This is a genomic window from Streptomyces sp. NPDC059452, assembly GCF_042750035.1.
In the GTDB taxonomy this organism is placed as follows: Bacteria; Actinomycetota; Actinomycetes; order Streptomycetales; family Streptomycetaceae; genus Streptomyces.
This window is the reverse complement of sequence record NZ_JBHYVE010000036.1, coordinates 1-56318: the sequence shown is the minus strand read 5'-3', so window position 1 is coordinate 56318 and position 56318 is coordinate 1. Positions and strand designations below refer to the sequence as shown.

The window sequence follows — 56318 nt, the reverse complement described above, 5'->3', positions numbered from 1 at the left end:
ATCGCCACCCCGAAGCAGCGCAGGCCGAGGGTGTTCTCCTCACGGTCCACCGCATAGCCCTGCTCGCGGACCAGGCGCAGCTCCTCGATGAGCTTCTCGCGGTCGGTGACGGTGTGTTCGGTCAGCGCGGGGAGCGTCTCGGGGAGCAGCTCGCGGACCTGCTCGTCGCTGTGGGTGGCCAGCAGCGCCTTGCCGAGCGCGGTGGAGTGCGCGGGCAGCCGACGGCCGACCCGGGTGAAGGGGCGCAGATGGTGCTGGGACTGCCGGGTGGCGAGGTAGACCACGTTCGTCCCGTCGAGCCGGGCCAGGTGGATGGTCTCCGTGGTGTCGTCGGCCAGCCGGTCCAGGGTGGGCCGGGCGGCCGCCACGACCTCGTCGCCGTCGATGTAGGAGGTGCCCACCAGCAGGGCGCGCACCCCGATCCCGTACCGCGTGCCCGTCGCGTCCGTCTCCACCCAGCCGAGCTCCACCAGCGTGCGCAGCAGCATGTAGAGGCTGGACTTGGGGTAGCCCACGGCCTCCTGGACGGCGGCGAGGGAGTGCATGCCGGGGCGGCCCGCGAAGTATTCGAGCAGCTCCACCGTCCGCACCGCGGACTTGACCTGTGCCCCGCCGGGCTCGGCGACCGACATCGCCCACGCTCCTTCTTCGGCTTCTGGGGCCATTGCCAACACGGAAGGCCCGGAAATAGAGTCCGAGCATGTTCACGATCAGGAACTCCGTTCAGAATACCGAACGCTTCTGACGGGTGTTCCGGGACCGGGAGGGATCACGGTGAGCGCAGCACCAGTCTGGAGCGTCGACCCCCGCAGCGGGAACCCGCGCGAGCAGGTCACGGTGGAGGCCACCGCCGAGGAGGTCGACCGGGCGGTCCGGGCGGCGCACGCCGTACGGGACGCCCTGGCCGACCGCACGGCGCGCGCCGCGTTCCTGCGTACGGCGGCGGAGCTGCTGGAGGAGTCCGGTCCGCACATCATCGAGGCCGCCGACGCGGAGACCGCCCTCGGACCGGCCCGGCTCGCCGGGGAACTCGCGCGCACAGCAGCCCAGTTGAGGGCCTTCGCGGAGGTCGTCGAGGAGGGCGCCTACCTCGGCATCCACATCGACCACGAGGACGGCTCCCGCACCCCGCCCTGGCCCGACCTGCGCCGCTGGAAGATCCCGCTCGGGGTGGTCGCCGTCTACGCGGCGAGCAACTTCCCGCTCGCCTTCTCCGTCCCCGGCGGCGACACCGCCAGCGCCCTCGCCGCGGGCTGCCCGGTCGTGGTCAAGGCGCACCCCGGCCACCCGGCCACCTCCGAGCTCTGCGCCTCGGTGCTCCGCCGCGCCGCCGCCCGCACCGGGCTGCCCGAGGACGTCGTGACCCTGGTCCACGGCTTCGACGCGGGCGTCGAGCTGATCCGCCACCCGCTGGTGGCGGCGGCGGGGTTCACCGGCTCGGTACGCGGCGGACGGGCCCTGTTCGACGCGGCGGCCGCCCGCCCCGCCCCCATCCCCTTCCACGGCGAACTCGGCTCGCTCAACCCGGTGGTGGTCACCGAGGCGGCAGCCGCCGAGCGCTCCGGGGAGATCGGCGCCGGGCTCGGCGCCTCCATGACCCTGGGCGTCGGCCAGTTCTGCACCAAGCCCGGCTTCGTCCTCGCCCCGTCCGGCGACGCGGGCGACCGGCTGCTGAAGGCCCTCACCGAGGCGGTCAGCTCCGCCGGTTCCGGCGTGATGCTGGACCACCGGATGCGGGACGCCTTCCTCGCGGGCGTACGCGAACGGGCCGGGCTCCCGGACGTGGCGGCCCCCGTCACCCCCGGCGCGGCCGGTGAGCACACGGTCTCCGCCGGTTTCCTGACCGTACCGGCCGCCCACCTGGCCGCCGAGGGCCCGCACGACGCGCTCCTGGAGGAGTGCTTCGGGCCGGTCACCGTGATCGCCCGGTACGGCTCCGGGGACGAGGTCGCCGCCGTCCTCGCCCGGCTCCCCGGCAACCTCACCGCCACGCTCCAGACCGCGACGGAGGGCGACGACCCGGAGGCGGCCGGTCTCCTCGCCGCGCTCACCCCGCTCGCCGGGCGCATCCTGGTCAACGGCTGGCCGACCGGCGTCGCCGTCGCCCCGGCCCAGCATCACGGCGGCCCCTACCCGGCGGCCACCTCCCCCTCCACCTCGGTCGGCGCGACGGCGATCGAACGCTGGCTGCGCCCGGTGACGTACCAGAACACCCCCGACGCGCTCCTTCCGCCGGAACTCCGCGAGGCCAACCCGCTGTCCCTGCCCCGCCGGGTGGACGGGCGCCGGGAATGAGTCCGGGCTGAACTCGGCCAACAGCACGTGGAGAGAACGGGGGACCGGCCGGTGTCGGCGAGACTGAAGTCCGACCAGCGGGCGATAGCCGTGGTGGAGTTGCTGGGAACGACGACGGAGTGCGACGACTTCGAGCAGGCGCTGGCGGAGAGAAGGTGGCCGGTCCTCCAGAAGGAGGGTGGCCCCGCCACGGCGATGACCGCACGCACGACCCGCTATGTGCTGGAATGCCGCTTCCCCGGCAGCCGGGTCAACGCCCGGCGCGGAGCGCGGGAGCGCATCGAGGTGGTGGGGGACGAGCTACAGCTCGATCTCAACGTAGAGGTCACCGACCTGGTGGTCAGAGACCCCGAGGCCCGGCCGGACTGGTTCGCCTACGAGCGCCCGGCCGCCGATGACCCTCCGGCGAACCCTCCGACGCGCCGGGCGCGGTGGCGGAGGCGGGTCCGGCGGTGGTGCGCCGAGCGGCTCGCGCCCTACCGCACGGGGCGTCATATCTCCGCCCCGTCCCGCTCGCGCGCCGAGGAACTCGCCACACGCATGCTGCCGGGCGCGGTCGCGCCCTCGCCGCGCGTCACGGTCCGCCGGTCCATCGGAGCTGCGGACCCGGACCCGGGCGCCGTGATCGGGCGACGGCGGCGGGAGACCCGCGAGATGGTCAAGCTCTGCCACGCCGCGGCGGCCCTCATGATCATGTCGTCGCTGATCGCCCGCCTCTGGCCGCAGGGCCTCGCGGCCTGGTGGGTGCTGGGTGTGGTGTCGGTGGCGGCTCTGGGGCTGGCCGCCCACTGGCTGACCCGGATCATGCCCGGCCAGCCCGGGGCCGCCCTGGGGACGGCCCTGGCGCTCGGCGTGGCCATGGCCGCCTTCGGAACCATGATCGAAGCCTCCGGGGGGTCCGGCGGGCCCTCGGGGGCGCTGGGTCTCGTCCTCGTCGCCGCCGGTTATGCGGTCTTCACGGGGATCCGCCTGCTGGTACGTCAGTGGACCTGGCGGGTCGTCGCCCCCTGGCTGCTCCCCGCCGTGCTGCCGCTCGTCCTGGGGTTCTTCCCCTCCCTGGGCCTGGGGCTCCACGCGCTCTACCTCGATGCTTTCGGCCTGAACCTGGAGGACGTGGAGATCCCGAGGCTCTGGCAGCTCATCGCGACGGTCAGGCTGGGGCTCGCGGTCAACCTCTGGCTCATCGCCCTGGCCGGGCTCGGGTATCTGCAGCATCTCCACTGGTGCGTACGCGACCGATGGCCCGCCTACACCCTGCTGGGCTTCTTCGCCCTGCTTCTGCTGTGGACCGGCGTCTGGAGCCTCGGGCTCGAAACGGCCGCTCGCGCCGGGAACGACGCGGTGAGGGCGGCGGCATCACGGCAGGCCGTGGACGCGTACTACGGCATCGCCCCGCAGTGGGTGTGCGTGCGCCCCATCGGCCCGGCCGACCGCGTCCATGTCGACGGCGGGGAGTTCCACCCTTCCCGCCCGTACGTGAAGATCGGCGACGCGGCCGGGACGGCGGTGCTCTGGGACCCCGCCGAGAAGGGCGCGCTCAAGATGCCCATGAACAAGCTCCGCATCGTCCCGGTGGACGAGCCCCCGGAGAAGTGCGCCACCTCTGGGTGAACCGCTCCGGTACCGACGGCCGGTCCCCGGGAATCACCTGGTCAGGTTCGGTGTTCGACTCAGTGACCTGGCCTGCGGGGAATCCCTCCGCACCCGTCCGCGATCCCTGGAGAGAAGAAGAGTCATGCGCGTCGAGATCTGGTCCGACATCGCCTGTCCCTGGTGCTACATCGGCAAGGCCCGCTTCGAGAAGGGCCTCGCCGAGTTCGCCCACCGGGACGAGGTCGAGGTCGTGCACCGCTCCTTCGAGCTCGACCCCGGGCGGGCCAAGGGGGAGCGGGAGCAGGTCGTCGACATGCTGGCCGCCAAGTACGGGCGGACCCGTGAGGAGGCCGCCGCGATGGAGGCCAACGTGGCGGCCAACGCGCGGGCCGAGGGGCTCGGTTACCGGACCGAGGGGCGGGACCACGGCAACACCTTCGACATCCACCGGCTGCTGCACCTGGCCAAGGCCCGCGGCCGCCAGGACGAGTTGCTGACCCTCGCCTACCGGGCCAACTTCGCCGAGGAGCGGTCCGTCTTCGACGACGACGTCCTGCTCGCCCTCGCCGTGGAGGCCGGGCTCGACGCCGACGAGGCGCGGGCGGTGCTCGCCGACCCCGAGGCGTACGCGGACGACGTCCGGACCGATGAGCGCGAGGCGGCCGAGCTGGGCGCCGGTGCGGTGCCGTTCTTCGTGCTCGACCGGAGGTACGGGATCTCCGGCGGCCAGCCCTCGGAGGTCTTCGTCCAGGCGCTGGAGCAGGCGTGGAAGGACCGGCCGGTCACCGCGCTGACCACCGTCGGCGGCGACGCGGCGGCCTGTGACGCGGACGGCGCCTGCGAGGTCCCGCGCGACTGAACCCCCGATCCTCTGCGGCTGAACCCCGTCTCCATAAGGAATCCTTGGGTTCGCGACGTAGAAATCGGTCATTGACTATGGTGTGCGGCGGCCCCAGGCTGGGCCCATGACGATCTCTCCGCTCAGCCGGGTGGCCGCCGCCGAGTTCGCGCCGGAGGTCACGTACCTCAACACCTCCAGCTGGGGACTGCTGCCCCGCCGCACCATCGCCGCCGTCAAGGCCCTCGCCGACGAGAACGCCGTCGGCCGCCGGATCGGCGCGGGCAGCTTCGACGCGGTGGAGGCGGCCCGTGTCGGCTTCGCCCGGCTCGCCGGGGTGCACCCGGACCGGGTCGCCACCGGCAGCTCGGTCACCGTCCATGTCGGGCTGATCGCCGCCTCGCTCCCGGCGGGCGCCGAAGTCCTCGCGCCCGAGGGCGAGTTCACCTCCGTGGTCAGCCCGTTCGCGCTCCGCGGCGACCTGCGTATGCGGTACGTCCCGCTCGCGGACCTCGCCGACGCCGTACGGCCCACGACCGCGCTCGTCGCCTTCTCCTCGGTCCAGTCGGCCGACGGCCGGGTCGCCGACCTCGCCGCCGTCCGCGCGGCCGCCGCCGCGCACGGGGCCCGGACCCTCCTGGACGCCACCCAGTCGGCGGGCTGGTTCCCGCTGGACGCCGGGGCGTACGACTACACCGTGACCGGCGGCTTCAAGTACCTGCTCTGCCCGCGCGGTACGTCGTTCCTCACCGTGACCGAGGAGGCCCAGGCCACCCTGCCGAAGCTCTTCGCCGGGTGGGTCGCCGCCGGTGCGCCCTGGACCAGCAACTACGGCCCGCTGGAACAAGTGACCCCCGGCGCCCGGGGCTTCGACGAGCCGCCCGCCTTCCTCTCGTACCACGGGGCCGAGCACTCCCTCGCGCTGCTCACGGAGATCGGGACCGACGCGCTGTACGCACACGCCACCGCGCTCGCCGCCCGGTTGCGCTCGGGGCTGGTGGAGCTGGGGCACAAGGTGGTCCCCGGGGAGTCGGCGATCGTCTCCGTGCCGGGGCTCGACGGCCGTCAGCCGGAGCTCACACGGGCCGGGGTCGCGGTCTCGGCCCCCGCCGGGAACCTGCGGATCTCCTGCCACCTCTACAACACCGAGGCCGATGTGGACCGGGTGCTGGAGGTGCTGGACCGGAGAGCCTGAGGGGCTTGTGGCTCGTCGGCCCCGTCCCTCACCCCCGCTCCGGGCACCCCGCCGTCTCCTGGCAGAGGTTCGCCTCCACCTTTGCCAGCAGCCGGGTCAGCTCGGTGCGTTCGTCGGTCTCCAGGCCCGCGAGCGTGTGCTCCTCCAGGCTGCCCCAGGCGTCCCGCACCGCCGTGTGCAGCGCGCAGCTCTCGTCCGTCGCCTCGACCAGGACGGCCCGCCGGTCGTCCGGATCGGGGCGGCGGCGCACGTGCCCGGTCTGTTCGAGGCGCTGGAGCATCTTGGTGATCGTGGAGGGGTCCAGGTCCAGGGTCTTGATCAGCTCGGCCTGGCGGACCGGGCCCGCGTCCCACAGGTGCATCATCAGGAGCTCCTGGCCCGGGTAGAGCCCGAGCCCCTTCAGCAGCTTCCCCGCCGCGATCCGGTGCAGCCGGGCGACACGGGAGACGGCATGGCTCACGGGCCCGCTGAGCGCTGCTCCGGGCAGCGCGTCGGTACACCCGGCCTCCGGCAGCGCGTCGGTACAGGCGGCTTCCGGCAGCGCGTCGGTACGCCCGGCTTCCGGCAGCGCGTCGGTACAGGCGGCTTCCGTGGTGCCGGCGGTGGCGGTGTTCATGTCGGGGCTCCTCGGTGCTGCTCCGGTGGGGCTTCGATGATGCCCGGCAATCCTTCTCCCCACTTTACCTTGGTCGGCCAATTAATGAGCTACAGTGGCGTCAGCGCCGATGGTTGGCCGACCACATAATTCCTTGGCCGACCACGTACTCCTTGCCGCACACTTCTCTGGAGACCCCGATGACCACCGCTTTCGACCCGATCGACCTGTCCGGCACCCCGCTGGCCAACCGCATCGTGATGGCCCCGATGACCCGAAGCCGGGCGGGCGAGGGCGGTACGGCCACCGAGCTCACCGCCGCCTACTACGCCCAGCGCGCCTCGGCCGGCCTCGTCATCACCGAGGGCATCCAGCCCTCCGTCGTGGGCCAGGGCTACCCCTTCACACCCGGGCTGCACAGCGCCGAGCAGGTCGCCTCCTGGCGCAAGGTCACCGACGCGGTGCACGCCGAGGGCGGCCGGATCTTCGCCCAGATCATGCACTCCGGCCGCATCGGCCACCCGGTCCTGCTCCCCGACGGCCTGGTCCCGGTCAGCGCCTCCCCGGTCAGGGCGGCGGGCCAGCTCTACACCGCCGAGGGCCCCAAGGACTTCGTCGAGCCGCACGAGCTGACCGACGCCGAGATCCGGCAGACCGTCGCCGACTTCGTCTCCGCCTCCCGCAACGCCATCGAGGCCGGGTTCGACGGTGTGGAGCTGCACGGCGCCAACGGCTACCTCATCCACCAGTTCCTCGCGCCCAACACCAACCTCCGCACCGACGCCTGGGGCGGCTCGGAGACCGGCCGCATCCGGTTCGCCGTGGAGGTCGTCAAGGCGGTCGCGGCCGAGATCGGCGCGGCCCGGACCGGGCTGCGGATCTCGCCCGCCAACCCGTACAACGACATCGACGAGCCCGCCCCGGACGCCGTCTACACCGCGCTGGTCCAGGAGATCGAACCGCTCGGCCTCGCCTACCTGCACATCCTGGAGAACGCCCCGATCCGTGAGCTGACCCTCGCCCTGCGCAAGGCGTTCACCGGCACCGTCCTCATCAACGTGCACTCCGACGGCCCGACCGGGCCGGACGCCCACACCGTGATCGACGACGGGATCGCCGACCTGATCTCGTACGGCGCCCTCTTCCTCGCCAACCCGGACCTGCCCGCCCGGCTCAAGGCCGGAGGCCCCTTCAACACCCCCGACCCGTCGACCTTCTTCGGCGGCGACGCCAAGGGCTACACCGACTACCCGGCGCTGGACGCCGTCTGACGGTCCGCCGGAGGCTCCCCGTTCCACCGCCACGACGTGCGGCGCGGGTGGTCCGGCAGTGCGGTGCGGCCGGTGGCCCAGAGCAGGACGGTCCACCGGCCGCCGCCCGCCGGGGCGTCGGGGAAGAGCCGGGCCAGCACCCGGTCGCAGAGCGCGGCGGGCGGCTCCCAGGTGAGCCCGAGGCCCTCGGCGAGGTCATGGGTGTGCACCAGGGTCTCCACCACCCCCATCGCGGCGAAGCCCTCCGGGTCGGAGATCCCGAACCCGTGGTACGAGCGCACCTCGGGCGGGGTCGTCCGCACCATCGAGGCCAGCAGCGCCCCGCTCGCCTCCAGGGTGGCCAGCAGCCCGGCGGGCCCGGCCTCCCGGTCCGCGAAGACGGCGTTGTACGGCCCGCCCTGCCGCTCGGGCGCCCACCGGTAGGGCACCTCACCGTCGAGCGGGGGCGTACGCGGGCCCAACTGGACGGCGTACGCGAAGAGGTCGTCGCTCAGGTGCTCCGCCGTCTCCCAGCAGGTCCAGGTGAGGCTCCCGGCGGGGGAGTCCCAGCGGTCCGCCGGGGCCCCGGCCAGCACGTCCACCGCGAGCCGGACGGCGGTGGTCACGTCGTCGGCGGTGACCGGCAGCCGGGTCCCGGTCAGCGCGGCCCGCTCGGCGGCCGAGCACTCCACACAGAACTCGTTGCCCTCGGGGTCCGCCAGGGTCGCCCACCCCCGCCCGTTCGGTCTGCGGTGGTCGCCCACCAGGGTGGCGCCGAGCGCGAGCAGCCGCTCGACCTCCTCGTCCCGGGTGCGGTCCTGCGGCTGGATGTCCAGGTGGACCCGGTTCTTGACGGTCTTCGCGTCGGGCCCCTGGACGAAGAGGATCGCCGCGCCGGGGGTTTCGAGCAGGGCTTCCGGATCGCCGGGGAGGTCCTCGTCGGAGAGCGGGGCGCCGAGCACCCGGGACCAGAAGCTGCCGAGCGCGTAGGCGTCGGCGCAGTCGACGGTGATGTGCCGTACGTGGGAAGTCATGGCCGCCACCCTCTCCGGTGGCCGGTGGCGGGGTCCAGCGAGTTACGCGGCGGGGCCCGGGACGGCGTACCGTCCCGGGCCCCGCCATGCCTGTGTGCTTGCGTGTGCCGCTACTTCACCGGGGTGAAGTCCCGCGCCCCGATGAACTCGGGGCGGCGGATCGGAGCCGCGAAGGGCTCCTGCGCCGCGTTCTCCACGCTGTTGAAGACGATGAAGACGTTGGAGCGCGCGTACGGGGTGATGTTGTCGCCCGAGCCGTGCATGGCGTTGCAGTCGAACCAGGTCGCCGAACCGGCCTTGCCCGTGAAGAGCCTGATGCCGTGGCGGTCGGCCATCTTCGTCAGCGCCTCGTCGGACGGGGTGCCGGCGTCCTGCATCTGGAGCGACTTCTTGTAGTTGTCCTTCGGCGTCTCGCCCGCACAGCCGAGGAACGACTTGTGCGAACCGGGCATGATCATCAGCCCGCCGTTGGTGTCGAGGTTCTCGGTCAGCGCGATCGACACGGAGACGGTCCGCATGTTCGGCAGACCGTCCTCGGCGTGCCACGTCTCGAAGTCCGAGTGCCAGTAGAAGCCCGAGGCCCCGAAGCCCGGCTTCACGTTGATCCGGGACTGGTGGACGTAGACGTCCGAGCCGAGGATCTGGCGGGCCCGGCCCACCACCCGCTCGTCGCGGACCAGACCGGCGAAGACCTCGCTGATCCGGTGGACCTCGAAGACGGACCGTACGTTCTGCGACTGCTTCTCCACGATGGAGCGCTCGTCGGCCCGGATCAGCGGGTCGGAGACCAGCCGGTCCAGCTCCGTCCGGTAGACGGCGACCTCGTCCGGGGTGATCAGCTGGTCGACGGTGAGGAAGCCGTCCTGCTCGTACCCCTGGAGATCCTTGGCGGCGATCGGGCCCGGTGCGCCCGGCGCGGACCAGATGACCGGGTCCTGGCGGGGAGTGGTCATCTCGGCGGCGCCGCGCGAGGGGTACAGATCGGCGCGTACTTCGGTGGTCATGGTGGTTCAGGCCTCCTCGGTCAGCAGTGGGTAGACACCGTTCTCGTCATGGTCCTCCCGTCCGGTGACGGGAGGGTTGAAGACGCACACGCAGCGGAAGTCGGTCTTGGGCCGCAGGGTGTGCCGCTCATGCCCGTCCAGCAGGTACATCGTGCCCGGGGAGATCCAGTGGGTCTCGCCGGTCTCGTCGTTGGTGAGCTCGGCCTCGCCCTCGGTGCACAGGACCGCCTCGATGTGGTTCGCGTACCACATCGAGGTCTCCGTACCTGCGTACAGCACGGTCTCGTGGAGCGAGAAGCCCACCTTCTCCTTGGCGAGCACGATGCGCTTGCTCTCCCAGGTGCCGGACGCGGACTTCACATGCCGGTCGGTGTTCTCGATGTCACTGAACGATCGGACGATCACGGTGAGCGGTGCCTTTCTCTCGTGCTCCGCCCCGGGCCTGTGAGGCCCGGGGCTTCTCTTCTCCGCCTGCCCCGGGAGCGCCGGGGCAGGCCGTCTCGTCAGGCCGTCAGCCGTCAGCCGTCAGCCGTCAGCCTTCAAGCCGTCTCGCGGACGCAGCGGGCCAGCGTGCGCAGGCCCTCGTCCAGCTCCTCGACGGTGATGGTCAGCGGCGGAAGCAGCTTGACGACCTCGCTCTGCGGGCCGGAGGTCTCCAGCAGGAGACCCAGCTCGAAGGCGCGGGCGCAGACCGCCGAAGCGCGCGTCGGGTCCTCGAACTCCATGCCCCAGACCAGGCCCCGGCCGCGGAACCGCGCGGTCGGCTCCTCGGCGCAGATGGCCAGCAGCGCCTGCTCGACCTGCTCGCCGCGGGCCAGGGTCTGCTTCTCCATCTGGCCGTCGGCCCAGTAGGCGTCCAGGGCGGCGGCCGCCGTGACGAAGGCCGGGTTGTTGCCGCGGAAGGTGCCGTTGTGCTCGCCCGGCTCCCAGATGTCCAGCTCCGGCTTGAACAGACACAGCGACATCGGCAGGCCGTAGCCGCTGATGGACTTGGAGAGCGTGACGATGTCCGGGACGATCCCGGCCTCCTCGAAGGAGAAGAAGCCGCCGGTACGGCCGCAGCCCATCTGGATGTCGTCGACGATCAGCAGCATGTCCTGGCGGTGGCACAGCTCCTGGAGCGCGCGCAGCCACTCGGCGCGGGCCACGTTGATGCCGCCCTCGCCCTGGACCGTCTCCACGATCACGGCGGCGGGCTTGTTCAGGCCGGAACCCTGGTCCTCCAGCAGCCGCTCGAACCAGAGGAAGTCGGGGACCGTACCGTCGAAGTAGTTGTCGAACGGCATCGGGGTGCCGTGCACCAGCGGGATGCCCGCTCCAGCCCGCTTGAACGCGTTGCCGGTGACGGCGAGCGAACCCAGCGACATGCCGTGGAAGGCGTTGGTGAACGAGACGACGGACTCGCGGCCCTTGACCTTGCGGGCGAGCTTCAGCGCCGACTCGACGGCGTTGGTGCCCGTCGGGCCGGGGAACATCACCTTGTAAGGAAGATCGCGCGGGCGCAGGACGACGTTCTGGAACGTCTCCAGGAAGGCGCGCTTGGCGGTGGTCGCCATGTCCAGGCCGTGGGTGATGCCGTCGCGCTCGATGTAGTCGATCAGCGCTCGTTTCAGCACGGGGTTGTTGTGGCCGTAGTTGAGCGAACCGGCCCCGGCGAAGAAGTCCAGGTAGGAGTGGCCGTCCTCGTCGGTGAGCCGGGCGCCCTGCGCGCGGTCGAACACGGCGGGCCAGCCGCGGCAGTAGCTACGGACCTCCGACTCCAGGGTCTCGAAGACGCTCAGTGCGGGCGGGGTGATGGTCACAGCGGATCTCCTGCGTGAGGGGGCGTGACGGGCGGTGTGGTCGGTGCCCCGGCCGCGCCGGGGCGGCCGGGGACCGCGCCGGGTGGTCGGCCGGCGCGGAAAAGTCGTGGGGTACGGGGCGAGTCGTGGCGTACCGGGTGCGGTCGCGGTGTACCGGTGCGGTCATGGCGTACGAGGTGTTCCGGGCGTACGGGTCGGGTACGCCGGGCCGTACAGGGGGCCGGTCCGGTCAGGCGGCGAACGGGCCGATCCGGTAGAGGACTTCCGGCAGATGCGTCCCCTCGGGGAACAGCTCGCCGTCGAAGAGCACCTCCTGCTCCAGCGGGACGTCGTGCCGCTGGGCGTAGGACGTGAACAGCCGGTCGGATGCGGTGTTGTCCGGGGTGATCGTCGTCTCGACGCAGGACAGTCCCCGGTCGGCGGCGACGCGCGCGGTCAGTGCGTCCAGCAGGGTGCCGGCCAGTCCCTTGCCACGGTGCGCCCGGTCCACGGCCACCTGCCAGACGACCAGGTTCTCGGGGCGGTCGGGCCTGATGTAGCCGGTGACGAAGGCGATCGGCTCGCCGTCCTCGCCACGGGCGACGACGGACGTCGCGGCGAAGTCACGACACCACAGCAGGTAGCTGTACGAGGAGTTCAGGTCCAGAACCTCGGAGTCGCGGGCGATGCGCCAGATCGCGGCTCCGTCCTCCACTCGTGGCGTGTCGATACTGAGGAATTCGCTTCGGGCACGGGCAAAATCTGCTGGTGCGGCGGTCATGTGAATGAAATTTACCCAGCAAATTTCTAAATTGCATCGAGGCAAAGGGTTGGGTGGCGTACCGATATGTGTTATCAGGCGTGCGCGAGATCCCCTCCGATTCGGGTGCGATTTCCTGCCCTTTGTGCCGAATTTTTCGGGCATAATGCCGCCCGTGTGGAGTCGGTCACAGGGTTGTAACTCTCGTGAGACCTGTCCGAATCATGGAGTTCGAGCCCCGAAAAAACTTCTGCGTTTACGGGGCGAGATAGCGGGAAGAAGAATGCGGGGAGCTGCTTTCATTAAAGCGGCTCCCCGCATTATGAATATCAGAGGCCCGGCCAGGTTTCCGCGACCGCGCGACGGGCAGTCTCGAAGTCGACCCGCCGGCCCGTGTCGGCCAGCGCCGCCCCCAGAGCCGCGAGCGAGGACAGCACCGCGCTCCGCGTCGCGTCCGACCCGTAGTGATTGACCCGGATCATCTCCTTGGAGAGCGCCCCGCCGCCCGCGACGAGCGGCAGTGTGGGCTCCAGTTCCAGCGCCCGCGCGACCAGCGCGGAGGCGTCGGTCCCCGCCGGGGTGCGCAGCGTGGTGGCCACCGGAGCGGCGTCCCGCACCTCGTGGACGTACGGCTCCAGACCGCCGCCCAGCGCCACCGCGCCCGCCCGGGTCGCCGCGGCCGCCGAGGCGTGGCGGGCCATCACGGTCTCCGGGCCGTCCGCCTCGATCCGCTCCAGGCACGCCTCAAGACCCAGCATCTCCAACTGGGCCGGGGCGTGCGGCAGCGCCGTGCGGCCCGCGTCGATCCAGCGCTCCTTCCAGTCCAGGAGCGAGAGGTACGAGCGGCGCGGCGCGGCCGGGTTGGCGGCGATCCGCTCCCAGGCCCGCTCGCTCACGGACACCGCCGACACCCCGGCCGGACCGCCCATCGCCTTCTGCGCGCCGATCACGCACAGATCGACGCCCCAGGCGTCCGGCAGCAGCGGCTCGGCGGCCACCGAGGCGACCGCGTCCAGCATGAACAGCGCCCCGTGCGCCCGGACCACCTCACCGATCTCCGCGACCGGGTTGGTGTTGCCGGTCGCCGCCTCCGCGTGCACCAGCGAGACGAAGTCGATCTCCGGGTGCTCGGCGAGCGCCTCGGCGACCTGGCCGGCGGTCACCGCGGTGTGGAAGGGCACGGTGAGGTCGAGGACCTCGGCGCCGCAGTCCCGCAGCCAGTTGCCGAAGGTCTGCCCGTACGGTCCGGTGACCACGTTCAGCGCGGTCGAGCCGGGCCGGGCGCCGCCGCGGATGCACCCCTCCAGGGGCAGCAGCGCCTCGCCCTGGGTGATGACGACGTCCTGCTCGGTGGCGAGGAGGGCGGCCACCCGCCGCTCGATGTCCGCGAAGTGCGCGGCGGTCAGCGGGGGAAGATCGAGGAAGGGGTGCGTCACGGTGCGGCTCTCTTCGGATTCGTTCGGCGGTCGTTCGGCGGTCGAAAGGCTCCAGCAGCCTACCGACGGCCTCGTACAGTGCCGCGTATGAGTGATCGGGTGAGTGGTCCGGTGAGTGACCGGACGAGTGATCAGGAGCGGCGGCCGGTGCTGCGGGTGAAGGGGCGGGTCCTCGTCGGCCCGGACGAGGTGCGCGACGAACTGTGGGCCGTCGGCGGGCGGATCACCTACGAGCGGCCACCGGGCGCGGAGAGCGCGCAGACCGTCACGGGGTGGGCGCTGCCCGGCCTCGTCGACGCGCACTGCCATGTGGGCCTGGACCGGCACGGCCCGGTCGACGCGGCGACCGCCGAGAAGCAGGCGCTCACCGACCGGGACGCCGGGACGCTGCTCATCCGGGACGCCGGATCGCCCTCCGACACCCGCTGGACCGATGACCGCGAGGACCTGCCGAAGATCATCCGGGCGGGCCGCCACATCGCCAGGACCCGCCGCTACATCCGTAACTACGCCCATGAGATCGAGCCCGGCGACCTCGTCGCGTACGTCGCCCGGGAGGCCCGGCGCGGCGATGGCTGGGTCAAGCTGGTGGGGGACTGGATCGACCGGGACGCGGGCGACCTGACCGCCTGCTGGCCGCGCGGCGAGGTCGAGGCGGCCATCGCCGAGGCGCACCGGCTGGGCGCCCGGGTCACCGCGCACTGCTTCGCCGAGGCCGCGCTGCGCGATCTGGTGGAGGCGGGTATCGACTGCATCGAGCACGCCACGGGCCTCACCGAGGAGACCATCCCGCTCTTCGCCGAGCGCGGGGTGGCGATCGTCCCGACGCTGGTCAACATCGCCACGTTCCCCGACCTCGCGGCGGGCGGCGAGGCCAAGTTCCCGCGCTGGTCGGCGCATATGCGGCAGCTGTACGAGCGCCGCTACGACACCGTCCGGGCCGCGTACGACGCCGGGATCCCGGTCTTCGTCGGCACCGACGCGGGCGGCTCGCTGGCGCACGGCCTGGTCGCGGGCGAGGTCGCCGAACTGGTGAAGGCGGGCATCCCGCCCCTGGAGGCCCTCTCCGCCACCGCGTGGGGGGCCAGGCGGTGGCTGGGGCGGCCGGGGCTCGATGAGGGCGCTCCGGCGGACCTGGTCGTGTACGACGAGGACCCGCGCGCGGACGTCCGGGTGCTGGCCGCTCCGCGCCACATCGTGCTGAACGGGCGGGTCGTCGGCTGAGGTTGTGCCGGGTTGACAGGCAGTGACGGATACGGGCTCCGGCTCGTTGGTAGCGCTCAACTCGTCGGCGTACCTCGGCGTACGCTCCGGCGCGGTCGCACACCGTTCGGTTCGCGCCGTGTGAAACGGGTGACGGAGGGAGCCAGGAGGGAACGTGCGTGCCGAAAGATTCGAATATGCGCACGGAAACCCCCCTTTGGGGTGAACTCACGTCAGGTATCCGCCAGTTCACCCTCAGTGCGTAAAGATTCACGGAGTCGAGGCCACCGGCACAGGCGATGTCCCCCATTGGGCTGTGCCGGTGGCTCCATGTCTCTTGTGGGGGTTCCACCATCTTGAACAGCAACACCTTCCGTCTCGCCGCCCTCGCGGTCGCCGCCGCCCCGATCGCCCTGTTTGCCGCCGTCCCCGCGCAGGCAGCCCCGGCGACGCCCGCGACCGGCGGCGAGGGCAGGGCGAGCGCGGTCGTGCTCCGTACGGGGCTCGACGTCTCGCTCCTCAACAAGTCCGTCCAGGTGCCCCTGAAGGTCACGCTCAATGAGGTGCAGGCCCCGGCCAGCGCCGAGAAGACCGCGCTCACCGTGAACGTGGACGGGGTGGAGGGCGGAAAGCCGGTCAGTATCCTGCGCGCCGACGTGGCCACCGCGGAGGCCACGGTCGACGAGCACCGGGCCAAGGGGTACACCAACCTGGCCAAGGCCCGGGTCCATGTGCCCGGTCTGCCGGCCCTCTCGCTCGTCGAGGTCGAGAAGGTGACCTCCAAGGCGCTCTGCGAGGTGGGCAAGGAGCCCGTCGCCGAGTCGAACGTGCTTGGTCACGTCAAGGTGCTCGGCAAGAAGGTGACGCTCAGCGCGGGCGGGCCGACGCGGGTCGCGGTGCCGGGCGTCGGTGAGGTGACCCTCGACCTGTCGAAGACCGAGACCACCTCCCGTACGGCCGCCGCCACGGCGCTCCAGCTCAAGGTCGCGGTCAATCCGCTCAACCTCAACGTGGCCGAGGTGAACGGCGAGGTGACCCTCGCGGGGGCGACCTGCGAGACGCCGAAGACCAAGACGCCGGAGACGCCGGAGACGCCCGAGACGCCCGAGGAGCCGGGTGGCAGCGACGGCGGTGCGGCGGACGGGGGCGCCACGGGCGGTGACACCGATGGTTCCGACGGCGGTGACACCGGCGGTTCGGACGGCGGTTCCACCGGTGGTGACAAGGGCGACGACAAGGGCGACGACAAGGGCGGTGACACCGGCGACGACGGCAAGAGCGGTGGCGCCGATGTGAAGCCGCAGACCGGCTCCGACGCCGGTACCGCCCCCACCACGGCCAACCTCGCCGAGACCGGTGGCTCCTCCACCACCCCGTACCTCGCGGGCGGCGCGGCCCTGCTGCTCGCGGTCGGCGCGGGCGCCACGGTGGTCGCCCGCAGGCGCGGCAGCAACCAGAGCTGATCCGGGCCCAGCACGGGACCTGGGCGGCCCGGAGCCGATCCGGGCCCACGCACCGGACCTGAGGGGGCGGCGTTCGTACGACGGAACGCCGCCCCCGAGGGCCCGCCCCCCTCAGCGCCCCGTTCGCGCGGGCAGCGCCTGTATCGCCTGGTCCAGGGCCTGGAGGAAGCGGTTCGTCGTCGCCCGGTCGCGTACGGCGAGCCGCAGCCACTGCGGCCCCAGCCCCGGGAACGTGTCCCCGCGCCGGGCCGCGAAGCCCAGCAGCCGCAGCCGCTCCCGGATCTCCGCCGCCCGCTCCAGCCGGACCAGGACGAACGGCCCCCGCGCCTCCTCCACCACCCGTACCTCGCTGAACTCCGCGAGCCCGGCCAGCAGATGGGCCCGGTCCACCGTGATCCGGTCCGCCGCCTCGGCCGCCTCCACCAGCGCCCTCGGCTCCATGCACGCCTGGGCCGCCGCCAGCGCCGGGGACGACACCGGCCACAGCGGCTGCGCGTCGGCGAGCAGGGCGATCGTCTCCGGGGCGGCCAGCACGTAACCGATCCGCAGCCCGGCCAGCCCCCACGTCTTGGTGAGGCTGCGCAGCACGACCAGGCCCGGGATGTCCGTACGGCCGCACAGCGCCTCGCGCTCGCCCGGCACGACGTCCATGAACGCCTCGTCGACCACCAGCGTCCGCCCCGGTCTGGCCAGCCGCTCCAGCAGGGCCGCCGGGTGCAGCACGGACGTCGGGTTGGTCGGGTTGCCGACCACCACCAGGTCCGCCTCATCCGGCACCGCCGCCGGATCGAGCCGGAAGCCGTCCTCCGCCCGCAGCAGCACCCGCCCGACCCCGTGCCCGGCCGCCCGCAGCGCTGCCTCCGGCTCGGTGAACTGCGGATGCACGACCACCGGACACCGGGCCGGGAGCGCCCGCGCGATCAGGACGAACGCCTCGGCGGCACCCGCCGTCAACAGGACGCGCTCCACCGGCAGTCCGTGCCGCTCGGCGACGGCCGCGCGGGCCGGGGCGCCGTCGGGATAGGCGGCCAGCGAGACCAGCGACGCGGCTATCCGCTGACGCAGCCACTCCGGTGGGGTGTGGGTGCGGACGTTCACGGCGAGATCGGTCAGATTCTCGCCGCGCACCTCCGCGTCGCCGTGGTGGCGCAGGTCGGGCCCGGCGCTCTCGATGTCCCGCGTGGGGGGATGCGTGGGGGGATTCATGGCTGCCATGGTGAACGGGCGGGGGCCTTCCGTCACGAGTGGGGTGGAAGTTTTCTCGCCGGAAACAGGGAATGGCGCGAGGACGGCCGGAAACCGGCGGGCCACCGCACAGGTCGCGACCGCCGCCCGGCCCCGGGCCACGGACTTCGGCACCACCAGCTCGTCCGCGTCGATCAGCGCCGCCGCCTCCGCGACCGACGGCGTACCCACCGAAGCGGTGACCGCACCCGAAGGGTTCGGTACGCGCACCCCGGCCAGCGCCGCCGCCGGATGCGTGCGCACCGGCACCCCGAGCCGGGCGGCGGCCCCCACGATCCCGGGCTCGTCCGCCTTCGCGTCGACGGTCGCCACCTCCACGACATCGGCGGTCCGCAGCCCCGCCCCGCGCAGGGTCTCCTCGATCAGGCCGAACACCTCGTCGAGCGGCGCCCCGCTCCGGGCGCCGACCCCGACGACCAGGTTCCGTGCGCCGGGCCCGGGGGCGAGGGGGGCGGGGCCGGCGGCGGCTCCGGTCATGGGCGGATTCCTGAGGGCGGGATTCTCGTCATGGCGGAGCCTGCCTTTCACATCAAGCGGTGGGGGGTGGAGCTGTTCCGTATACGGTCACGGACCCGGCGGCCGTACGGCTCACGGACCTCGGCGTACGGGCGGCTGCGGGTGGCCCCGGTAAGGACACCCTGAGATGCGGTCGGAGGGGTCGATCGACTAGCAAGACCCCATGGCGGTGTTCGTCGCGCTCGGCGCGTTCCTGATGACTCTGGCCGGCGGCTGGGTCGCGCAACGCGTCACCGACCGCCGCCATCTGGTGCTCGGCTTCGCGGGCGGGCTGATGCTCGGGGTGGTCGGCCTGGACCTCCTGCCGGAGGCGATGGAGGCGGCGGGCACCCCGGTGTTCGGGGTTCCCGCCGCCCTGCTGCTCTTCGTCGGCGGCTTCCTGGTGGCCCATCTGGTCGAGGGGCTGCTCGCGGTACGCCAAGTGGCACACGGGGCCAGCGGTGAGCGTGTACCGCAGGTGGGGCTGACGGCGGCGGCCGCGATGGTCGGCCACAGCCTGATGGACGGCATCGCGCTGGGCGCCGCCTTCCAGGTCAGCGGAGCCATGGGCCTGGCCGTCGCCCTGGCCGTGATCAGTCATGACTTCGCCGACGGATTCAACACGTACACCCTCACCAGTCTTTACGGGAACGCCCGCCGCAAGGCGCTCCTGATGCTGTTCGCGGCTGCCGTGGCACCGGTCGTGGGCGCCGCGACGACGTTGCTGTTCACCCTTCCGGAGGAACTGCTCGGCGGCTATCTCGGATTCTTCGGCGGAGCCCTGCTCTACCTGGCCGCTGCCGAGATTCTTCCCGAGGCACACCACACCCATCCCGCCCGCTCCACCCTTCTCTGCACCATCGGGGGCGTGGGCTTCATCTGGCTGGTGGTCGGCATCGCGGAGTGAGCCGCGCGTACGCCTTTGTACGCCCCGTGCGCTCTCGTACGCCTCACCGCGCCCGGCAGTTGACCTGGTACGCCTCACCGCGCCCGGCAGTGCTCCACGAACCGGTGGGCCACCTCCGGGGAGGCCGCCCAGTGGGTGTGCAGATAGCTGGCATGCACGCCCCGCTGGACGTACCCCTCGACCCGCCGCTCCGGCTGGTGCATCCCCCAGGCGGGCACCGCCCCCGCGCCCGGCTCCAGCACTGTCCGGTGGAACTCGTGCCCCCGCATCCGTGTCCCCGCGACCGCCAGCGCACTGTCCGAGACCGCCACCGCCTGCCGGTAGCCGAGCGTGAGCCGCTCCGACATCCGGGCCTCGGCGTCCAGCACCCCGCACATCGGCTTCCCGTCCAGCTCCCGCGCCAGATACAGCAGCCCCGCGCACTCGGCCGCCACCGGGGCGCCGCTCAGGGCCAGCTCCGTGACCGCCCGCCGCAACGGCTCGTTGGCCGACAGCTCGGGGGCGTACATCTCCGGGAACCCGCCGCCGATCACGAGCCCCGCCGTACCCACCGGCAGCTTCTCGTCCCGCAGCGGGTCGAAGCCCACGACCTCCGCACCGGCCGCCGTCAGCAGTTCGGCGTGTTCCGCGTACGCGAAGGTGAACGCCGCCCCGCCCGCCACGGCGACCACGGGGCGGGGTCCCCGCACGGAAGCTTCGGGGGCGTACGCGGGCTCCCACGGCTCGTCCGGCAGCGCGGGCGCCGTCCGCGCCAGCGCCATCAGCGCGTCCAGGTCGCACCCGGCGCGCACCCGCTCACCCATGGCCCGTACGGCGTCCACCGCATCGCCCTGCCGCTCGGCCACCGGCACCAGCCCCAGGTGGCGTGAGGGCGTCGCGACCTGCGGGGCCCGCCGGATCACGCCCAGCACCGGCAAGCCGGACTCGTCCAGCGCGTCCCGCAACAGCGCCTCGTGCCGGTCGGAGGCCACCTTGTTCAGGATCACCCCGCCGATCCGCACCTCCGGGTCCCAGGAGGCGAACCCGTGCACCAGGGCCGCCACCGACCGCGACTGCGAGGAGGCGTCCACCACCAGCACCACGGGCGCCCTGAGCAGCTTCGCCACCTGCGCGGTCGACGCCAGCTCGCCCTGCCCCGAGGCACCGTCGTACAGCCCCATCACGCCCTCGACCACGGCGAGATCGCACCCCGCCGACCCGTGCGCGAACAGCGGGGCGACCAGCTCCGGCCCGCACATGTACGCGTCGAGATTGCGGCCGGGGCGGCCCGTCGCCAGCGAGTGGTAGCCCGGATCGATGTAGTCCGGTCCCACCTTGTGCGGCGAGACGGCGAGCCCGCGCGCGGTGAAGGCGGCCATCAGACCGGTGGCGACGGTGGTCTTGCCGCTGTTGGAGGCCGGAGCGGCGATGACCAGACGGGGCATACTCACCACTCGATGCCCCTCTGGCCCTTCTGCCCCGCGTCCATCGGGTGCTTGACCTTCGACATGTCGGTCACCAGGTCGGCGGCCTCGATGAGCTTGTCGGGCGCGTTGCGGCCGGTGATCACCACATGCTGGGTGCCGGGCCGGTTCCGCATCACCTCGACGACCTCGTCGGTGTCGATCCAGCCCCAGTGCAGCGGGTAGGCGAACTCGTCGAGCACATACAGCTTGTACGTCTCCGCCGCCAGGTCGCGCTTGACCTGCTCCCAGCCCTCGCGCGCCTTCTCCTCGTTGTCGACCTGGCCGTCGCGCTGGACCCAGGACCAGCCCTCGCCCATCTTGTGCCAGTCGACCGTGCCGCCCTCGCCGCTCGCGCCCAGCACCTTCAGCGCGTTCTCCTCGCCGACCTTCCACTTCGCCGACTTCACGAACTGGAACACCCCGATCGGCCACCCCTGGTTCCAGGCCCGCAGCGCGAGCCCGAACGCTGCTGTCGACTTGCCCTTCCCGATGCCCGTGTGGACGAACAGGAGCGGGCGGTTGCGCCGCTGACGGGTGGTGAGCCCGTCGTCCGGCACCGATGTCGGCTGTCCCTGCGGCATTAAGCGGCCCTCCCGGCTGCGGTGACGTCCTTGACGAGCCCGGCGATCGAGTCGGCCCGCAGCTCGTCGAGCGTGACGGCGGTGCCTCCCAGTTCCCGGGCCAACTCCCCGGCGAGTCCGAGGCGTACGTACCCCGACTCGCAGTCCACGACGACCGAGGCCGTCCCCTCGGCCCGGTGCAGCCGTGCCGCCCGCCCGGCGAGCGCCACCGGCTCCGGACCGCCGGTCGCCCGGCCGTCCGTGACGACGACGAGCAGCGGCCGCCGCGACGGATCGCGCAGCCGCTCCACCCGCAGCACGTCATGGGCCTTGAGCAGCCCGGCGGCCAGCGGAGTGCGTCCGCCGGTCGGCAGCGACTCCAGACGGGCGGCGGCCGCGTCCACGGACGAGGTCGGCGGCAGCGCCACCTCGGCGTCCTTGCCCCGGAAGGTGACCAGACCGACCTTGTCCCGCCGCTGGTAGGCATCCAGCAGCAGCGACAGCACGGCCCCCTTGACCGCGCTCATCCGCTGCCGGGCCGCCATCGATCCGGAGGCGTCCACGACGAACAGCACGAGGTTGCCCTCCCGCCCCTCCCGGGTCGCCTGCCGCAGATCGTCCCGGCGCACCACGAGCCCGCGCCCGGTGCGCCCGCGCGCCCGCTGGTGGGGGGCGGCGGCCTGCACGGTGGCGGCGAGGTGGAGCTTGGTCAGCGACCCCTGGGGCCGACGCGCGCCGGTCGTGCGCCCGTGCTCGGTGCGGGCCCGGGAGCGCCGCCCGGCAGCGCCTTCCCCGAGCCCCGGCACGCTGAGCATCTTCGTACGGAACGGCTCGGCGGCCGCCACGGGCTGCTGCTCGGCCCCGGAGGAGGACCGTCCGGGCGCGTCGGGGGTGCCCTCGGGGGCCGGGGACGGCGTGTCGTCACTCTCCGAGGCAGGCGGCGGAGTGCGGTCCCCATCGGCCTGGGGCGGCACACCACCGCCACCGCCTCCGTCGCCGCCACCATCGGGCCCGGGGTCGGGATCGTCGTCGTTGTCGTCCTGCGGGCCCGCCTCGTCCAGGGTCTGGTCGAGCTTGTCCTCGTCCAGCCCCGGCGCGTCGAACGGGTTGCGGCGCCTCCGGTGGGGGAGCGCGAGGAGAGCGGCCTGCCGTACGTCGTCGGCGGTGACCTCCTCGCGCCCGGCCCAGGCGGCCAGCGCGGTCGCGGTACGGGCCATCACGATGTCGGCCCGCATCCCGTCGACCTCGAACGCGGCGCAGGTCGCGGCGATCTGGCGCAACACGCCGTCACCGAGCACCACCCGGGGCAGCAGGGCGCGCGCGGCGGCGATGCGCTCCCTCAGGGCGCTCTCCTCCCCGGCCCAGCGCGCGGCGAACCCCTCCGGGTCGTCGTCGTACGCGAGCCGTCGCCGTACGACCTCCACCCGCTCGTCGGTGTCCCGGGAGGCGGCCACCTCGACGGTGAGCCCGAACCGGTCCAGCAACTGCGGCCGCAGCTCGCCCTCTTCCGGGTTCATCGTCCCGACCAGCAGGAACCGTGCCGCATGCCGTACGGAGACACCTTCGCGCTCGACGTACGAGGCACCCATGGCGGCCGCGTCCAGCAGCAGGTCCACCAGGTGGTCGTGGAGCAGGTTGACCTCGTCGACGTACAGGATCCCGCGATGCGCGTCGGCCAGCAGCCCCGGCTCGAACGCCTTCACGCCCTCCGAGAGCGCCCGCTCGATGTCCAGCGCCCCCACGAGCCGGTCCTCGGACGCGCCGACCGGCAGCTCCACGGTCCGCGCGGCCCGCGACACACCGGCCGCCTCCGCGTGCGGCCCGTCGGGACACGCCGGATCGGGGGAGCCGGGGTCACAGGAGAACCGGCACCCGGGTACGACGGAGACCTCGGGCATCAGCGCGGCGAGCGCCCGTACGGCGGTGGACTTGGCGGTCCCCTTCTCGCCCCGCACGAGCACCCCGCCGACGGCCGGACTGACCGCGTTCAGCAACAGCCCGAGCCGCAGGTCGTCCTGTCCGACGATCGCGGTGAAGGGATACGGCGTACTCACTTGGCCTCCTCGTTGACGTGAACATCCGTCACTGCGTTCCGGGCTTCCCCGGGCCCTTCAGAGCTTTCAAGCCCGTGGGACTTGCGGGCTTCTCCCAGCGCCTCCGGGCGAGCGAAACCAAGCCCCTCCGGCGATTGAGGAGCGGGGTCCGGGGCAGCACCCCGGCTCTCCGCCGCACCCGCATCCAACGGCGGGGCCCCCGGCGGCACGAACGGCAACCCGGGCGGTGCCCCGCCCTCGATCAACCGCCACAACGCCTCCGTATCCGCGTGCTCCTCCACCAGATCCCCCAGCCGGTCCAGCTGCTCCTCCCGCAGCACCCCGAACCGCGTGTCCGGCGCGGGAACGAACCGCCGCCCCGAGGCCCGGGCCACCTCCACCAGGAACCGCCGCCGGAACGCGTCGCTCTCCAGCGACCCGTGCCAGTGCGTCCCCCACACCGCCCCCACCCGGCACCCGTCGAGGAACGGCTCCCCGCCCCGTACATCGGCCACCCCGTGGTGGATCTCGTACCCCTCCACCGCCTCACCCAGCGCCGAACCCACCGGCCGCGCCAGCGTCTTGGCCCGGTCGAAGCGAATCCGTACGGGAAGGACCCCCAGCCCGTCCACGACCCCCGCCCGCGACTCCACCTCGTCCTCGATGCGCTCACCGAGCACCTGGAACCCGCCGCAGATCCCCAGCACCGGCCGCCCCTCCGCCGCCCGCCGGACCAGCGCGTCCGCCAGCCCCCGCTCGCGCAGCCAGGCCAGCGCCTTCACCGTGCCGCGCGTCCCGGGCACGATGACGAGGTCCGCGTCGGCCAGTTCGTCCGCCCGGTCCACGAACCGCACGACGACGCCCGGTTCGGCGGCCAGCGCGTCCACATCCGTGAAGTTGGACATCAACGGCACCGCGCAGACCGCGACCCGCAGCACGTCCTCCCCGTGGGGCGGCGCCACGACCGACTCACGCACCGCACCCCGCAGGGACACCCGCAGGCCGTCCTCCTCGTCGATGCCGAGCCCGTGGGCGTACGGGAGGACCCCGTACGTCCGCCGCCCGGTCAGCCCGTACAGCATGTCGAGCCCCGGTTCCAGCAGCGAGACGTCACCCCGGAACTTGTTCACCAGGTAGCCCGCCACCAGCGACTGGTCCTCGGCGCTCAGCAGCGCCGTCGTCCCGAAGAACGAGGCGAAGACCCCGCCCCGGTCGATGTCGCCGACCACGAGTACGGGGAAGCGGGCCGCCCGCGCGATCCCCATGTTCACGATGTCGGTGCGGCGCAGGTTGATCTCGGCCGGTGACCCGGCCCCTTCGCAGATCACCGCGTCGTACGTCGACCGCAACTGCTCCAGACAGTCCACGACCGTCCCGAGCAGCGCCTCCTGACGGCCCCCGTGGTAGCCCCGGGCGCTCATCTCTCCCACCGGCTTGCCCATCAGGACGACCTGGCTGGAGCGGTCGCTGCCGGGCTTGAGCAGTACCGGGTTCATCAGGGCCGTCGGCTCCACCCGGGCGGCCTGCGCCTGCATGGCCTGGGCGCGCCCGATCTCCGCGCCCTCGCGGGTGACGAAGGAGTTGAGGGACATGTTCTGCGCCTTGAACGGCGCGACTTTCACGCCCCGGCGCACCAGCCAGCGGCAGATGCCCGCTGTGACGACGCTCTTGCCCGCGTCCGAGGTCGTCCCCGCGACCAGCAGCCCGCCGCTCATACCCTGCCCCGCTTCCGTTCCACGGCCAGCCTGCCCGCCACGCACACCCCGAGGGCCAGTGCGCCCACCCGGCGCGACAGCCGCACCGCGCGTTCGATGTCCGCACTCCGCACGTCCCGGCCGGACGCCCCGTTCAGGACCGGCCGGTGCTCCACGCGCCCCGCGTACGCCAGCGTCCCGCCGAGCCGTACGCCGAGCGCCCCCGCGAACGCGGCCTCCACCGGTCCCGCGTTCGGGCTCGGGTGGCGCCCCGCATCCGCCCTCCAGGCGCGTACGGCCTCCGTCGGCCGCCCGCCCGCCGCCACGGCCAGCGCCGCCGTCAGCCGGGCGCCCGGCCACCCCACCACATCGTCCAGCCGGGCCGAGGCCCAGCCGTAACGCCGGTGGCGGGGCGACTTGTGGCCGACCATCGCGTCGAGCGTGTTCACGGCCCGGAACCCGACGAGCCCCGGCACCCCGCCGATCGCCCCCCACACCAGCGCGCCGACGACGGCGTCCGAGGTGTTCTCCGCGACCGACTCGACGACCGCGCGGGCGATCTGCGGCCCGTCCAGGGAGTGCGGATCGCGCCCGCACAGGTGCGGCAGCCGCTCCCGGGCCACCTCCAGGTCCCCGGCGGCCAGCGCGCCCCCGATGGCACGGGCCTCCCGGCCCAGCGACGTACCGCCGACGACCGACCAGGTGGTGGCGGCGGTCAGCGCGACGGCGAGCGCGGGACGGTCCCGTACGGCACGGGCGGCGAGTGCGGCGGCCCCCACGGCGCCTCCGGCGCAGATCAGGGTGTGCAGCGCGCCCCGCCCCCGGTCGTCGCGCCACAGCAGGGACTCCACCCGGGCGGCGGCCCGGCCGAAACCGGCGACGGGGTGCCCTCGGCGCGGGTCGCCCAGCAGAGCGTCGGCGATCAGCCCGGCGGTGGCGCCGTACGCGAAGACGCGACCGGCACGCACCTGGCCACGGGCACGCACATCGGCACCGGCACGCACCCCGGCGCGCACATCGACACGCACGGGGTCAGGCCGTCGCGGGTCGGGACGTTCCGGCGTGAAGGGGCACGGGATGCGGCGCTCGGCGGCCAGGCATGGCGTTAAGTCCTTAACTCAGGGTCCGCGCCCTGGTTCGACGTGACCGGCGACGAGAGTCTCCTGGCTTCCGGATCCGCAGTTCCCCCGGCCTTCCAGCCCGCGTGGTGGGGGCCGTGACATCCGGTGTGGGGGAGTGCTCCCCGGTGACAGTGGCGGGACCGCGCCGGATTCGCACCGGCTTCCTCTTCTGTCGCCGTAAATGGCTCCGGCAGTCCACCACGCTGCGAGAACGGCCGTCAACTTGCTGTTGACCTGCGGAGCTCCAGTGTGCGCAGACGCACATCGGGCCGGACACACGGTGGTGTGTCCGGCCCGAAGGAGTGCGGAGGGGGTGCGGTGGGGCGCGTCAGGCGACGATCAGATAGATGCCGTACGCGACCGCCGCCACGCACGCCGCGAAGCAGGCGTACGCGCTGGTGCGCGCCAGTACGGCCGAACCGCCGGAGGCTCCGGCGCCGCCGGCCGGGGCCGACAGCTTGGAGAGAGCGACGATGCCCACGGTGAAGAGGGCGACCAGGACGACGGTGACCACGAGACTGACACCGAAGACGGAGGCGAGAGCTGCCCAGTCGATTTTCATACGGATCTGTCCTTACACCGTGGCCGAGGGCCGCGCCGTGTCGTCGGGCGCCGCGGTCGGAGCCGGGATGGTGGTCGAGAGGTCGGTGGGGTGGGCGCCGAGGGTGGGCGGCGGCTGGACCGCGGCGATGGCCGTGGTCACGACGCCCTGGGGCTCGACGTCGGCGACTGTGCCGTGGTCGGCCGTGCCGTCCGTGTCGTTGACGTTGGTGTGGTCGACCGGCTCGCGGCGCGAGGCCAGCCAGATGGCGAAGGAGCCGCCGACGAGGATGACCGCGGTGGCGGCGATGCCCCACGGACCCTGCTTGGTGAGGAACTCGGCACCCGCGCCGACCAGGGCCGCGGCCGGGAGCGTCAGACCCCAGGCGACGAACATCCGGGTGGCCGTGGACCAGCGGACCACACCGCCCTTGCGGCCGAGGCCCGCGCCCATCACGGCACCGGAGCAGGACTGGGTGGTGGAGAGCGAGAAGCCGAGGTGCGAGGAGGCCAGGATGACCGTGGCCGCGCTGGTCTGGGCGGCGAAGCCCTGCGGCGGCTGGAGGTCGGTCAGGCCCTTGCCCATGGTGCGGATGATGCGCCAGCCGCCGAGGTAGGTGCCGAGCGCGATGGCGACACCGGCCGAGACGATGACCCACATGGGCGGGTTGGAGCCCGGGGCCAGGACACCGCTGGTGACCAGGGCCAGGGTGATGATGCCCATCGTCTTCTGGGCGTCGTTGGTGCCGTGGGCGAGCGAGACGAGACCGGCGGAGGCGATCTGCCCGGCCCGGTAGCCCTTGGCGGTCGACTTCTGCTGGTTCGGGTCGGTGACGTTCCGGTTGATCCGGTACGTCAGCCGGGTGGCCAGCATCGCGGCGATACCGGCGACCAGCGGGGCGGCGATCGCGGGCAGCAGCACCTTGGTGACGACGGTGCCGCCGTTGATCGAGGACCAGCCGGCCGACATCACGGCGGCGCCGATCAGACCGCCGAACAGGGCGTGGGAGGAGCTGGAGGGCAGCCCCAGCAGCCAGGTGAAGAGATTCCACAGGATGGCGCCGACGAGCGCCGCGAAGATGACCTCGGTTCTGATGCCGTCTTCGTTGACGATCCCGCCGGAGATCGTCTTGGCGACCTCCACCGACAGGAACGCGCCGATCAGGTTGAGAACGGCGGACATGGCCACCGCTGTCTTGGGCTTCATCGCGCCGGTCGAGATGGTGGTCGCCATCGCGTTGGCGGTGTCGTGGAAACCGTTCGTGAAATCGAACACGAGAGCTGTTACGACCACAATCGCAAGCAGCAGCGTGATGTGTTCCATTTACCCAGGCAATCGTTCGACGTCAGTGGCTCGTGGACCGTAGGCAACCTGGGTGAACGGAAGATGAACTGGGCGGGTCGCTGTGGTGACCCCAACTGGAGTCGAGTGGTTCCGTTTGTGTGCGGGAGGGGCTGCGGAAGGCCGGTGGGGCACCGGCTGGGCTGCCCTTTACCCCTCATTGGCGAAGACTTTGACGGGCCGTTCCGGCCCCGGAAGAGATCCCCGTCACGTGGGGGATCACGTTCCGCTTCCGGGTCGTCACCCCTACGCTCGCCCCATGAACGAGCAACAGCCGGAATCCGTCGTCCGGGCCTGGCGGGAGGTGGTCGACACCGCCCGCCGGAGCGCCGCCGACGGCCTGGTCGTCGGCACCTCCGGCAATGTGTCCGCCCGGGTCGGGGACCTGGTCCTGGTGACCCCCAGCGGGGTGCCCTACGACCGGCTCGGACCGGGGGACGCGGTCGGGGTGGACCTCACCGGGCGGCAGGTGCTCGGGGAGCTGAGGCCGACCAGCGAGCTCCCCCTCCACCTCGCGGTCTACCGGGAGACCGGGGCCGCCGCCGTGATCCACACCCACGCGGTGCACGCCACCGCCGTCTCCGCGCTCGTCACCGAGGTGCCGCTCGTGCACTACGCGGCCGCCCTCCTCGGCGGTCCCGTCCGCACCGCCCCCTACGCCCGCTACGGCACCCCCGAGCTGGCCGACGCCATGCTCGCCGCCCTCCGCGACCGCACCGGCTGCCTGCTGGCCAACCACGGCACCGTCACCTACGGCTCCACGCTCGACCGGGCCTACGAGCGCACCGCGCAACTGGAGTGGCTCTGCCGGCTCTGGCTCACCGCGAGCTCCCTGCCGGGCCGCAGCCCGGCCCTGCTGAGCGAGGCCCAGCTGGACGAGGTGACCGAGGCGCTCAAGGGGTACGGGCAGCCGGGGTGACCTGTCCGGGGCTTCCTGACCGGCCCGCCCCGCGCCCCGCAACCGCGCCACGCCACGCCACGCCACGCACCCGCCCCGAGCCCGCGCCACGCACCCGCCCCGCACCCGCGCCCCGCGCCCGCACCCGCGCCCCGCACCCGCGCCCGCGCCCGCGCCCGCGCCCCGCACCCTCCCCGCCACACCGGACGGCCCCCGCCCGCTGGCACCGCGCCTCCCCGCCCACGACACTGAAGCGGTGCGCCCGGCAACTGCGACGGCAACGGCCGTCACCACGATCCTCGGCGCCGGTGCGGCAGCGGTCGCGGCCGGCCGGTACGCCAGCGACGCCGCCCTCAGGGCGGCCCCCGGGCGGCCCCTCCCCACCGACCGCAGACTCACCGTGCACGCCACGGGCATCGGGCGGATCACCCTGACCCGCTCCCTCACCGCGCTCCGCCCCGGTACGTACGGGATCGAGGGCCACGGCATCCACGCCGTGGTCGGCCCCGTGGTCGAAGGGGCCGGATCCACCGCCGACACCGTCGTACGCAGACTGGAACGGGTCACCCGCGGCATCCTCGAACCCGGCGTCAAGGTCCGCCTCACCCCCGAGCTGTACCGCGGGGACCCGGGCGGCGCCCTCGGCCTGGAGTACCGGGAGGTCGAGATCCCCGGCGAGCTCGGCGGACTGCCCGCCTGGTGGGTGCCCGGCAAGCGCGACACCTGGGTCATCACCGCCCACGGCCTCGGCACCACCCGCGAGCACCCCATGAACCTGATGGGCTTCCTGCACGGACAGCAGCTCCCCGTACTGGACATCGCCTACCGGGGGGACGCCGGAGCCCCCCGCCCCGCCGACGGCCTCGGCCACCTCGGCGCCTCCGAATGGCGCGACCTGGACGCCGCGATGCGCTTCGCCCTCCGCTACGGCGCCCGGAACGTGATCCTGTACGGCTGGTCCACCGGCGCCTCCATGGCCCTGCACGCCGCCGTCAACTCCCCGTTGCGCGAGCGCGTCGGCGGCCTCGTCCTGGACTCCCCGGTCCTGGACTGGCAGACCACGCTGCGCGCCCTGGCCGCCGCCCGCGGTGTCCCCGCCGCCCTGCTGCCGCTGGCCGTCCGCGCCGCCCAGGGCCGGACCGGGATGACCTCGGCCCCGCTCCTGGACGCCGCCCTGCCCGACGCGCTGCCCGCCCCGGCGCTGATCCTGCACGGCCCGGACGACACCATCGCCCCCTGGGGCCCCTCCCGGGAGCTCGCGGCCCGCCGCCCGGACCTCATCAGCCTCCACTCCGTACGGCAGGCTCCGCATGCCTCGATGTGGAACGCCGATCCGGGCCGCTACGAAGAGGCCCTCAGGCGCTTCCTCACGCCCCTGATGTGAGGTGTTGCGGGGATCGGTCCCTTTGGTCGCCGCACCCCGGTAACCCCGCTGGTACCGGTGAAACGCCTTCCGTTTGGGCTTTCGGGCCGTCAGAGGCAAGACTGCTCCCGTGACGTCCCGTACCCCGCGCGACTCCAGGCTGCGACTTGTCCGCCCACGACCCCTCGCCACCGCCCGCAGGGCCGTGTCCACCCGGCGCACCAGGCCGGCCCCCAGGCCCCCCGAGGGCACCCCTCCCCGCCCCGAACTGGCCCGTCAGGCCAGGGCGGTCCTCGCTGACGCCGTGCGCATCGCCCACTGGGCGGCCGGCGCACCTGCCCCCGGCAGCTCCGCCCCGCTCGCCGCCCAGGCCCTCGAACGGGCCGCAACGGCCCTGGAGCTCTCCCCGGCGCAGGTGCGTGCGGGCTGGGACCGGGCCCGGCTGGCCGGCCTCATCGAACTGCACGGCGACACCGCCCGCCCCGGCTGGCGGCTGCGGGCCTGGGACCGGGACGACTCGGCCGTGCTGCGCGGCTGGGTCGCGCTCTTCGACGCCTGGTCGCTCGTCCACGCGGCGCCCGAGGGCATCGAGGCCGGTGCGGTGGCCGAAGCCGTCGAGGCCGTGCCCCAGGTGCTCTCCCTCCTCCAGCTCTCCGCGGGCCCCGTCTCCGTACCCGCCCTCCTGGACCTCCTCGCCCAGCGCATCGCCGAGCTCCAGGAGGAGCGCTGCGAGGTGCCGTACGGGGCGGGCAGGACGGCCGGTCCGGGCGGCCGGGCGGACGAGGACTGCCCCACCCCGGCGGCCGACCGGAGCGCCGACCTCGACGCCCTGCTGCTCGACTGGGCCCTGGAGGGCCTCGCCGCCGTCGGCGCGCTGACCCTCGGCAACGGGCACGCCACCCTCACCCCCCTCGGCAACTGGGCGGTCTGGGTCAAGCTGGAACAGATCTGCGTCGCCGCCCAGAGCCCGGCCGGGAACATCGAGCAGTCCGCCGCCGACATGCTGCTCGGCTGCGCCCGGCTCACCCCCGGACCGGCCCGCGACGAGTACCGGGCCTGGCTCGCCGCCCGTACGGTCGGCAGCGCCGTCACCGAACTGCTCGCCGTCGCCCGGGGCGAGGACGCGCTGCTGCGGGGACTGGCCTTCGAGGCGCTGCGGGTCGTCGGTGCCCCCGCCGAGCCCGAGGTCCGCGCCGTGGTCACCAACCCCTCGCTGCGGCCCTACGCGCTGCTGTGGCTCGCCGAGTACGAGGGCGCCGACCCGGACGACGCGCAGGAGATCCTCAGCCGGGAAGAGGCCACCTGGCTCTGGGTCGACACCGCCGCGGCCGTCGCCGACCACGGGGAGACCGGGCTGCTGGTCCGCCACCTCGACTCCGCCGTCCAGGGCACGGTCCCGGCCCTGCTCGACGAGGTCCGGGCCGTCGGCCACCCGCGCACGGTGCAGGTCCTGGTCGCGCTGGCCGCCGCCCACCCGGACCCGGCCCTGGCCAAGGCGGTCCGCCGGGCCGCGTTCCAGGTCCACACCGGCGGAGCCTGAACCTCACACCGGGGGCCCACCCCCGACGGGGTCCGCCGCCGCTCAGCCGGCGGACCCCGGGGCGTACGTCCCGAAGCTCCATACGTTGCCCTCGGCGTCCCGCGCCAGATAGTCCCGCGAGCCGTAGTCCTGGTCCGTCGGCTCCATCAGGATCTCCACCCCGAAGTCCCGGGCCCGGGCGAAGTGCTCGTCCACCTCGTCCACCACCACGTACACCCCCGCCGGACCCGCGCCCGCCATCGCCCGGGCGAACACGCCCTCCCCGCCCTTGGTGCCGAGCATCACCCTGCCGTTGCCGCAGGACAGCTCGGCGTGCAGCACAGAGCCGTTCTCGCCCTCGTAGACCGCCTCCTCGGTGAAGCCGAACCCCTCCGTCAGCGTCCTGATCGCGGCCTTCGCGTCGTCGTACAGGACCGTCGGGTAGATCGTGGGAACGCCCTTGGCCGCGCCTGCCATCGCACTCACACCTCTCGTGACATCCGTACAGCCGTGCATCGGCACATCGGTACATCGGTACATCCGCACATCGGTACATCCGCACGGCTTGCTGTGATCTGCGTCTCAGTCTTCCACCGGGCACTGACAACGCGCTCCCGGAAGGCGTTCCGGAAGGTGTTCCCGCCCTCAGGCGAAGGTGTCGCACCGCGCCATGTCGCCGCTGCGGAACCCGGTGGAGAACCACTGCTGCCGCTGTGCGGACGAGCCGTGCGTCCAGGATTCCGGGGTGACCCGGCCCTGGAACCGCTCCTGGATCCGGTCGTCCCCGACCGCCGCCGCCGCGTCCAGCCCGTCCCGGATGTCCGCCCGGGTCAGCTCCGTGATCAGCGGCCGGCCCGTCGACTCGTCCGGCGTCGTCGTCGCGTGGTGCGCCCAGACCCCGGCGTAGCAGTCGGCCTGGAGCTCCACCTTCACCGCGTTGCTGTCCGCGCCCTGCCGCCCGTCCTGGGAGCGGCCCAGCGTGCCCAGCTGGTTCTGCACATGGTGGCCGTACTCATGGGCCACCACGTACGCCTGCGCGAACGGCCCGCCGCTGGAGCCGAACTTCGTGCGCAGCTCGTCGAAGAAGCCCAGGTCCAGATAGACCTTCCGGTCGCCGGGGCAGTAGAACGGCCCCACCGCCGAGGTCGCCGCCCCGCAGGCGGTGGAGACCCGCTCGCTGAACAGGACCGTCGGGGCCGCCCCGTACGTACCGCCCCGGCGCCGGAACTCCTGCCGCCAGAAGTCCTGCACGCTGTTGACCACCGCCACCGTCCGGCAGTCGTCCCGGTTGTTGGCGTCCCGGCCCGTCCGGCAGCTCTCCTGCACCTGCGCAGCCGACGAGGAGACCGCCTCCGGCTCCGAATCGCCGGAGGAGAGGCCGAGCTGATCGGGGCCCACGCCGAACAGGAGCCCCAGGATCAGCGCGATCACCCCCACGATGCCGCCCCCCACCGTGGCCCGGCCGCCCGGGATGCGGCTGCCACGCACGTCCTGGACCTCGGACGTGTCCAGACCGGCGTCGTCGTCGAACTGCACGGGCGCACCACCCTCGGCTCGGGGCGGGCGGCGCCGTGCCGCCCTGCGCCGAGTATCGGACGGTTCGTCCCGGCGGGCACGCGGAAAAGCAGTTGCACACCGCCCGTAGAATGGGACCCATGGCCCTTCTCCTTGTGCATTAGCGGCGTCGAGAGACCTCCGCCCTCGTCCCTCCGCCGTCCATACTGCCCTGGAGTTTTTCCGTGATCACCGCTTCCGGCATCGAGCTGCGCGCCGGCGCCCGCATCCTCATCGAGTCCGCCTCCTTCCGTATCGCCAAGGGCGACCGCATCGGCCTGGTCGGCCGCAACGGGGCGGGCAAGACCACCCTCACCAAGTGCCTCGCGGGTGAGGGCACCCCCGCGGGCGGCACCATCACCCGCTCCGGCGAGGTCGGCTACCTCCCGCAGGACCCCCGCACCGGCGACCTCGACATCCTCGCCCGCGACCGCATCCTCTCCGCCCGCGGTCTCGACGAGATCCTGCGCAAGATGCGCGAGAACGAGGAGCGGATGGCGAACGGCAAGGGCGCCACCCGCGAGAAGGCGATGAAGAAGTACGAGCGCCTGGAGACGGAGTTCCTCACCAAGGGCGGGTACGCCGCCGAGGCCGAGGCCGCCACCATCGCCGCCGCGCTCAGCCTGCCCGACCGGGTGCTCGGCCAGCCCCTGCACACGCTCTCCGGCGGTCAGCGCCGCCGTGTCGAGCTGGCCCGCATCCTCTTCTCGGACGCCGACACCCTGCTCCTGGACGAGCCCACGAACCACCTCGACGCGGACTCGATCGTCTGGCTGCGCGACTACCTCAAGACCTATCGCGGCGGCTTCGTCGTGATCTCCCACGATGTCGACCTCGTCGAGACCGTCGTCAACAAGGTCTTCTACCTCGACGCCAACCGTTCGCAGATCGACGTCTACAACATGGGCTGGAAGCTCTACCAGCAGCAGCGCGAGGCCGACGAGAAGCGCCGCAAGCGCGAGCGCCAGAACGCCGAGAAGAAGGCCGCGACCCTCAACGCGCAGGCCGACAAGATGCGCGCCAAGGCCACCAAGACCGTCGCCGCGCAGAACATGGCCAAGCGCGCCGACCGGCTGCTCTCGGGCCTGGAGGCCGTACGGGTCTCCGACAAGGTCGCCAAGCTGCGCTTCCCCGACCCCTCGCCGTGCGGCAAGACCCCGCTGATGGCGGAGGGCCTGTCCAAGTCGTACGGGTCGCTGGAGATCTTCACCGACGTCGACCTGGCCATCGACAAGGGCTCCCGCGTCGTCATCCTCGGCCTCAACGGTGCGGGCAAGACGACGCTGCTGCGGCTGCTCGGCGGTGCGGAGAAGCCCGACACCGGCCAGATCATCGAGGGCCACGGCCTCAAGCTCGGCTACTACGCCCAGGAGCACGAGACCCTCGACCCGGACCGCACGGTCCTGGAGAACATGCGCTCCGCCGCCCCCGACCTCGATCTGGTCGAGGTCCGCAAGACGCTGGGCTCGTTCCTCTTCTCCGGTGACGACGTCGACAAGCCCGCCGGGGTGCTCTCCGGCGGTGAGAAGACCCGGCTCGCGCTCGCGACCCTGGTCGTCTCCTCGGCCAATGTGCTCCTGCTCGACGAGCCGACGAACAACCTCGACCCCGCCAGCCGCGAGGAGATCCTCGGCGCGCTGCGCACCTACAAGGGCGCGGTCGTCCTCGTCACCCACGACGAGGGCGCGGTCGAGGCGCTCCAGCCGGAGCGCATCATCCTGCTCCCGGACGGTGTCGAGGACCTGTGGGGTGCCGACTACCGGGACCTCGTCGCCCTCGCCTGAGCCCTGGGGGAGCCCCGGGGAAGGCCCGGGGGACCGGTTCCGATCCCCTCCGGATAGATCATTCGGCCTACGCGTGATCCATCATCTGTGTGAGGGCGTCTCGTACCCCGGTGGTGCGCCCGGCGCTCACCCGCCGCGCGCCCCTTCCGGGCACCTCACTCCCCGTACGGCCCTGACCTGCCGGTTCTTACACCGGCAGCTCCCGTATGCCCTCACGACCCATCGGAATACGGGATTCCGTTCGTGTCGAAGTGCTTCCCGGTCCGGAAACCGGTCGCATCGACCTTGCCGAATGGGTGGCCAGGAAGCGCGGGAGGGGTGATCATGAGAGTCCAGAGCGCACTTCCCATGGAGGAGGCACGGGTGGCCGAGACTCTGAAGAAGGGCAGCCGGGTGACCGGCGCCGCGCGTGACAAGCTCGCGGCAGACCTGAAGAAGAAGTACGACTCCGGTGCGAGCATCAGGGCGCTGGCCGAGGAAACCGGCCGCTCCTACGGGTTCGTCCACCGGATGCTCAGTGAGTCCGGAGTGACGCTGCGGGGACGCGGCGGAGCCACCCGAGGCAAGAAGGCCGCTTCGGCCTGAGTGCCCCGGGGCTCTGCGGGCTCATCGGAATCAGGGGTGACCACCCGGCTGACCGTGAGGTCGTCCGGGTGGTTACTGTTCAGTCACTTAGTTTCTGAGTGCTGACTGCACCCGATCCGGAGGCGCCCCATGACCTCGCTCGACCCTGTGCTCGACAAGGACGGCGTACGGCTCACCGTCGAAGACGCGGTCGCCACGGTGACGCTCACCAACCCGGCCAAGCGCAACGCCCAGTCTCCCGCTCTGTGGCGGGCGTTGACCGAGGCCGGACGGGTGCTGCCCGGCGATGTCCGGGTCGTGGTGCTCCGCGGCGAGGGCAAGTCCTTCTCCGCGGGCCTCGACCGGCAGGCGTTCACCCCCGAGGGGTTCGACGGCGAGCCGTCCTTCCTCGACATGGCGCGCGGCCCGGAGGCCGAGCTCGACGCGACCATCGCCGAGTACCAGGAGGCGTTCACCTGGTGGCGCCGCAACGACCTCGTGTCGATCGCGACCGTCCAGGGCCACGCCATCGGCGCGGGCTTCCAGCTCGCCCTCGCCTGCGATCTGCGGATCGTCGCCGAGGACGTCCAGTTCGCCATGCGCGAGACCAGCCTCGGTCTTGTCCCCGACCTCACGGGCACCCACCCCCTGGTGAACCTCGTGGGGTACGCCCGCGCGCTCGAAATCTGTGCCACCGGCCGGTTCGTCCACGCCGATGAGGCCGAGCGCACCGGCCTCGCCAACCTCGTGGTCCCCGCCGACCAGCTCGACGGAGCCGCCCGCGACCTGGCCGCCGCACTGCTCTCCGCCCCGCGCGACGCCGTCGTGGAGACCAAGGCCCTGCTGAGCGGCGCCACCTCACGTACGTACGAGGAGCAGCGGACCGCCGAACGGGCCGCCCAGGGCCGCAGGCTGCGCGATCTGGCGGGCATCACCGACTAGATCCGGCGGGCACTACTGACCAGGAGCGCCGGCGGACCGGGGCCGGACGCTCACCGGCCGACGGACCGGCCGCCCGCGCCCCGCTCCACCACCTCGGTGACCAGCACCGACACCGGCAGCCGGTCCGCCGTCGCCGCCGATACCGCCGTGCGCACCGACCGGGCCACATCGAGCGCCCGGTGGTCCCCGGCCGTCGCCACCTCGATCCGGATGTGGTCCTCGGCGGTGTGCACGGCGCTGCCGAGGACCCGGGTCAGCGAGACGACCCCGGGGACCGCCGAGGCCGCCTCTCCAGCGGGTCCGTCGGCCTTCGCGACCGGAACCGAAGGGGCAGGGGCCGAAGAAGCGGCTTCGGGCGGGGCCGTCACCTGTTCGGACGCACCGTCGTCGAGCAATGCCGTCACCCGCAGGTCCACCTCCGCGACCTCCAGGCCGAGCCGGGCGGCGGCCGCCGTGACGAGCGCCGTTCGCAGGGCGGCCGCCGAGTCCGGGAGCGGGCGGTCCCCGGCCGCCCGGAACTCCGCCTCGATCCGCAGCGGCCCCGGCGGCAGCCCGCTCGGCGGCACCGGAGGCAGGGCGGGACCCGCCGCCGCGCCCGCCCTCGCCCCCGCCGGACCCCCCGGCCACGTCCCCGTACCGGACGCCTCCCGGGCCGGGCCGATCCTCAGCGTCCCCAGCACCGCGCCGGGACCCGCCGCCCCGCGCAGCACCGAGGCCGCCGCCGTCTCCGCGATCCAGGCGGCGTCCTCGGGGCCGCCCAGGGGGAGCAGTCTGCCGAGGCCCAGCCGTTGCCGTACCGCAGCTGTCCATCCGTCGGCCCTCTGCGGGCTCCGCTCCGTAGTCATCGCCCCAGCCTGCCGCATCCGCGGCGCGGGACCGGGCAAGCGCACTTAACGTGGGCAAGGAAGTCCCAACCCCTGCCCCGAAGGGAAGAGCGGCGATGACTGAAAGCTCCCAGCGCACCGGCTCCGACAGTGGTGACAACCGCAGCAAGGCCCCCCTGAGCAAGCGCGGCGGCGGTGACCCCGGCACCCGCGGCCGTACGACCATCGCCGACGGTGTGGTCGAGAAGATCGCCGGAATGGCCGCCCGTGACGTGGTCGGCGTCCATGCGATGGGCAGCGGCCTGTCCCGGACCTTCGGCGCGGTCCGCGACCGGGTCCCCGGCGGCGGCAAGTCCGTCACCCGGGGCGTCAAGGCCGAGGTCGGAGAGTCCCAGACCGCCCTCGACCTGGAGATCGTCGTCGACTACGGCGTGGCGATCTCCGACGTCTCCCGCGATGTGCGCGAGAACGTCATCGCGGCGGTCGAGCGCATGACCGGCCTCGAAGTCGTCGAGGTCAACATCGCGGTCAGCGACGTCAAGCTGCCCGACGAGGACGACGACGAGGACGACGACGATCAGCAGCGCCTCCAGTAGATCCCGGGTTCCCCGCAGCACGGCAGTTGAGGAGAGACGATGAGCATGGCTGTCGCCGGTCTACTGGCCGGCATGGCGCTCGGGTTCGCCGGATATTTCGGCGGGTTCGGAGCATTCGTTCTGGTGGCCGCCCTGGGCGCGGTCGGCTTCATCGCCGGCCGCTTCCTCGACGGTGACCTGGACCCCGGCGACTTCTTCCGGAGTCGCGAGCGCGGCGACCGGCGACGGTGACGGCGGTGACCGGGCGGATCGCCGCCGCCGAGCGGGGCGAGACCCGGATCGCCGACCGGGTCGTCGCCAAGATCGCCGCGCAGGCGGCCAAGGAAGCCGTCGACGATCCGCCCGAGAACGGGGCCTCCCCGCGCGCCACGGTCACCGTGCACCGCGACGCCGCCCGCGTACGGGTCAGCCTGGAGCTCGGCTACCCCTGCGACATCGGCCGTCAGTGCGGTGCCGTACGGACCAGGGTCGCCCAACGGGTCAGGACGCTGGCGGGCATGGACGTGCCCGAGGTGGCCGTCCAGGTCGAACGGCTGCACCCGGCCACGAGCGGAGCACAAGGGAGGGTCCGATGACCGAACCCGACGGACCCGCCGGCTCCACCCGGCGCCTGCCCACGGTGGGCCAGGAGCAGGACGGCGGCGACCTGCACACAGCCGACCGGAACACACCCGCCGCCGCACCCGACCGGGTCCCCACCCTGGAGCAGGGCGGCGGCCGGGCGGGCCGCTTCTGGTCCGCGCGCCGGGTGCCGGCCGCCCTGCTGGCCCTGGTGCTCCTGGGCGCCGCCGGACTGCTGCTCTACGACATCGCGGCCGTACGGGCGGGGCGTCCGGCCATGCAGTGGCGGCGCTCCCTCGCCGACGGCCTCGCCGAACGGCAGCTCGACGACGTCGCCGTGCTCGTCGGGGCGGGCGCCGCCGCACTGATCGGCCTCTGGCTGCTCCTGCTCGCCCTCACCCCCGGGCTGCGCGATCTGCTGCCGATGCGCCGCGACCGGGCCGGTGTACGCGCCGGGCTCGACCGCACCGCCGCCGCGCTGGTCCTGCGGGACCGGGCCGTGGAGGTGCCGGGCGTGCAGTCCGTCCGGGTCCGGATGGGCCGGAGCAGGGCGAAGGTGCGCGCGGTCTCCCATTTCCGGGAACTCGACGACGTACGCAACGACTTGGACACCGTGCTGGCCACGGCCGTCGGGGAGCTGGGGCTGGCGAAGCCGCCCGGTCTCTCCGTGCAGGTGCACCGCCCGGCGAAGAAGGGATGAGCCGCATGCGCTCCACCGTCAACCGGGTCCTGCTGGCCCTGGCCGGACTCCTGCTGATCGTCGTGGGCGGAGCGGTGCTCGCCGTCGGCCTCGGCGCCTCCCTGCCGTCCTGGTGGCCCTGGGACGGCAAGGGCGATGTGCTCCTCAGCGCCTCCGACCGGGGCCGCTGGCGCGACGAGGGCTGGTGGTGGCCGACCGTGATCGCGGTCCTCGCCGTGCTGGTCGTCCTCGCCCTGTGGTGGTTCCTCGCCCAGCTCCGCCGCGGCCGCCTCGCCGAGCTGCTGGTGGACAGCGGCGACGGCGAGGGCGCCCAGGTGCGCGGCCGGGCCCTGGAAGGCGTGCTCGCCGAAGAGGCGGGCGAGGTCGACGGGGTGGCCCGCGCCCAGGCGGCCCTGACCGGCCGCCGGACCGCGCCGCAGGCCCGCATCCGGCTGCTGATGGAGCCGCACGCCGCGCCCGAACGGGCCCTGAACGCGGTGGCCGACGGAGCGCTGGCCCACGCCCGCGAGTCGGCCGGTCTGGACGAGCTCCCGGCCGAGGTACGGCTGCGGGCCGTCAAGCACCGCGCGGAACGGGTGTCCTGACGGCCCGTGGTCGTACGGGGGAGACTTCCGGGCGTACGCGAGCGAGCCCAGCCCCTCAGAACCCGCGCCGCGACCCGCCGTCGACCGGCACCATGATCCCCGTCAGATACGAGGCGGCGGGGGAGAGCAGGAAGGCCGCGGTCCTCCCGAACTCCTCCGGTGTCCCGTAGCGCCGCAGCGGGATGCGCGCCTCGTTGGCCGTACGGGCCGCCTCGGCGTCGCCCGAGAGCGCGTCCAGCTCGCGGACCCGGTCGGTGTCGATCCGGGCGGGCAGCACGCCCACGACCCGGATGCCGCGCGGCCCCAGCTCGTCGGCGAGCGACTTGGCGAAACCGGCGAGACCGGGGCGCAGCCCGTTGGAGATGGTCAGTCCGCCGATCGGCTCGTGCACCGATCCGGAGAGGACGAAGCCGATGACACCGCCCTCGCCCAGCGCGGCGGCGGTCGTCCTGGCCAGCCGGACCGCCCCGAGGAACACCGACTCGAAGGCCGTCTGCCACTGGTCGTCGGTGTTGTCGGCGACGAAACCGGGCGCGGGCCCGCCGACGCTGACGAGAATGCCGTCGAGCCGCCCGAACCGCTCCCGCGCGGTGTCCACCAGCCGCTGGGCGGCGCCCGGGTCGGCGTTGTCGGCGGCGACGCCCACGGCGTCCGGGCCCAGCTCGGCCGCGGCCTCCTCGGCGCCCTTCTCGTCCCTCCCGGTGATGATCACCTTCGCTCCGTCGGCGGCCAGGGCGCGCGCCGTGGCGTTGCCGAGCCCCCGGGTCGCGCCCGTGACGATGTACACGCGGTCCTTCAGTCCAAGATCCATGGCCCTATCCTGCCGGGTCCGCCTGTGCACCGGCCAGGTCGACCGCCGAGTTGACCAGTCCGATATGGCTGAACGCCTGGGGGAAGTTGCCCAGCTGCCGCCCTGCCGTGACGTCGTACTCCTCGGCCAGCAGCCCCAGGTCGGTGCGGAGCTCCAGCAGATGCTCGAACAGCTCCCGCGCCTGGTCCGGCCTGCCGATCCGCTGCAACGCGTCCACCAGCCAGAACGAGCAGGCCAGGAACGCCCCCTCGCCGCCGGGCAGCCCGTCGACGGAGGCGCCCTCGGTGCTGTAGCGGCGGACCAGCCCGTCGCTGCCCAGCTCGGTGCGGACCGCGTCGACCGTGCCGATCACCCGGGGATCGTCCGGCGGCAGGAACCCGGTGCGCACGATGAGCAGCGTCGAGGCGTCCAGCTCCCGCGACCCGTACGACTGGGTGAAGGTGTTCCGCTCGGGGTCGTACCCCTTCTCGCACACCTCGGCGTGGACGGCGTCCCGCATCGCCCGCCAGCGGTCCGCGTCCCCGGGCAGCTCCGGGTTCTCCTCCAGCGAGCGCACCGCCCGGTCGGCGGCGACCCAGGCCATCACCTTGGAGTGCACGAAGTGGCGCCGGGCGCCCCGGATCTCCCACAGCCCCTCGTCCGGCTCGCGCCACGACGACTCCAGGAAGCCGAGCAGGCTGAGCTGGAGGTTCCAGGCGTGCGGCTTGTCGTCCAGACCGGCGACCTTGGCGAGCCGGAGGGCGTCGATGACCTCGCCGTACACATCCAGCTGACGCTGCCGGACCGCCGCGTTGCCGATGCGCACCGGGCGGGAGTTCTCGTACCCGGCGAGCCAGGGCAGCTCCATCTCGGGGAGCCGGCGCTCGCCCCCGAGCCCGTACATGATCTGGAGGTCCGCCGGGTCCCCGGCCACGGCCCGCAGCAGCCAGTCCCGCCAGGCCGCCGCCTCCTCCAGATACCCGGCCGAGACCATCGCCCCGAGGGTCAGCGTGGCGTCCCGCAGCCAGCAGAAGCGGTAGTCCCAGTTCCGTACGCCGCCGGTCTCCTCCGGCAACGAGGTCGTCGGGGCCGCCACGATGCCGCCGGTCGGGGCGTACGTCAGCGCCTTCAGCGTGATCAGCGAACGCAGCACGGCCTCCCGGTACGGGCCCTCGTACGTGCACCGGTCGGTCCACTTCGCCCAGTCGTGCAGGGTGTGCTTCAGCGCCTTGTGCGGGTCGATCAGCTTCGGGCGCGGGGAGTGCGAGGGGTGCCAGGTGAGCACGAACGCCACGCTCTCGCCCTCGGTGACGGTGAACGAGGAACAGGTGCTGAACTGCTGGCCCCACGTCTTGACCGGCGGTTCGCTGCGCAGCCAGACAGAGTCCGGCCCGGCGACCGCGACCCGGTGGCCGTGCGACTTCCGCACCCAGGGCACCACGGACCCGAAGTCGAAGCGCAGCCGCAGGACGGAGCTCATGTCGACGCTGCCGCTGACGCCCTCGACGATCCGCATCACATCGGGCGACTTGTCGCGCTGCGGCATGAAGTCGATGACCTTGACCGTGCCGGTCCGGGTCTCCCAGTACGTCTCCAGGACCAGCGAATCACCCGCGTAGCCGCGCCGGGTACAGGTGTCCGTCGGCCCGGCGCCCTGCGGGGCGATGCGCCAGTGTCCGTTCTCCTCGTCGCCGAGCAGGGCGGCGAAGCAGGCGCCGGAGTCGAAGCGGGGCAGGCAGAGCCAGTCGATCGAACCGCTCCTGCCGACGAGCGCGGCGGTCTGGAGATCGCCGATCAGGGCGTAGTCCTCGATACGTGGGGTCACGCTCAGGCATGTTCCCGAACCGGACCCCGGCCAACCAGCCAACCGGTGTGCCTGAGCTCTCAGGGCCTGCCCGTGGACCTGCGGCGGACTGCGGCTCAGGCGCTCGCCGGTGCGGGCTGCTCGGAGGCGTCGGAGGCCGGCTCACCCTTCGCGGCGGCCTCCTCGCGGTCGCGCTTCTCCCGCCGTACGAGGATGATCCAGCCGACCGGAACGGCGGCGACGAACAGCCACCACTGGACGGCGTACGCCATGTGCGCGCCGATCGAGCTGTCGTCGGGGGAGGGGATCTGCTCGGGCAGCCCGGCCGGGGACTCCGGGGCGGTCTGCTCGATGTAGCCGCCGAGGACCTTCCGGGAGAGGAGCTGGGACTGCTGCTCGCTGTTGATCAGCATCACCTGCCGGTCCGGCAGCCCTGCCAGGTCCTTGATGCCGCTGCTGCCGGTCGTCTCGTCCGCCTTGAGCCGCCCGGTGACGGTCACTTCGCCCCGGGGGGCGGGCGGCACGTCCGGGTACGCCGTCTGGTTGGGCGCGGCGGGGACCCAGCCCCGGTTGACCAGGACGGTACCGCCGTCCCTGAGGTCCAGCGGGGTCAGCACATGCACGCCGATCTTGTCGTCCGCCGACGTCCGCCGACGGACCACCACCTCGTGCTCGGTGTCGAACGTGCCCGTCGCGGTCACCGCACGCCAGTAGTCCGAGCGCGGGACGGTGTGCCCGGGGGAGGTGAGATCGGTGACCGGGGCCGGGTCGGCCTTGAGGTTCCGCGAGATCAGCTCGTTCTGCGCGACCCGGTGCTGATGCCGGTGCAACTGCCAGAAACCCAGCTCGACCATCGTCGGCATCAGTACGAGAGCGAGAAGGGTGAGGATCACCCACTGCCGGGTCAACAGGAAGCGGTACACCCCATGACCGTACAACCGGGGTCATGGGGTGCGGCACTCAGGGGTGGGTGCCGGGGCTGCCCGGCAGTGGTGGTTCTCCTCATACTTTGTCCACGATGCCCGCCTTCCCCTCGGCGCGGGCGCAGTGGGCGCCGCAGTACCAGTGCCCGTCGGCCTCGACGCCCTGCCCGATCACCTGGACCCGGCAGTGCTCGCAGATCGGCGCCATGCGGTGGATGGCGCAGGAGAAGCAGTCGAAGACGTGCACCGCACCCTGTGCGTGCACCTCGAAGGACATGCCGTAGTCGTTTCCGCAAACCTCACAACGTGCCATGCGCCACAGGGTGGGACGCCCGGCGGCGCCGGGCGAGCGGGCGCGGGGCGAGTCGCGCCCGGTTCACTCCGATGACGGGGTGGCCTGCGGCGGCACCGACCCCGGTGTGCCCCGGTCGGCGGGGGCCACATCGCGCAGCAGATGGGTGAAGGCGCTCTCGTCGACGATCGGTGTCCCGAACGCCGTGGCCTTCTGCGTCTTGGACGTCGCCGCGTCCGGGTCGTTGGTCACCAGCAGACTGGTCAGCCGCGACACACTGGTCGCCACGTGCAGACCCGCCTCCACCGCCCGGTCCTCCAGCAGCTCCCGGTCGACCGAGGTGTCCCCGGAGAACGCCACCCGCATCCCCTGCTGGAGCGGCTTCTCCTTCTCGTACCGCCCCGGATTGGGATACGGGCAGGCCGGCCGCTTCCGCGAGGGCCGCCAGCTGTTCGGCTGCCGCGCGGGCTGATACCCGACGCGCGGGGTGACGGGGGAGTCGGACCACTCGGTCAGCGGCCGGCACTCCAGCAACGGCAGCCGCACCCCGCCCCGGGCCGCCGCGTGCAGACTCGGCCGGAACGCCTCGGCCAGCACCCGGGCGTCGTCCAGGGCGTGGTGGGCGTGCTGCTGTACGACGCCGAAGTGGGCGGCGAGCGAGGCCAGCTTGTGGTTGGGCAGCGGCAGCCGCAGCTCCTTGGCGAGCGCGATCGTGCAGAGCCGCTGCTCGACGGGGGCGATCACCGAGGCCCGGGCGTACTCCCGGGCGATCATCGACCAGTCGAACGCCGCGTTGTGCGCGACGAGCACCCGGTCCGCGAGCCGCGCCGACAGCTCCTCGGCCACCTCCGGGAAGAGCGGCGCGCCTTCCAGCACATCGCTCGTCAGCCCGTGGATCCAGACGGGACCGGGGTCCCGCTGCGGATTCACCAGCGTGTACCAGTGGTCCTCGACATTGCCCAGGGCGTCCAGCCGGTAGACGGCGGCGGACACTATCCGGTCGTCGCGGGCGAGGCCGGTGGTCTCCACGTCGACGACCGCGTACCCCTGGGGGTAGGCGGTCGGCCACGGTGCGGCTGTCTGGCGGTCGTCGAGCATGGTCACAGAGAATACGGGCCGCGACTGACAGTCCCCTATTCGGTGGTCCCCGGGGTGGGTCAGGGGATGTGGACGATGCGCTCCGGGGGGAAGAGGTGGGTGCCGGTGGCGTGGGTGCCGTGGGCCAGGTGGATCGTCAGGTTCTCGCAGGCGGCGAGGGGGGTGAGGTCGTGAGTGCCCTCGTCTCCGTGGATGGCAAGGGTGGTGAGAGCGGGGAGGACGGCCAGCGGAGCGAGATCGGTCGGGTCGCAGTTGTTCAGGACCAGCTCGTTCAGGCGGTTGAGGGGCGCCAGCCGGCGCAGGTCGACGCGGTTCATGATGCTGAGGTTCAGCTGGGCCAGTCCGAACAGTGATGCTGCGGAGTCGAGCTGTTCCATGTGGGCCGGGGCGTAGAGCTCCAGGCGTTCGAGGCGCGGGAAGCGACTGCCGAGGTTTGTCAGCGGCAGGCATGCGGATTCGCGCAGCAGACAGAGGTAGGTCACCTGCTCGCAGACGGGTAGCTCCTCCGTGGCATGGCCGAGCGTCAGGTAATCGAGGTCTGGCATATCGCCCAACGGCGCGAGATCGAGTGCCGCGTGAAGGCCGACGAAGGAGAGCCGCTTCAGCCCTGGCCGCACCAGGGGAGCGATGTCCTGAACTGTCGCGCAGCGATACAGGTAGATGTGGGTGACCTGAGGCATCCGGGACAACGGCTGGAGGTCGATGAGTTCATCGTTATGGAAGACGGACACCCGTTTCGTCTCCGGCCGGGACCACAGCGCGGAGAGGTCGGGGTGGTCGCCCAGTACCTGCACGTTCTGGGCATACGGGATGTGCCGGAGTGCGGAGAGCTGTGCGGACGTCGTGACCATGACGTAGGCGTCGTCCCATCTCCGGGCGACCATGACCTCCCGTGCGAAGAGGTCCGCGTCGAAGTGCTGCCACGAGACGGAGATTTGCTGAGCAACCTGATAGCGGGTGTCGTCCCGGAATTGCTTGACGAGTTCGTACGCCGATTCGCTGCCCACGGTCGTCGCCGTCCGCACGACCGCCGCCGCTTCCCGCTCCGTCAACTCCTCCACCATCGACGCCAGCAGTTCCACCGCCAGATCGCCCACCTGGGCCAACTGGTCGATGGACTCCTGGCTCTCCGGCGGCAACAGCCCCGCCGTCCGCCCCTCCACCTCCCCCCGCACCCCAGGATCGAGCTCCGGCGCATGGGCCAGGCTCCCCGCCGCCAGCAGCACCAGCCGGTGCCCGTGCTCCGGCTCCGCGTCCGCGCGCTTCAGCAACCCCCGCAACAGCACCGCCCGCTCGTCCGGCCGGGCGTGCCCCACCGCCATCTGCACCACGTCGTCCCACTGGTCCTCGTGCGCGTGGCGGACCAGGACGCCGAAGTCGCGGGCCTCCACCGCCGCCTTCGCGCCCAGGTAGTCCTGGAACGTCCGGTGGACGAACCCCACCGAGCCCGGGGCCGGTTCGCGCAGGAGGCCGCTGCGGTTGAGGAGGTGCGTGAAGACCTGGTCAGGGGCGCCCCGGACCTGCGACATGGCCCGCATCCAGTCCGCGATCATGGCCACCGCCTCGTCCTGCCCGGCCTCGGCCAGCCCGTTCCGGATCAGCCAGTACGCGAGGTGTTGCAGCAGGGCCGTCTGCTCCTCGCGGGTCAGGTCGACGCCCTCCACCCCGACGATCTCGCGTTCCGTGTCGCGCCGGACCAGCAACATGTCGAGCGCCGCGTCGTACAGCTCCTTGCGGGCCCGGGGCAGCTGCATCCGCCGGTCCCGGTTCAGCGCGCAGAGCAGGGCGCACATCAGCGGGTTCGTCGCGAGCAGCCCCAGGTCCCGGCGGGTGCCGACCGCGCGGCGGAGCGCGCTCTCGTAACGGTCCAGCTCGGCGCGCTCTGCGTCGGACCGGCACCCCGAGCGGGCCGCCCGGTGCCAGTGGCTGACGAAGGCGCGAACGTCCTCCTGCTTCATCGCCAGCAGAGTGTGAGGCTCGAAGCCGGAGCCGGACAACCAGCTCTCGGGGACGGCGGAGGGGCGGGTCGTCACCACGTACTTGGCCTGGGGATACGCGACGATCAGATCCTTCAGCCAACGCTCCGTGCGCTTGCGCAGCCGCTCCGGCACCTCGTCGACCCCGTCCACCAGCACCAGCGCCCGGCCCTGCCGCATCAGCCGGTCCGCCCACCCCGCCGGGGCCGAGCCGTGCAGCGGAACCCCGGCAGCCCGCAGGAACTCCTCCGGCGCGGGCAGCACATCGAGGGCCGTGAAGGCACGCAGGCGCAGCACGAAGGGGACGCACCGGTTCCAGCCGGCCAGCTCATCCCCGAATGACTGCCGCGCCGCGTTCAGCGCCAGCCACTGCACCAGCGTGCTCTTGCCGGAACCGGCCGGTCCGCGCAGCAGCAGCCGGTCCCGCTCACCGAGAGCCTGCTCGATCCTGACCGTCGTCCGGACCGGGTGCCCCAGACCCAGCAAATCCGCAGTCCCGTACTCCCCGCTGACCTCCAGGCCGATGTACGCCGTCTCCAGCGGCCACCCGCCCGCCGACCTCCCCAGTGTCAGCCCGAACAGCTCCACCCGGCTGTTGGCCACCGCCACGAACTCCGCGTACCGGTCCTCGAACTCCAGGTCCGCCGCGTCCGGGCGCGGGCCGACCCGGGCCCGTACGTCCTCCACCAGCTCCCGCGCCCGCCCCGCCGACCGGACCTGCTCCACCGCCGCCCGCGCCGTGAACGTCGGGTGGGCGGTCAGCTGCTCCACCAGATGCGCGCAGCAGCGGCCGAGGAGGTCCTCGTACAGCTCGCGGGCGCGCTCCGAGAGCCCGGCGGCGGGGGCCGACAGCTCCGCCCGCAGCCGCTCCGGGTCCAGCTCCAGCGCGAACAGCCGGTCGGTATCCGGGACGTCGGCCGCGAACGTGTCCTGTACGGAGGTGAGCGCGGCCAGCCGCTCGTGCTCGGGGAGGCCCGCGTAGGAGCCGTCCATCCGCCCTGCCAGCACCTTCGCCAGCCGGTCCGGCTTTGCCGGGCGGGGGAGCGGACGGACCGGGTCCGGGACCAGGCCCGCGCCCGGTCTCGGGGTCAGCAACGCCTTGGCCGCCGCGCCGATCACCGTCGTGGCCAGCCGAAGCAGGGCAACTTCCGTACCGGACACGTGCGTTCCTCCCCCTCGACGGCACACGTTCCGCAGATCCTACGGCCGCTCCCTTGGCAGAAGGTGCCAAAGACTGCTGACAACAGGTCTCGCATACTTGTGGGTAACAACGTCTAGCCCTCATCGACCGGCGGCCCTACGGTGCTCGCATGGAGCCGAACCTGCCCGATGTCGTGCTGTGGTCAATACCGGCCTTCGTGCTGCTCACCGTGATCGAGATGGTCAGCTACCGCCTCCACCCGGACAAGGACGCCGCCGGGTACGACACCAAGGACGCCGCGACCAGCCTCACCATGGGGCTCGGCAGCCTCGGGTTCGACCTGCTGTGGAAGATCCCCGTCCTCGCCATCTACATGGGGGTCTACGAGCTGACGCCGCTGCGGGTGCCCGTGCTGTGGTGGACGGTCCTGCTGATGCTCCTGGCCCAGGACTTCTTCTACTACTGGTCCCACCGGGGCCACCACGTCATCCGGATCCTGTGGGCCTGCCATGTGGTCCACCACTCCAGCCGGAAGTTCAACCTCACCACCGCGCTGCGCCAGCCCTGGACCTCCGCCACCGTCTGGCCCTTCTACCTGCCGCTGATCGCCTGCGGTGTGCATCCGGCGGCGCTCGCGTTCTGCCAGTCGGCCAACCTCGTCTACCAGTTCTGGGTCCACACCGAACGGGTCGGCAAGCTTCCGCGCCCCTTCGAGTACGTCCTGAACACGCCCTCCCACCACCGCGTCCACCACGCCTCGCAGGGCAGCTACCTGGACCGCAACTACGGCGGGATCCTGATCATCTGGGACCGGATGTTCGGCTCCTTCGCGGCCGAGACCGAGCGGCCCGTCTACGGGCTCACCAAGAACATCTCCACCCACAACCCGCTGCGCGTGGCCACCCACGAGTACGCCGCCATCGCCCGGGACATCCGGGCGGCCGGGAGCTGGAGCGAGCGCGCCGGGCGGGTCTTCCGGGGGCCGGGGTGGCAGCCCGCGCCGAAGCGGGGGGCGGTACCTGTATCCGGCGAAGCACCCACCCCCGTACCTGCCGAAGCTCCCGCACCCGCTCCCGTACCCACTCAGGCCACCACCCCGGAGCACACCCGATGAGCGCCACCGCGTCCCGCCCCACTCGTCCGGGCGGACCGGAGACGGCGGGGGCCGGTCGGTTCGCCCGGCCCCTCCTCGTGGCCTTCCTCCTGGTCGCCGCCGTCGACCTGGCCGGGCTCCTCGCCGGTCTCGACACCGTCCACCTGGTCGCCAAGCCGCTGCTGATGCCGCTGCTCGCCGGGTACACCGCCGTCCGGGGCGGGCCCCGGCTGCTGGTCGTCGCCCTGTTGTTCGGGTGGGGCGGTGATGTGTTCCTGCTCGCCGACAACGACCTCGCGTTCCTCCTCGGGATGGGCTCCTTCGCCTTCGGCCATGTCTGCTATCTGACGCTCTTCGGCCGGGACCGGGCCCCCGCGTCCCTGGCCACGGCGATCGCGTACGTCCTCGTCCTCGCCGTCTTCCTCGTCCTGATCTGGTCCGACCTCCCGGCGGAGCTGCGCGTTCCGGTGGCCGGGTACAGCCTGCTGCTCACCGCGATGGCGTGGCGGGCCGGTGTCCTCGGCCGGTACGCGGCGGCCGGCGGGGCGCTCTTCCTGCTCTCCGACGCCCTGATCGCCACCGGCATCGCCGAGTGGCCGCGACTGCCCGCCCCCGACTTCTGGGTGATGCTCACCTACATCGCCGCACAGCTCCTGCTGGCCCTCGGTGTGCTCGGGGCGAGGGCACGGGCTGCCTCCCCGCCCGTCACGCCGTAGCGGCCGTACGCCACCGGGGAGCGTCCGCACCGAGGTGCCCCGGCGGGCTCGGCCACTCGGCCGGGCCACCGCCCGGGGGTGTCACCGGGGACCGGGCCGCCGGTCCGCCGCGCGGCCAGCTCCGCCGCCAGTGCGCAGACCGCGACGGTGGAACGGGCCCCTATGGCACCCGGACCCCCTGTCGGCGGTGTGGGTCCGGCCGCTCATGGCGAGGGCCCGGGAGGGAACACCCCCCCCGGGGGCCCTCGCTCACCGCTCCGTCACGCGCCTACCAGCGGACCGCGTCCAGCGCGTCCACCACTCCGGCCCCGTAGAAGCCGTTGTAGAGCTTCGTGCCCTCGCAGACCGCGTCGACGGTCCCGTCGCCGTCGATGTCGTACGGCGCACCGCACGCCTTCGCGTCCGCCTGGAGGCCCAGCAGCACCTTCACCGCGGCCGGAGAGGCGTAGGGGTGGCGGGACTTGATCAGGGCCACGACGCCCGCGACGTGCGGGGACGCCATCGACGTACCGGCCTTGTAGCCGAACCGGCCGCCCGGCAGCGTGGAGAGGATCAGCCCGTTGACGGCCGGCGGCTCGGGGGTCTGGAAGACCGTCGAGTCACCGCCCGGGGCCGCCACGTCGATGATGCCCTTGCCGTAGTTGGAGAACGAGGACTTCAGGCCCTTGGCTCCCGTCGAGGAGACCGTCACGACCCCCGGCAGCATGGTCGGGATGTCGGGGCAGACGCGCGGGTCGATGGTCCGGGTGACCGTCTCGGAGTCGTTCGGGCTGGTCCGGTCCACGATCGAGCGGGACGACAGGTCGTGGCGGGCGTTGCCCGCGGCGGCCACGTGGACCGTGCCCTTGCGCTCGGCGTACTTGACGGCACGGGTGAGCGACTCCACCAGGGCGCCCTGGTCCGGGTCGTTCTTGCAGGCGAACAGCCACGGGTCGGTGTAGTAGCTGTTGTTCGTCACGTCGACGCCCTGCTCGGCCGCCCAGAGGAAGCCGCAGACGACGGCCTCGGTGTAGAAGTAGCCGTCCGGGGTGGAGACTTTGATGCCGGAGACCTTCACGCCCGGCGCCACACCGGTCACCCCGAAGCCGTTCTTCGCGGCGGCGATGGTGCCCGCCACATGCGTGCCGTGGTCGCTCTCGCCCGCCGCCGGACGCCAGGAGCCGGCGGTGGTGTCCGGAGCGCCCGTGACGCAGTTGGCGGAGGCGGCCCGGTCGAAATTGGGCGCCAGGTCCGGGTGGGTGTCGTCGACGCCCGTGTCGATGACGGCGACCGTCACCTTCTTCGAGCCCAGCGACTTCTGGTGCGCCTTGTCCGCCTTGATCGCGGGCAGCGACCACTGGAGCGGCTCCAGCGGGTCCTCGTCCGCCGTCGCCGCTGCCGCCGCCGCGGCCGCCTGGGCCTCGGTCAGCGGCTGCGCTATGGCACCGACGTCCTTCGTGGCCTGCGGCACGATCGGGTTGGTCCGGGTCGCACCGGCCGACTCCACACCCCGTACGCCCCGGATCGTCTCCCCGAAGGCCGGGTTCTGCGAGTGGGCGACGATCACGCCGATCCGGTCGTACGAGATGACGACCGTGCCACCGGCCTGCTTGACGGCCTTCTCCACCTGCTGGACGGCCGCGCGGCCGGTGCCGGTGTTGACGACGTAACTCAGCTTCGGGCCGTCGGTCCGCGGGGTCGCGGCGGCCGGGGCGCCGATGGGCGCGGCCGTGGCCGTCGCCACGGGCAGGAAGCCGAGCGAGGCGACGAGCGCGAGTCCGACGGGCAGCGCGAGCGCGCGGGTCCGCCTCGATACCGGATGGGCCGCGCGGGTCCGCCTCGGTGCCAGATGAGCCATGGGGTCTCCACATCATCCGTGCCGGTCGACCGGACACCGGGCGTGTCCGGTCGCGTACATGACGAGTGAAGCTATCGCTGATCTTCCCGGCGCATCAACGATTCGGGGCAAGTGAGTTCGAAGAGTGCACCTGTGCGGCCGAATGCGTACGGGTGACTTCCGGCCACCGGGGCCGGTTTCCGGTCACCGGGCATGAGGCCGAGAAGGCGAAAGATCGCGTGAACCGCTTCGTCGCGCCCTCCGTGCCGTTGTCCAGGAGGCACATCACCCCCCCGGTAAGCGAGGCCTCCCCATGACACCCGCCGTCCCCCAGACCACCGCACCCGCGTCGCGAGGAGATTCCGTGGCTACCGATGCACCGCCGCCCGAGGGCCGTGTCGACACCAGCCCTGCCCAGCCCACCACCGAGGCGTACAACGCGGTGCAGGCGAGTGCCGAGTTCGCCGACCTGCGCCGCTCGTTCCGCTCCTTCGCCTTCCCGCTCACCGTCGCCTTCGTCACCTGGTACCTGCTCTACGTCCTGCTCTGCAGCTACGCGGGCGACTTCATGGGCACCAAGATCCTCGGCAACATCAACATGGCGCTCGTCCTCGGCCTCGCCCAGTTCGCCACCACCTTCCTCATCGCCTGGCTCTACTCCCGGCACGCCGCCACCAAGCTCGACCCGAAGGCCGAAGCGATCAAGTCCCGTATGGAGGCCGACGCATGAGCGCCGCCCACGCCCTGCACCCCACCGTCCAGCTCGCCGCCGACAGCGCGGGCGAGCACCGGCCGCTGATCATCACCCTGTTCGCCGCCTTCGTCGTGGCGACCCTCTTCATCACCGTATGGGCGGGCCGTCAGACCAAGAGCGCCGCCGACTTCTACGCGGGCGGCCGCCAGTTCACCGGATTCCAGAACGGGCTCGCGGTCTCCGGCGACTACATGTCCGCCGCGTCCTTCCTCGGTATCGCGGGCGCCATCGCCCTCTTCGGCTACGACGGCTTCCTCTACTCCATCGGCTTCCTCGTCGCCTGGCTCGTCGCCCTGCTCCTGGTCGCCGAACCCCTGCGCAACTCCGGCCGCTACACGATGGGTGACGTCCTCGCCTACCGGATGCGCCAGCGCCCCGTGCGCACCGCCGCCGGCACGTCCACCATCGTCGTCTCGATCTTCTACCTGCTGGCCCAGATGGCCGGGGCCGGCGTCCTCGTCTCGCTGCTGCTCGGCATCACCAGCGACTTCGGGAAGATCGTCATCGTCGCCCTGGTCGGCGTGCTGATGATCCTGTACGTCACCATCGGCGGCATGAAGGGCACCACCTGGGTGCAGATGGTCAAGGCCGTCCTGCTCATCGCGGGCACCCTGCTCATCACCTTCCTGATCCTGCTGAAGTTCAACTTCAACATCTCCGACCTGCTCGGCACCGCCGCCAGCAACAGCGGCAAGGGCGCCGCCTTCCTGGAGCCCGGCCTGAAGTACGGCGTCTCCGGCATCTCCAAGCTGGACTTCATCTCGCTCGGCCTCGCCCTGGTCCTCGGCACCGCGGGCCTGCCGCACATCCTGATCCGCTTCTACACCGTGCCCACCGCCAAGGCCGCCCGTAAGTCCGTGAACTGGGCGATCGGCATCATCGGCGCCTTCTACCTGATGACGATCGTGCTCGGCTTCGGCGCCGCCGCGATCCTCAACCCCGACGACATCGTCGCCTCGAACAAGGCGGGCAACACGGCGGCGCCACTCGCCGCCCTGGAGATCGGCGGCGGCTCCGGATCCACCGGCGGCGCCATCCTCCTCGCGGTGATCTCCGCCGTCGCCTTCGCCACCATCCTGGCCGTCGTCGCCGGACTCACCCTCGCCTCCTCCTCTTCCTTCGCGCACGACATCTACGCCAACGTGATCCGCAAGGGACAGGCCACCGAGAAGGAGGAGGTCCGCGCCGCACGGTGGGCCACCGTCGCCATCGGTGTCGTCTCGATCGCGCTGGGAGCGCTCGCCCGCGACCTGAATGTGGCCGGTCTGGTGGCCCTCGCCTTCGCGGTCGCCGCCTCCGCCAACCTGCCGACGATCCTCTACAGCCTCTTCTGGAAGCGGTTCACCACCCAGGGGGCCCTCTGGTCCATCTACGGAGGACTCTCCTCCTCCGTCCTCCTGGTGCTCTTCTCGCCGGTCGTCTCCTCCAAGCCGACGTCGATGTTCCCGAGCGTCGACTTCGCCTGGTTCCCGCTGGAGAACCCCGGCCTGATCTCGATCCCGCTCGGCTTCCTGCTCGGCTGGGTCGGCTCCCTCATCTCCAAGGAGAAGCCCGACACGGACAAGTACGCCGAGCTGGAGGTCAAGTCCCTCACCGGCACCGGAGCGCACTGAGAGAAGGAATTCACCGAGCCGTTCGGCTCATCACCCACTGTGCGGTCCGGGCCGCGTCGTAGAGTCCTACGACGCGGCCCGGCCGCACCTCGTGGCAAACGGGCCCCTGCGATGTCACCGGTCTCACGTAGGCTCGGAAGAGATCGACCGTACCGACGACACCACCGGGGGAGGGGAGCCACCGTGCTCATCGACACCTATGACAGGGTCGCCACCGACCTGCGCGTGTCACTGACCGACAAGTGCAATCTGCGGTGCACCTACTGCATGCCCGAAGAGGGCCTTCAGTGGCTCGGGAAGAGCCAGCTGCTCTCCGACGACGAGATCGTGCGCCTGATCCGCATCGCGGTGACCTCGCTCGGCATCACCGAGGTCCGCTTCACCGGCGGGGAGCCCCTGCTCCGCCCCGGCCTCGTCTCCATCGTCGAGCAGTGCGCGGCGCTCACCCCGCGCCCCCGTATGTCGCTCACGACCAACGGCATCGGCCTCAAGCGGACCGCCGCCGCCCTCAAGGCCGCAGGCCTCGACCGGGTCAACGTCTCGCTGGACACCCTGCGCCCCGACGTCTTCAAGACCCTCACCCGCCGCGACCGCCACAAGGACGTGCTGGAAGGGCTCGAAGCCGCCCGCGAGGCCGGCCTCACCCCGGTGAAGGTCAACTCCGTCCTGATGCCGGGACTCAACGACGACGAGGCCCCCGAGCTGCTGGCCTGGGCCGTCGCCCACGACTACGAGCTCCGCTTCATCGAGCAGATGCCCCTGGACGCCCAGCACGGCTGGAAGCGCGACGGCATGATCACCGCGGGAGACATCCTCGCCTCGCTGCGCACCCGCTTCACCCTCACCGCCGAGGACGACGAGGCCCGCGGCTCCGCCCCCGCCGAGCGCTGGACCGTCGACGGCGGCCCGCACCGCGTCGGGGTGATCGCCTCGGTCACCCGCCCGTTCTGCGGCGCCTGCGACCGCACCCGGCTCACCGCCGACGGCCAGATCCGCACCTGCCTCTTCGCCCGCGAGGAGACCGACCTGCGCGCCGCCCTGCGCTCGGACGCGCCGGACGCGGAGATCGCCCGGCTCTGGAAGGTCGCCATGTGGGGCAAGAAGGCGGGCTCCGGACTGGACGACCCGTCCTTCCTCCAGCCCGACCGCCCGATGTCGGCGATCGGCGGCTGACGGCAGGCCCTCAGGCCCTCAGGCTCCGGACCCGGACTCCCCCTGGGATCCGCTCCCGGACTCCCAGTCCTTCAGCGCCACGACGTCCTTGAGGAACCCGCGTACCCCCAGGAACTGCGACAGATGCTCCCGGTGTTCGTCACAGGCCAGCCAGGTCTTGCGCCGCTCGGGCGTGTGCAGCTTGGGGTTGTTCCAGGCGAGCACCCACACCGCGTCGGCCCGGCAGCCCTTGGCGGAACAGATGGGGGCACCGGCGGCACTCTCGGCGGACGTCTCGGGAAAGATCACGGGACCAGCCTAAGTCAGGTGCTGTACGCGCTGACCGACGCATCCCCGGCCGGAGAAAAGGCGACGCCGAGCAGCCACGGGGGGAGCTGCCCGGCGTCGGTCCGTCGCTCCGACGGGGGATGCGGAGCGCACTCGAAGTATGTCATGGGCACCGGGGTGCGGTGCACCGGAACGTCATGATTGATCTGAGCTTTTCCTGAGCTTTCCCCGGGCTTCGCGGGACACACGGGCTCAGGCGTGCTCCTGTGACGGTGGCGTCCGCCCGGCCCGCCCCTCGGCCCCCGCCGACTCCGCGCGGCCTGCCCCCGGAGCCGCCTCCACGGCGGGCCGCATCGGCGCCGAGATGTACGTCGACGGAAGCGAAGGGACGTTCTCCCGGCCCGCGTTGGCGATGACCACCGCCACGTACGGCAGCAGCACTCCCAGCACCAGCGCCACGATCGCGACATGCCGCTCCACGTTCCACAGCACCGCGGCCAGCACCACCGACACCGTACGCACGGACATCGAGATCACATAGCGCCGCTGTCTGCCCCGCACATCGTCGGCCAGACCCTGCCGGGCCCCCGTGATCCGGAAGACCTCGTCACTCTTCCGCAGTATGTGTTCCACCACCAGATCTCTGTGCCGGACGCTCCGGGACCGGGCCGCATCCACGGTACGCCGGGCCCGCGCCGGACCGGAGACCGGGGCGCGCCCCACCGCCGGCCCACCCGGATGGCTCTGACCGGAGTGCGGCCCCGGGAGGGGCGGCCAAGACTGGGCGGACGCGCACTCCGCGCCGTACGAGGAGGCGAAATGAGCTGGTTGTGGGCAATCATCGTGGGCCTGGTGCTCGGTGTGATCGCACGGGCGATCCTGCCGGGCAAGCAGGACATCCCGCTCTGGCTGACGGCCGTCTTCGGCATTCTCGGAAGCATCATCGGTAATGCCGTGGCCGGCTGGATCGGTGTCGAGGACACCAAGGGCATCGACTGGATCCGCCATCTGCTCCAGCTGATCGGTGCCGTGGCCGTCGTCGGCGTCGGAGACATGGTCTGGCAGTCCGTCCGCGGCAACAAGCGCAGAACCTGACCCGGGCCGGACACCACAGCGCCGCGGCCGGACACGCGAGGAAGAGCGT

53 protein-coding genes and 1 riboswitch (1 of these 54 running past the window's edge) are annotated in these 56318 nt (G+C 72.3%); of the genes, 25 read left to right on the top strand and 28 right to left on the bottom strand.

Going from position 1 to position 56318, the window contains the following annotated elements:
• A protein-coding gene (locus ACFW9Z_RS32245) for an IclR family transcriptional regulator (protein ID WP_384646386.1) crosses the window boundary here: on the bottom strand, window positions 1-632 show its 5' portion. Its footprint begins 139 nt before the window's first position; the window shows 632 of its 771 coding nt (coding positions 1-632); its start codon is at window positions 630-632; its stop codon lies beyond the left edge, outside the window.
• Between the two features lie 142 nt (window positions 633-774).
• Here ACFW9Z_RS32245 and ACFW9Z_RS32240 point away from each other — a divergent pair, with 142 nt between their 5' ends.
• From ACFW9Z_RS32240 to ACFW9Z_RS32225, 4 genes are all read left to right on the top strand, one after another.
• Window positions 775-2295 carry an aldehyde dehydrogenase (NADP(+)) gene (locus ACFW9Z_RS32240; RefSeq protein WP_384646383.1) on the top strand — a complete coding sequence of 507 codons (1521 nt, stop codon included), beginning with the start codon at window positions 775-777 and terminating at the stop codon, window positions 2293-2295.
• Window positions 2296-2346: 51 nt separating this feature from the next.
• Window positions 2347-3906 carry a hypothetical protein gene (locus tag ACFW9Z_RS32235; RefSeq protein ID WP_384646381.1) on the top strand — a complete coding sequence of 520 codons (1560 nt, stop codon included), beginning with the start codon at window positions 2347-2349 and terminating at the stop codon, window positions 3904-3906.
• Between the two features lie 124 nt (window positions 3907-4030).
• A complete protein-coding gene (locus tag ACFW9Z_RS32230) occupies window positions 4031-4747 on the top strand; it encodes a DsbA family oxidoreductase (protein ID WP_384646379.1) in 717 nt (238 codons plus the stop codon).
• 106 nt (window positions 4748-4853) lie between these two features.
• Window positions 4854-5921: an aminotransferase class V-fold PLP-dependent enzyme gene (locus ACFW9Z_RS32225; protein WP_384646378.1), complete on the top strand. Its 1068-nt coding sequence runs from the start codon at window positions 4854-4856 to the stop codon at window positions 5919-5921.
• A 28-nt stretch (window positions 5922-5949) separates the two neighbouring features.
• Here the strand turns inward: ACFW9Z_RS32225 and ACFW9Z_RS32220 are convergent, their stop codons facing one another.
• The gene (locus tag ACFW9Z_RS32220; RefSeq protein ID WP_384646377.1) at window positions 5950-6537 is read right to left on the bottom strand and encodes a MarR family winged helix-turn-helix transcriptional regulator; all 588 of its coding nucleotides are present in this window, start codon (window positions 6535-6537) and stop codon (window positions 5950-5952) included.
• 179 nt (window positions 6538-6716) lie between these two features.
• Between ACFW9Z_RS32220 and ACFW9Z_RS32215 the strand changes: the two genes are divergently transcribed.
• Window positions 6717-7787 (top strand): alkene reductase, encoded by a 1071-nt coding sequence (locus ACFW9Z_RS32215; RefSeq protein WP_384646375.1) that lies wholly within the window; start codon window positions 6717-6719, stop codon window positions 7785-7787.
• Here the strand turns inward: ACFW9Z_RS32215 and ACFW9Z_RS32210 are convergent.
• The 6 genes from ACFW9Z_RS32210 to ACFW9Z_RS32185 form a co-directional block, all read right to left on the bottom strand.
• Complete coding sequence (locus ACFW9Z_RS32210) at window positions 7763-8800, bottom strand: VOC family protein (RefSeq protein ID WP_384646372.1); 1038 nt, start codon at window positions 8798-8800, stop codon at window positions 7763-7765. The two genes, ACFW9Z_RS32215 and ACFW9Z_RS32210, sit on opposite strands and share 25 nt — an antisense overlap.
• A 110-nt stretch (window positions 8801-8910) precedes the next feature.
• On the bottom strand, window positions 8911-9804 hold the full coding sequence (thpD, locus tag ACFW9Z_RS32205) for an ectoine hydroxylase (protein WP_384646370.1): 894 nt from the start codon (window positions 9802-9804) through the stop codon (window positions 8911-8913).
• A 6-nt stretch (window positions 9805-9810) separates the two neighbouring features.
• Window positions 9811-10209, bottom strand: a complete 399-nt coding sequence (locus ACFW9Z_RS32200; protein WP_015607780.1) for an ectoine synthase — start codon at window positions 10207-10209, stop codon at window positions 9811-9813.
• 134 nt (window positions 10210-10343) lie between these two features.
• Complete coding sequence (gene ectB / locus ACFW9Z_RS32195) at window positions 10344-11606, bottom strand: diaminobutyrate--2-oxoglutarate transaminase (protein ID WP_384646367.1); 1263 nt, start codon at window positions 11604-11606, stop codon at window positions 10344-10346.
• Between the two features lie 229 nt (window positions 11607-11835).
• The gene (ectA, locus tag ACFW9Z_RS32190; protein ID WP_384646365.1) at window positions 11836-12366 is read right to left on the bottom strand and encodes a diaminobutyrate acetyltransferase; all 531 of its coding nucleotides are present in this window, start codon (window positions 12364-12366) and stop codon (window positions 11836-11838) included.
• A 308-nt stretch (window positions 12367-12674) separates the two neighbouring features.
• Window positions 12675-13781 carry a pyridoxal-phosphate-dependent aminotransferase family protein gene (locus ACFW9Z_RS32185; protein ID WP_384646363.1) on the bottom strand — a complete coding sequence of 369 codons (1107 nt, stop codon included), beginning with the start codon at window positions 13779-13781 and terminating at the stop codon, window positions 12675-12677.
• An 87-nt stretch (window positions 13782-13868) separates the two neighbouring features.
• Here ACFW9Z_RS32185 and ACFW9Z_RS32180 point away from each other — a divergent pair, with 87 nt between their 5' ends.
• Both ACFW9Z_RS32180 and ACFW9Z_RS32175 read left to right on the top strand, forming a co-directional pair.
• Window positions 13869-15005: an amidohydrolase family protein gene (locus ACFW9Z_RS32180; RefSeq protein WP_384646361.1), complete on the top strand. Its 1137-nt coding sequence runs from the start codon at window positions 13869-13871 to the stop codon at window positions 15003-15005.
• A gap of 335 nt (window positions 15006-15340) precedes the next feature.
• Window positions 15341-16447 (top strand): SCO1860 family LAETG-anchored protein, encoded by a 1107-nt coding sequence (locus ACFW9Z_RS32175; protein ID WP_384646359.1) that lies wholly within the window; start codon window positions 15341-15343, stop codon window positions 16445-16447.
• A 111-nt stretch (window positions 16448-16558) separates the two neighbouring features.
• On the opposite strand, the gene cobC is transcribed toward ACFW9Z_RS32175, so the two are convergent.
• Entirely contained in the window at window positions 16559-18169 is a 1611-nt protein-coding gene (gene cobC / locus ACFW9Z_RS32170; RefSeq protein WP_384646357.1) for an Rv2231c family pyridoxal phosphate-dependent protein CobC, read from the bottom strand.
• A gap of 202 nt (window positions 18170-18371) precedes the next feature.
• Between cobC and ACFW9Z_RS32165 the strand changes: the two genes are divergently transcribed.
• Window positions 18372-19094, top strand: coding sequence for a ZIP family metal transporter (locus ACFW9Z_RS32165; RefSeq protein WP_384646355.1), 723 nt, complete (start codon window positions 18372-18374; stop codon window positions 19092-19094).
• Between the two features lie 74 nt (window positions 19095-19168).
• Here the strand turns inward: ACFW9Z_RS32165 and ACFW9Z_RS32160 are convergent, their stop codons facing one another.
• The 7 genes from ACFW9Z_RS32160 to ACFW9Z_RS32130 form a co-directional block, all read right to left on the bottom strand.
• On the bottom strand, window positions 19169-20527 hold the full coding sequence (locus tag ACFW9Z_RS32160; protein WP_384646353.1) for a cobyrinate a,c-diamide synthase: 1359 nt from the start codon (window positions 20525-20527) through the stop codon (window positions 19169-19171).
• Window positions 20521-21120: a cob(I)yrinic acid a,c-diamide adenosyltransferase gene (cobO, locus tag ACFW9Z_RS32155; RefSeq protein ID WP_065480493.1), complete on the bottom strand. Its 600-nt coding sequence runs from the start codon at window positions 21118-21120 to the stop codon at window positions 20521-20523. Before cobO ends, ACFW9Z_RS32160 begins: the two co-directional genes overlap by 7 nt.
• Window positions 21120-23153, bottom strand: coding sequence for a putative cobaltochelatase (locus ACFW9Z_RS32150; protein ID WP_384646351.1), 2034 nt, complete (start codon window positions 23151-23153; stop codon window positions 21120-21122). Before ACFW9Z_RS32150 ends, cobO begins: the two co-directional genes overlap by 1 nt.
• Window positions 23150-24847, bottom strand: coding sequence for a cobyric acid synthase (locus tag ACFW9Z_RS32145; protein WP_384646349.1), 1698 nt, complete (start codon window positions 24845-24847; stop codon window positions 23150-23152). Before ACFW9Z_RS32145 ends, ACFW9Z_RS32150 begins: the two co-directional genes overlap by 4 nt.
• The gene (locus tag ACFW9Z_RS32140) at window positions 24844-25794 is read right to left on the bottom strand and encodes a cobalamin biosynthesis protein (protein WP_384646414.1); all 951 of its coding nucleotides are present in this window, start codon (window positions 25792-25794) and stop codon (window positions 24844-24846) included. The genes ACFW9Z_RS32145 and ACFW9Z_RS32140 overlap by 4 nt, the downstream gene beginning before the upstream one ends.
• A 188-nt stretch (window positions 25795-25982) precedes the next feature.
• Window positions 25983-26116, bottom strand: a riboswitch (cobalamin riboswitch).
• A 159-nt stretch (window positions 26117-26275) separates the two neighbouring features.
• Window positions 26276-26509: a hypothetical protein gene (locus ACFW9Z_RS32135; RefSeq protein WP_384646347.1), complete on the bottom strand. Its 234-nt coding sequence runs from the start codon at window positions 26507-26509 to the stop codon at window positions 26276-26278.
• 12 nt (window positions 26510-26521) lie between these two features.
• Window positions 26522-27811 carry an anion permease gene (locus ACFW9Z_RS32130; protein ID WP_384646345.1) on the bottom strand — a complete coding sequence of 430 codons (1290 nt, stop codon included), beginning with the start codon at window positions 27809-27811 and terminating at the stop codon, window positions 26522-26524.
• A gap of 277 nt (window positions 27812-28088) precedes the next feature.
• Here ACFW9Z_RS32130 and ACFW9Z_RS32125 point away from each other — a divergent pair, with 277 nt between their 5' ends.
• From ACFW9Z_RS32125 to ACFW9Z_RS32115, 3 genes are all read left to right on the top strand, one after another.
• The gene (locus tag ACFW9Z_RS32125) at window positions 28089-28748 is read left to right on the top strand and encodes a class II aldolase/adducin family protein (RefSeq protein WP_384646343.1); all 660 of its coding nucleotides are present in this window, start codon (window positions 28089-28091) and stop codon (window positions 28746-28748) included.
• 235 nt (window positions 28749-28983) lie between these two features.
• Window positions 28984-30111, top strand: coding sequence for an alpha/beta hydrolase (locus tag ACFW9Z_RS32120; RefSeq protein WP_384646341.1), 1128 nt, complete (start codon window positions 28984-28986; stop codon window positions 30109-30111).
• 184 nt (window positions 30112-30295) lie between these two features.
• Window positions 30296-31630, top strand: a complete 1335-nt coding sequence (locus ACFW9Z_RS32115; RefSeq protein WP_384646412.1) for a hypothetical protein — start codon at window positions 30296-30298, stop codon at window positions 31628-31630.
• Window positions 31631-31672: 42 nt separating this feature from the next.
• Here the strand turns inward: ACFW9Z_RS32115 and ACFW9Z_RS32110 are convergent, their stop codons facing one another.
• Together ACFW9Z_RS32110 and ACFW9Z_RS32105 are read right to left on the bottom strand one after the other, a co-directional pair.
• Window positions 31673-32086: a VOC family protein gene (locus tag ACFW9Z_RS32110; RefSeq protein WP_384646339.1), complete on the bottom strand. Its 414-nt coding sequence runs from the start codon at window positions 32084-32086 to the stop codon at window positions 31673-31675.
• A gap of 168 nt (window positions 32087-32254) precedes the next feature.
• The gene (locus tag ACFW9Z_RS32105; RefSeq protein ID WP_384646338.1) at window positions 32255-33145 is read right to left on the bottom strand and encodes a neutral zinc metallopeptidase; all 891 of its coding nucleotides are present in this window, start codon (window positions 33143-33145) and stop codon (window positions 32255-32257) included.
• A gap of 203 nt (window positions 33146-33348) precedes the next feature.
• Between ACFW9Z_RS32105 and ACFW9Z_RS32100 the strand changes: the two genes are divergently transcribed.
• From ACFW9Z_RS32100 to ACFW9Z_RS32090, 3 genes are all read left to right on the top strand, one after another.
• Window positions 33349-34947, top strand: coding sequence for an ABC-F family ATP-binding cassette domain-containing protein (locus ACFW9Z_RS32100; protein WP_384646336.1), 1599 nt, complete (start codon window positions 33349-33351; stop codon window positions 34945-34947).
• Window positions 34948-35310: 363 nt separating this feature from the next.
• On the top strand, window positions 35311-35532 hold the full coding sequence (locus tag ACFW9Z_RS32095) for a helix-turn-helix domain-containing protein (RefSeq protein ID WP_006123601.1): 222 nt from the start codon (window positions 35311-35313) through the stop codon (window positions 35530-35532).
• 129 nt (window positions 35533-35661) lie between these two features.
• A complete protein-coding gene (locus ACFW9Z_RS32090; protein WP_384646334.1) occupies window positions 35662-36453 on the top strand; it encodes an enoyl-CoA hydratase/isomerase family protein in 792 nt (263 codons plus the stop codon).
• Between the two features lie 50 nt (window positions 36454-36503).
• Here the strand turns inward: ACFW9Z_RS32090 and ACFW9Z_RS32085 are convergent, their stop codons facing one another.
• Window positions 36504-37298 (bottom strand): hypothetical protein, encoded by a 795-nt coding sequence (locus ACFW9Z_RS32085; RefSeq protein ID WP_384646332.1) that lies wholly within the window; start codon window positions 37296-37298, stop codon window positions 36504-36506.
• A 95-nt stretch (window positions 37299-37393) separates the two neighbouring features.
• Between ACFW9Z_RS32085 and ACFW9Z_RS32080 the strand changes: the two genes are divergently transcribed.
• The 5 genes from ACFW9Z_RS32080 to amaP are packed head-to-tail and all read left to right on the top strand — an operon-like array spanning window position 37394 to window position 39718.
• Entirely contained in the window at window positions 37394-37873 is a 480-nt protein-coding gene (locus tag ACFW9Z_RS32080) for an Asp23/Gls24 family envelope stress response protein (protein WP_384646330.1), read from the top strand.
• 39 nt (window positions 37874-37912) lie between these two features.
• On the top strand, window positions 37913-38104 hold the full coding sequence (locus ACFW9Z_RS32075) for a hypothetical protein (protein ID WP_384646328.1): 192 nt from the start codon (window positions 37913-37915) through the stop codon (window positions 38102-38104).
• A complete protein-coding gene (locus tag ACFW9Z_RS32070) occupies window positions 38101-38448 on the top strand; it encodes a hypothetical protein (RefSeq protein ID WP_384646326.1) in 348 nt (115 codons plus the stop codon). Before ACFW9Z_RS32075 ends, ACFW9Z_RS32070 begins: the two co-directional genes overlap by 4 nt.
• A complete protein-coding gene (locus tag ACFW9Z_RS32065; RefSeq protein ID WP_384646324.1) occupies window positions 38445-39134 on the top strand; it encodes a DUF6286 domain-containing protein in 690 nt (229 codons plus the stop codon). The genes ACFW9Z_RS32070 and ACFW9Z_RS32065 overlap by 4 nt, the downstream gene beginning before the upstream one ends.
• A 5-nt stretch (window positions 39135-39139) precedes the next feature.
• Window positions 39140-39718, top strand: coding sequence for an alkaline shock response membrane anchor protein AmaP (gene amaP, locus ACFW9Z_RS32060; protein WP_384646410.1), 579 nt, complete (start codon window positions 39140-39142; stop codon window positions 39716-39718).
• Between the two features lie 55 nt (window positions 39719-39773).
• Here amaP and ACFW9Z_RS32055 read toward each other — a convergent pair whose 3' ends face one another.
• From ACFW9Z_RS32055 to ACFW9Z_RS32030, 6 genes are all read right to left on the bottom strand, one after another.
• A complete protein-coding gene (locus tag ACFW9Z_RS32055; protein WP_384646322.1) occupies window positions 39774-40529 on the bottom strand; it encodes an SDR family oxidoreductase in 756 nt (251 codons plus the stop codon).
• A gap of 4 nt (window positions 40530-40533) precedes the next feature.
• Window positions 40534-42333, bottom strand: a complete 1800-nt coding sequence (locus ACFW9Z_RS32050) for a glycoside hydrolase family 15 protein (RefSeq protein ID WP_384646320.1) — start codon at window positions 42331-42333, stop codon at window positions 40534-40536.
• 95 nt (window positions 42334-42428) lie between these two features.
• Complete coding sequence (locus tag ACFW9Z_RS32045; RefSeq protein WP_384646317.1) at window positions 42429-43235, bottom strand: SURF1 family protein; 807 nt, start codon at window positions 43233-43235, stop codon at window positions 42429-42431.
• Window positions 43236-43314: 79 nt separating this feature from the next.
• Complete coding sequence (locus tag ACFW9Z_RS32040) at window positions 43315-43548, bottom strand: hypothetical protein (protein ID WP_006123591.1); 234 nt, start codon at window positions 43546-43548, stop codon at window positions 43315-43317.
• 63 nt (window positions 43549-43611) lie between these two features.
• Window positions 43612-44631: a DEDDh family exonuclease gene (locus ACFW9Z_RS32035; RefSeq protein WP_384646315.1), complete on the bottom strand. Its 1020-nt coding sequence runs from the start codon at window positions 44629-44631 to the stop codon at window positions 43612-43614.
• 53 nt (window positions 44632-44684) lie between these two features.
• Complete coding sequence (locus tag ACFW9Z_RS32030; RefSeq protein ID WP_384646312.1) at window positions 44685-47762, bottom strand: NACHT domain-containing protein; 3078 nt, start codon at window positions 47760-47762, stop codon at window positions 44685-44687.
• A gap of 149 nt (window positions 47763-47911) precedes the next feature.
• On the opposite strand from ACFW9Z_RS32030, the gene ACFW9Z_RS32025 reads away from it, so the two are divergent.
• A complete protein-coding gene (locus ACFW9Z_RS32025; protein ID WP_384646310.1) occupies window positions 47912-48856 on the top strand; it encodes a sterol desaturase family protein in 945 nt (314 codons plus the stop codon).
• Window positions 48853-49551, top strand: coding sequence for a lysoplasmalogenase (locus ACFW9Z_RS32020; protein ID WP_384646307.1), 699 nt, complete (start codon window positions 48853-48855; stop codon window positions 49549-49551). Before ACFW9Z_RS32025 ends, ACFW9Z_RS32020 begins: the two co-directional genes overlap by 4 nt.
• A gap of 268 nt (window positions 49552-49819) precedes the next feature.
• On the opposite strand, the gene ACFW9Z_RS32015 is transcribed toward ACFW9Z_RS32020, so the two are convergent.
• Window positions 49820-51388, bottom strand: a complete 1569-nt coding sequence (locus ACFW9Z_RS32015) for a S8 family serine peptidase (protein ID WP_384646305.1) — start codon at window positions 51386-51388, stop codon at window positions 49820-49822.
• 343 nt (window positions 51389-51731) lie between these two features.
• Between ACFW9Z_RS32015 and ACFW9Z_RS32010 the strand changes: the two genes are divergently transcribed.
• The 3 genes from ACFW9Z_RS32010 (at window position 51732) to moaA (ending at window position 54907) form a co-directional block, all read left to right on the top strand.
• The gene (locus ACFW9Z_RS32010; RefSeq protein WP_384646303.1) at window positions 51732-52097 is read left to right on the top strand and encodes a DUF485 domain-containing protein; all 366 of its coding nucleotides are present in this window, start codon (window positions 51732-51734) and stop codon (window positions 52095-52097) included.
• Window positions 52094-53734 carry a cation acetate symporter gene (locus ACFW9Z_RS32005; protein WP_384646300.1) on the top strand — a complete coding sequence of 547 codons (1641 nt, stop codon included), beginning with the start codon at window positions 52094-52096 and terminating at the stop codon, window positions 53732-53734. Before ACFW9Z_RS32010 ends, ACFW9Z_RS32005 begins: the two co-directional genes overlap by 4 nt.
• A 183-nt stretch (window positions 53735-53917) precedes the next feature.
• Entirely contained in the window at window positions 53918-54907 is a 990-nt protein-coding gene (gene moaA, locus ACFW9Z_RS32000; protein WP_384646298.1) for a GTP 3',8-cyclase MoaA, read from the top strand.
• A gap of 18 nt (window positions 54908-54925) precedes the next feature.
• Here the strand turns inward: moaA and ACFW9Z_RS31995 are convergent, their stop codons facing one another.
• Window positions 54926-55195 carry a hypothetical protein gene (locus ACFW9Z_RS31995; RefSeq protein WP_384646296.1) on the bottom strand — a complete coding sequence of 90 codons (270 nt, stop codon included), beginning with the start codon at window positions 55193-55195 and terminating at the stop codon, window positions 54926-54928.
• A 231-nt stretch (window positions 55196-55426) separates the two neighbouring features.
• Window positions 55427-55798 carry a DUF3099 domain-containing protein gene (locus ACFW9Z_RS31990; protein WP_384646408.1) on the bottom strand — a complete coding sequence of 124 codons (372 nt, stop codon included), beginning with the start codon at window positions 55796-55798 and terminating at the stop codon, window positions 55427-55429.
• Window positions 55799-55993: 195 nt separating this feature from the next.
• On the opposite strand from ACFW9Z_RS31990, the gene ACFW9Z_RS31985 reads away from it, so the two are divergent.
• On the top strand, window positions 55994-56269 hold the full coding sequence (locus tag ACFW9Z_RS31985) for a GlsB/YeaQ/YmgE family stress response membrane protein (protein ID WP_384646294.1): 276 nt from the start codon (window positions 55994-55996) through the stop codon (window positions 56267-56269).
• Window positions 56270-56318: the final 49 nt, after the last annotated feature.

Coding starts and splice junctions, on each gene's coding strand:
- ACFW9Z_RS32230 (WP_384646379.1), top strand. CDS start 4,031: ATGCGCGTCGAGATCTGGTCCGACATCGCCTGTCCCTGGTGCTACATC.
- ACFW9Z_RS32225 (WP_384646378.1), top strand. CDS start 4,854: ATGACGATCTCTCCGCTCAGCCGGGTGGCCGCCGCCGAGTTCGCGCCG.
- ACFW9Z_RS32220 (WP_384646377.1), bottom strand. CDS start 6,537: ATGAACACCGCCACCGCCGGCACCACGGAAGCCGCCTGTACCGACGCG.
- ACFW9Z_RS32215 (WP_384646375.1), top strand. CDS start 6,717: ATGACCACCGCTTTCGACCCGATCGACCTGTCCGGCACCCCGCTGGCC.
- ACFW9Z_RS32210 (WP_384646372.1), bottom strand. CDS start 8,800: ATGACTTCCCACGTACGGCACATCACCGTCGACTGCGCCGACGCCTAC.
- thpD (WP_384646370.1), bottom strand. CDS start 9,804: ATGACCACCGAAGTACGCGCCGATCTGTACCCCTCGCGCGGCGCCGCC.
- ectA (WP_384646365.1), bottom strand. CDS start 12,366: ATGACCGCCGCACCAGCAGATTTTGCCCGTGCCCGAAGCGAATTCCTC.
- ACFW9Z_RS32180 (WP_384646361.1), top strand. CDS start 13,869: ATGAGTGATCGGGTGAGTGGTCCGGTGAGTGACCGGACGAGTGATCAG.
- cobC (WP_384646357.1), bottom strand. CDS start 18,169: ATGACCGGAGCCGCCGCCGGCCCCGCCCCCCTCGCCCCCGGGCCCGGC.
- ACFW9Z_RS32165 (WP_384646355.1), top strand. CDS start 18,372: ATGGCGGTGTTCGTCGCGCTCGGCGCGTTCCTGATGACTCTGGCCGGC.
- cobO (WP_065480493.1), bottom strand. CDS start 21,120: ATGCCGCAGGGACAGCCGACATCGGTGCCGGACGACGGGCTCACCACC.
- ACFW9Z_RS32145 (WP_384646349.1), bottom strand. CDS start 24,847: ATGAGCGGCGGGCTGCTGGTCGCGGGGACGACCTCGGACGCGGGCAAG.
- ACFW9Z_RS32135 (WP_384646347.1), bottom strand. CDS start 26,509: ATGAAAATCGACTGGGCAGCTCTCGCCTCCGTCTTCGGTGTCAGTCTC.
- ACFW9Z_RS32130 (WP_384646345.1), bottom strand. CDS start 27,811: ATGGAACACATCACGCTGCTGCTTGCGATTGTGGTCGTAACAGCTCTC.
- ACFW9Z_RS32125 (WP_384646343.1), top strand. CDS start 28,089: ATGAACGAGCAACAGCCGGAATCCGTCGTCCGGGCCTGGCGGGAGGTG.
- ACFW9Z_RS32110 (WP_384646339.1), bottom strand. CDS start 32,086: ATGGCAGGCGCGGCCAAGGGCGTTCCCACGATCTACCCGACGGTCCTG.
- ACFW9Z_RS32090 (WP_384646334.1), top strand. CDS start 35,662: ATGACCTCGCTCGACCCTGTGCTCGACAAGGACGGCGTACGGCTCACC.
- ACFW9Z_RS32085 (WP_384646332.1), bottom strand. CDS start 37,298: ATGACTACGGAGCGGAGCCCGCAGAGGGCCGACGGATGGACAGCTGCG.
- ACFW9Z_RS32080 (WP_384646330.1), top strand. CDS start 37,394: ATGACTGAAAGCTCCCAGCGCACCGGCTCCGACAGTGGTGACAACCGC.
- ACFW9Z_RS32075 (WP_384646328.1), top strand. CDS start 37,913: ATGAGCATGGCTGTCGCCGGTCTACTGGCCGGCATGGCGCTCGGGTTC.
- ACFW9Z_RS32065 (WP_384646324.1), top strand. CDS start 38,445: ATGACCGAACCCGACGGACCCGCCGGCTCCACCCGGCGCCTGCCCACG.
- amaP (WP_384646410.1), top strand. CDS start 39,140: ATGCGCTCCACCGTCAACCGGGTCCTGCTGGCCCTGGCCGGACTCCTG.
- ACFW9Z_RS32055 (WP_384646322.1), bottom strand. CDS start 40,529: ATGGATCTTGGACTGAAGGACCGCGTGTACATCGTCACGGGCGCGACC.
- ACFW9Z_RS32040 (WP_006123591.1), bottom strand. CDS start 43,548: ATGGCACGTTGTGAGGTTTGCGGAAACGACTACGGCATGTCCTTCGAG.
- ACFW9Z_RS32025 (WP_384646310.1), top strand. CDS start 47,912: ATGGAGCCGAACCTGCCCGATGTCGTGCTGTGGTCAATACCGGCCTTC.
- ACFW9Z_RS32020 (WP_384646307.1), top strand. CDS start 48,853: ATGAGCGCCACCGCGTCCCGCCCCACTCGTCCGGGCGGACCGGAGACG.
- ACFW9Z_RS32015 (WP_384646305.1), bottom strand. CDS start 51,388: ATGGCTCATCTGGCACCGAGGCGGACCCGCGCGGCCCATCCGGTATCG.
- ACFW9Z_RS32005 (WP_384646300.1), top strand. CDS start 52,094: ATGAGCGCCGCCCACGCCCTGCACCCCACCGTCCAGCTCGCCGCCGAC.
- ACFW9Z_RS31985 (WP_384646294.1), top strand. CDS start 55,994: ATGAGCTGGTTGTGGGCAATCATCGTGGGCCTGGTGCTCGGTGTGATC.